This is a genomic window from Pseudomonas sp. NFACC05-1, assembly GCF_900100135.1.
Classification (GTDB): Bacteria; Pseudomonadota; Gammaproteobacteria; order Pseudomonadales; family Pseudomonadaceae; genus Aquipseudomonas; species Aquipseudomonas fluorescens_Q.
The window spans coordinates 1-56,359 of sequence record NZ_FMTR01000024.1 but is presented as its reverse complement, the minus strand read 5'-3'; the positions used below and the strand labels follow the sequence as shown (position 1 = coordinate 56,359).

The following is a 56,359-nucleotide window of genomic DNA, read 5'->3' as shown; positions in this document are numbered from 1 at the left end:
AGGGCCCACGGCGGCCCCAGCATTGAGAAAGAAATAGCGCAGGTGCATGGCACGTTCCACCAGAGAACAGGACTCGATGACATCACCGATGACCGTCTTGATTGGATTGTTGACCAGGGCCCAGGAGAGATTGGCCAACAGTGTTCCGGCGATGTAGCCCTCGGCATGCGTGCTGATACCCAGCAGCAAGTAGGAGACCATCGCCACTACGCAACCGACCAGGATGATCTTGAGGCGCCCGATCTTGTCGGAAAGATACCCGCTGTAGAAGCTGACCAGCGAAGAGAGGGCGATAGAGCAAGTCAGAATCAGGCCGATGGTCGAAGTGCTGAAACCGAACCGCGTATAGAGAACAATCGAAATGAATGGCCAAACCATCATTGACGTAGCGCGCGTCAGAAAGGTGCCAATGAACAGCATCCATATAAAGAATGGCAGCGATGAGAAATAGTATTTAAAACGGACAAGTTGGAAGGCGAGCATAAATAATCACATTGGATGTAATGCTTGGCGCATGACAATGAGGTAACGAAACGCAAACGACGAGACTTGAGCGTCTGGAGTTTAACGAAGGGCGGGCGCTGTAGAGTGTTTCCTGAGCCAGTTGTGCTCAGTCACTTTATTTAGTAAGCGCAGGCGTGTACCGAAGTTTGCCGATCGAAGCATCTGGTGATGCACAGCGAGGGGAGAGGAATTTTTTCATATCGATCCTTGATCTTAAACACGGTATTGCATCCTTTCTTTGGATCCAATCCTACACGACGTGTCACAAAATGTTAATAAAAAATTCACAATCGAACATTTGCTGTCGTTGAGCACCTCATGACGCTGCAATCGCGCACATGTTGTCTTCATTAAACGAAGTTGAACCAGAAGAAATTAGGTCGGCGGGAGGGGGCATTGCGCAGGGATACAGCAGCCAACACGCCGGATTCAGGCGTGTTGGCCTTAAGGATTACTCGGAAATCTGCAACTTGCGCGACTCGGTGTACACGTAGCGCACCTTCTCATACTCGAACGGCGAGTTCAGTTGCCCGTAGCGGAAGCTGGTCTGGTAGCGTTTGTCGACGCCGCGCAGAAGCAGCAATTCCGGGTGGTTGGCGCTGACTTCGGCGACATTGAGGTAGTTGATCGCTGATTCGGCCGTGTAGTCCACCAACAAGCCTGAGGTGTCGCGCAGGTTCGAAGGGCCGAAGATCGGCAATACGAAGTACGCGCCGCCAGGGACGCCGTAGAAGCCCAGGGTCTGGCCGAAGTCTTCGCTCTGGCGCGGCAGGCCCATGGCGGTGGCCGGGTCCCACAGGCCGGCGATGCCGACGGTGGTGTTGAGCAGCAGGCGCGCTGTGGTTTCCATCGAACGCTTGCCCTTGAATTGCAGCAGGCTGTTCATCAGGTTCGGCACATCCCCCAGGTTGTTGAAGAAGTTGCTGACGCCGGTGCGCACGAAGCTGGGCGTGACGTAGCGGTAGCCATCGACCACCGGCAGGAAGACCCATTGGTCGAAGCGGTAGTTGAAGTGGTAGACGCGGCGGTTCCAGGATTCCAGCGGGTCATAGACGTTCAAGGCATTGAGCGTCGAGCGCTCGAACTCACGCTGGTCCAGCCCCGGGTTGAACTTGAGCTTGCTCAACGGCTCCTTGAAACCGTCGGAGTCCACCACCACAGGCGCATTGGCCTTGCTGTTATCGGCCTGGGCCAGGCCAGCACTCATTAACGCAGCGATAAGCAGGAGATATTTAGCCACGGAAGAACTCCAGCATCGCGTCGCTGTTGACGCGGTAATTAATGTTGCCGCAATGGCCGCCCAGTGGATAAACCGTCAAGCGGTCGCCAAAGGTCTTGCGCAGGAAGCCCAGGTCACCCGGGCCGAGGATCACGTCGTCAGCGTTGTGCATGACGGAGATCTTCGGGCTGTCGTGCAGGTAATCCTTCAGCGCGTACAGGCTGACCTGGTCGACCAGTTGCAACAGGCTGCCGCCGTCAGTGCGCGCGCGCCACATCGGAATCACCTGCTCGGTGAGGTAACAGTCGAAATCGCATTGCAGTGCACGCTTGAGGAACGGCGTCAGGCTGGTGCTTTCGGTAATCGGGAACTTGGGCGGGATGATCAGCCCGCGCCGATTGATCAGGTCCGAAGTGAACGCGATGTCGGCCGCCGAGAAACGGAACGAGGTGCCGATCAGCATGGCCATCTGCTCGTTGCTCAAGTGTTGCTTGGACTGCTGGAAGTCATAGAGCAGCGCATCGTTGAGGTCGATGTAGCCTTTTTGCTGGAAGTAGCGCGTCAGCTTGTTCAGTACCAGTTCGTAGAACGTGGTGGTGCTGTTGATGCCCTTGACCTCGGTCTGGACCAGTTTGTCCAGGTTGGTGATCGAGGTGTAGAGGTTCACCGGTGGGTTGAGCAACAGCACTTTCTTGAAATTGAAGCTGCGCCGGGTTTCGTCCAGGTGTGCGACGAAGGCCGCGTCCAGGGCGCCGAGGCTGTAGCCGGTCAGGTAATACTCGGTCACTGGCAGCTTGGGGTTCTGCGCGCGCACGGCTTGCATCACCCGGTACATGTCTTCGGCGTCTTCCTTGCTGATGCCCGGGGTGGCAAAGCGTGAGGCGGCGCTCATGAAGTCGAAGCTGGTGGGCGAGGACAACTGCACCACGTGGTAGCCGGCCTTGTAGTAGAGGCGCTTGAGGTATTCATTAATGCTACTGTCAAAGCGCGCACCGGTGCCGGCGATGAGGAAGATCAGCGGCGCGGGTTTGTCCTGGGTGGCCATGCGGTAAGTGAGGCTTTTCACCGGCCAGAAGTTGTCCGGCAGGATGAACTCGCGTTCCGGGCGCAGGGTCAGGCTGTGGTCCGCCTGATTGATGTCTTCGATCAGCGGCAGCTCCGGGCGCAGGTCCGGCGGAGTGGTGGCGATGGTCGCTTCGAACGGGTTGGTCAAGGGGTAGCCATAGCTGGCGGCGTCAATGTCTGCCGCCAGCGCGGACGCACTCAGGATAAGGCCGCCGAGAAGGGCAGCGAAGCGCAAGGAACGGAGCATGACTGGATCCCTTAGAGGAAGGTGCCGAATGAGGTTCGCAGGCTATGACCACCGAAGCGGAGCCAAGTGCCATGACGGGCACAAAACAGGCACGGACGGGGTGCGATAGTAGCGGGACGATACACGGTCGTGCGTGCTGGCGGCTAGTTATCTGGCGTTTGCCGGATTTGACTGCTAAATCTCATGTGTGATGGAGCTACAAATGCCCGGAACTGAGAGCTGGCGTTCTGATGTCGTTTCTCGTTGCCTCGACGTCGCAGGCAGAGCAGGTTCCAGATCGGCGCGGGTTGATGATCGACAGGTCAGTACTCCACTGACGTTCGAGCCGGTTTCTAAGCGGGCGTGATGGGGGCGCTGCCACCATAACTATACGTTGACGCCGCTCGGCATCCGCCGGGCGCAGCACTTTCGGGGAAGTAACGATGAAGATGCGACGACTCTTGGGCGCAGGTGCCGCACTGGTACTGGCGATCAGCTCCACACTGGCTAGCGCCGAAACCAAAACCCTGAGCATCGGTTACGTTGACGGCTGGTCCGACAGCGTCGCGACCACTCACGTGGCCGCCGAAGTGATCAAGCAGAAACTCGGTTATGACGTGAAGCTGCAAGCGGTCGCGACCGGGATCATGTGGCAAGGCGTGGCCACCGGCAAACTCGACGCGATGCTTTCGGCTTGGCTGCCGGTGACTCACGGCGATTATTGGACCAAGAACAAGGACCAAGTGGTCGATTATGGCCCGAACTTCAAGGACGCCAAAATCGGCCTGATCGTGCCGGAGTACGTCAAGGCCAAGTCGCTCGAAGATCTCAAGACCGACGACTCCTTCAAGAAGCGCATCGTCGGCATCGATGCCGGTTCAGGCGTGATGCTCAAGACCGAACAGGCAATCAAGGACTACGACCTGACCGGTTATCAACTCAAGGCCAGTTCCGGTGCCGGCATGATTGCCGAGCTGACCCGTGCCGAGAAGAAAAACGAATCCATCGCGGTCACCGGTTGGGTGCCGCACTGGATGTTCGCCAAGTGGAAACTGCGCTTCCTGGAAGACCCGAAAGGCGTCTACGGCGCGGCTGAGACTGTAAACAGCATCGGCAGCAAGGAGCTGGGCGCGAAGGCGCCGGAAGTGGCCGAGTTCCTGAAGAAGTTCCAGTGGGCTTCGAAAGACGAGATCGGCGAAGTCATGCTGGCGATCCAGGAAGGGGCTAAGCCGGACGCAGCGGCCAAGGACTGGGTCGCCAAGCACCCGGACCGTGTAAAAGAGTGGACCGGCAAGTAACTCACCGGGTTTAGCTGGCTCGAAAACCGCATGGCGTTGTGTCATGCGGTTTTTTTGTGCCCGCAATTCCTGAGTTCTACACCGAGCCCGGTGGGAGCAAGGTCTGTGGGAGCAAGGCTTGCCCGCGATAGCATCGCCTAGGTCTCAAGTTCAATCGAGGTGCCTGCATCGCGGGCAAGCCTTGCTCCCACAGGGGCTCGCTCCCATAGGGGGGCACAAGTAAACGCGGGAAACTGGTAAAGCGTCATGTCGTTCTAATACTAAGGTCGTCTGGAACCTGGCCTTGAGCCGCATAGAGTAGGGCTGTTCCAATTAAATCTGTGCTGCGAGGATAAAAACAATGAACGACAGCATTTACCTCTCGATTCAAAACAGCCCGCGCTTCAAGGAGCTGGTTCGAAAAAGAGAAAAGTTCGCCTGGATTCTCTCGGCGATCATGCTTGGGTTGTATTCCGGCTTCATTCTTCTGATCGCCTACGGGCCACACATTCTCGGGGCCAAGATCACGCCTGAGTCCACCATGACCTGGGGTATTCCCATCGGTGTCGGCCTGATTCTCTCGGCTTTCGTTCTGACTGCAATCTACGTACGGCGCGCCAACGGCGAGTTCGACGACCTGAACAATGCGATTCTCAAGGAGGCTCAGCAATGATCCGGCGTCTATTGGCCCTATTGAGCATCGCAGCGTTCGCCCCGGGCGCCTGGGCGGCTGAAGCCCTGACCGGTGCCGTGCAGAAGCAACCCCTTAACGTCGCGGCGATCCTGATGTTCGTTGCCTTCGTCGGCGCGACTTTGTACATCACCTACTGGGCGTCCAAGAAAAACAACTCGGCGGCCGACTACTATGCGGCCGGCGGCAAGATCACCGGCTTCCAGAACGGCCTGGCAATTGCTGGCGACTACATGTCGGCGGCGTCTTTCCTGGGCATTTCCGCGCTGGTGTTCACCTCCGGTTATGACGGTCTGATCTACTCCATCGGGTTCCTGGTGGGCTGGCCGATCATTCTGTTCCTGATCGCTGAGCGCCTGCGTAACCTGGGTAAATACACTTTTGCCGACGTGGCGTCCTATCGCCTCGGGCAAACCCAGATCCGCAGTCTGTCCGCCAGCGGCTCGCTGGTGGTGGTGGCGTTCTACCTGATCGCGCAAATGGTCGGTGCCGGCAAGCTGATCCAGCTGCTGTTCGGCCTGGACTACCACGTTGCGGTGATCCTGGTGGGCATCCTGATGTGCCTCTACGTGTTGTTCGGCGGCATGCTGGCCACCACCTGGGTACAGATCATCAAGGCGGTGCTGTTGCTGTCGGGTGCTTCGTTCATGGCGCTGATGGTGATGAAGCACGTCAACTTTGACTTCAACATGCTGTTTGCCGAAGCGGTCAAGGTTCACCCTAAGGGTGAGGCGATCATGAGCCCTGGCGGCCTGGTGAAGGATCCGATCTCGGCCTTCTCCCTCGGTCTGGCGCTGATGTTCGGTACCGCTGGCCTGCCACACATCCTGATGCGCTTCTTCACCGTGAGCGACGCCAAGGAAGCGCGCAAGAGCGTGCTGTATGCCACCGGCTTCATCGGTTACTTCTACATCCTGACCTTCATCATCGGCTTCGGCGCGATCCTGCTGGTCAGCACCAACCCGGCCTTCAAGGACGCGGCAGGTGCCTTGCTCGGCGGTAACAACATGGCGGCGGTGCACCTGGCCAATGCCGTGGGCGGCAGCATCTTCCTCGGCTTCATCTCGGCGGTAGCCTTTGCCACCATCCTGGCGGTAGTGGCGGGCCTGACCCTGGCCGGTGCCTCGGCGGTGTCCCATGACCTGTATGCCAGCGTGATCAGGAAAGGCAGGGTCAACGAGAAGGATGAGATCCGCGTCTCGAAAATCACCACCATTGCCCTGGCGGTGCTGGCGATCACCCTGGGTATCCTGTTCGAGAAGCAGAACATCGCGTTCATGGTCGGCCTGGCGTTCTCCATCGCGGCGAGCTGCAACTTCCCGGTACTGCTGCTTTCGATGTACTGGAAGAAGCTGACTACCCGTGGCGCCATGATTGGCGGCTGGCTGGGCCTGGTCAGTGCCGTGGGCCTGATGATCCTCGGCCCGACCATCTGGGTGCAGATCATGGGTCACGAGAAGGCGATCTTCCCGTATGAATACCCTGCGCTGTTCTCGATGGCCATCGCCTTCGTCGGCATCTGGTTCTTCTCCATTACCGACAAGTCGGCTGAAGGTGCAAACGAGCGGGCGCTGTTCTTCCCGCAGTTCGTGCGTTCGCAGACTGGTTTGGGGGCGAGTGGGGCGGTTAACCACTGATACGGTAAGTTGTAAGCGTAGTGCTTGAAGAAATACCCCGGTCGAGAGGCTGGGGTATTTTTTTGTGCCGGGTTTAAGGGGGGGCAGGGCTGCCGCCATCGCGAGCTTGCTCGCGATGGCGTCGGGCCTATCAATGCCGCTTCTGGATCAGATGAAAAGAGGCACAAACAAAACAGCCCCCGCTCTTATATAAGAAGCAGGGGCCGTTTCGGTGCAGCTTGAGACCTTGTTGCAAAGGCAGGTCTTACTTGCGATCTTCCAGCTTGGTGATATCACGCGACTCGTAGCCGGTGTACAGCTGGCGTGGGCGGCCGATCTTGTACGGGCTGGAGAGCATTTCCTTCCAGTGGGAGATCCAGCCCACGGTCCGCGCCAGGGCGAAGATCACGGTGAACATGCTGGTTGGAATGCCGATCGCCTTGAGGATGATCCCCGAGTAGAAGTCGACGTTCGGGTACAGCGAGCGCTCGATGAAGTACGGGTCGGTCAGGGCGATCTCTTCCAGGCGCATGGCCAGTTCGAGTTGCGGATCGTTCGTGATTCCCAGTTCCTTGAGCACTTCGTCGCAGGTCTGCTTCATCACGGTGGCGCGAGGGTCGCGGTTCTTGTAGACCCGGTGACCGAAGCCCATCAGCTTGAACGGATCGTTCTTGTCCTTGGCCTTGGCGATGAACTTGTCGATGTTCGAGACATCGCCGATTTCATCGAGCATGGTCAGTACCGCTTCGTTGGCACCGCCGTGGGCTGGGCCCCAGAGTGCGGCGATACCGGCGGCGATACAGGCGAACGGGTTGGCGCCCGAGGAACCCGCCAGGCGCACGGTGGACGTGGAGGCGTTCTGCTCGTGGTCGGCATGGAGGATGAAGATCCGGTCCATGGCCTTGGCGAGCACCGGGCTGATCGGTTTGATCTCGCACGGGGTGTTGAACATCATATGCAGGAAGTTCTCTGCATAGGTCAGGTCGTTGCGCGGGTACATCATGGGCTGGCCCATGGAGTACTTGTAGACCATGGCTGCCAGGGTCGGCATCTTCGCCACCAGGCGGATCGCGGAGATTTCGCGATGCTGGGGGTTATTGATGTCCAGGGAGTCGTGGTAGAAGGCCGAAAGGGCGCCGACAACGCCGCACATGACGGCCATCGGGTGGGCATCGCGACGGAAGCCGTTGAAGAAGGTCTTCAACTGTTCGTGAACCATGGTGTGGTTCTTCACGGTGCTGACGAACTGGGCCTTTTGCTCTGCGGTTGGCAGCTCGCCATTGAGCAGCAGGTAGCAGGTTTCCAGGTAGTCCGATTTTTCAGCCAGTTGCTCGATCGGGTAGCCGCGGTGCAGCAGGATGCCGTTGTCGCCGTCGATATAGGTGATTTTCGACTCGCACGAGGCGGTCGACATGAAACCTGGGTCAAAGGTGAAACGGCCCGTGGCCGTCAGGCCCCGTACGTCGATTACATCGGGACCAACGGTGCCGGTTAAAATGGGCAGCTCGACGGGGGCTGCGCCCTCGATGATCAACTGCGCTTTTTTGTCAGCCATGTGGCCTCCTATTAATGCTTGGAATCATCAGACAGACCCCCCACGCAGGGCCCGCACCACTATAGTGAGATAAATCCGAATGTCAATTTGCCTAAAGTCTTGCTCCAGAAGGCTTTAACCGGACTTTTTCCGCGAAATTACCTGCCGTTTACGCCTTTTGCGCCGTATGTGCAATGCGCTATTAGGGGAAGGTGAACGCGTTGTCATTAGTAGCCTAACTGTCTATACTCGGCCACCGACCGCCAGGGGCTTTTGGGCCTGCTTTCTTGGGGGTCGTCACTCCCTGGGTGGTGAGTACCTGACCAGTGCGCGCCCCAACAACTTTGCCCTGATTGTTAGGGGCTCTTCAGTGTGAAAAAAAAGCCGTGAAAAGCCAACGACCTGTAAACCTAGACCTAAGGACCATCAAACTCCCAGTCACTGCTTACACGTCCATTCTTCACCGTATTTCCGGTGTCATCCTCTTCGTCAGCCTGGCCATCATGCTTTATGCATTGGACAAGTCGCTCGATTCGGAAGAAGGCTTCGGTCAGGTGAAAGCGTGTCTGACCAGTCCGCTAGCCAAGCTAGTGATTTGGGGCATCCTGTCCGCCTTGCTGTATCACTTGGTTGCCGGTGTGCGCCACTTGATCATGGACATGGGCATCGGTGAGACGCTGGAAGGCGGCAAGCTGGGCTCGAAAATCGTTATCGCCGTTTCCGTGGTGGTAATCGTTCTGGCAGGAGTTTGGATATGGTAACCAACGTCACGAACCTTTCGCGTTCGGGCCTCTATGACTGGATGGCCCAGCGTGTGTCTGCGGTCGTTCTCGCGGCTTACTTCATCTTCCTGATCGGATATGTCGTAGCAAACCCAGGCCTGGGCTACGCCCAATGGCATGAACTGTTCGCAAACAACTGGATGCGTATCTTCAGTCTGCTGGCACTTGTCGCACTAGGCGCTCACGCCTGGGTCGGCATGTGGACCATCGCGACCGACTACCTGACGCCAATGGCGTTCGGCAAGTCGGCGACTGCCGTACGTTTCCTCTTCCAGGCAGTATGCGGCGTTGCGATGTTCGCTTACTTCGTCTGGGGTGTGCAGATTCTCTGGGGTATCTGATCCATGGCTAACATTCCAACGATTTCTTTCGACGCTATCATCATTGGTGGCGGCGGTGCCGGCATGCGCGCAGCGCTGCAGCTGGCACAGGGCGGTCACAAGACTGCCGTGATCACCAAGGTTTTCCCGACCCGTTCGCACACTGTTTCCGCCCAGGGCGGCATCACCTGCGCCATCGCTTCGGCCGACCCGAACGATGACTGGCGCTGGCACATGTACGATACCGTCAAGGGTTCCGACTACATCGGTGACCAGGACGCTATCGAATACATGTGTCAGGAAGGCCCGGCCGCGGTGTTCGAACTGGACCACATGGGTATGCCATTCTCGCGTACCGAGCAAGGTCGTATCTATCAGCGTCCATTCGGTGGCCAGTCCAAGGACTACGGCAAGGGCGGCCAGGCTGCGCGTACTTGCGCGGCGTCCGACCGTACCGGTCACGCGCTGCTGCACACCCTGTACCAGGGCAACCTGAAAGCCGGTACCACGTTCCTGAACGAGTACTACGCCGTTGACCTGGTGAAGAACCAGGACGGCGCCTTCGTCGGTGTGATCGCGATCTGCATCGAAACCGGCGAAACCACCTACATCCGCGCCAAGGCCACCGTACTGGCGACCGGCGGTGCAGGCCGTATCTACGCATCCACCACCAATGCCCTGATCAACACCGGTGACGGCGTCGGCATGGCCCTGCGCGCTGGCGTGCCGGTGCAAGACATCGAAATGTGGCAGTTCCACCCGACCGGCATCGCCGGCGCCGGTGTACTGGTGACCGAAGGTTGCCGTGGCGAAGGTGGTTACCTGATCAACAAGCACGGCGAGCGTTTCATGGAGCGCTATGCTCCGAACGCCAAGGACCTTGCCGGTCGTGACGTGGTTGCCCGTTCGATGGTTAAAGAAATCATCGCTGGCAACGGTTGCGGTCCGAATGGCGACCACGTGATGCTCAAGCTCGACCACCTGGGCGAGGAAGTGCTGCACAGCCGTCTGCCAGGCATCTGCGAACTGTCCAAGACCTTCGCTCACGTCGATCCAGTCGTTGCGCCGGTTCCAGTGGTTCCAACCTGCCACTATATGATGGGCGGCGTTGCCACCAACATTCATGGCCAGGCAATCACCCAGAACGCCGAAGGCGTGGACGAAATCATCCCTGGCCTGTTCGCAGTGGGTGAAGTGGCTTGCGTATCGGTCCACGGTGCCAACCGCCTGGGCGGCAACTCGTTGCTCGACCTGGTGGTCTTCGGTCGCGCTGCCGGCCTGCACCTGGAAAAAGCCCTCTCCGACGGTATCGAATATGACGATGCCACCGACGCCAACATCGAAGCCGCCTTGGCGCGTCTGTCCGCCCTGAACGAGCGTACCGAAGGCGAAGACGTGGCGACCCTGCGTCGCGAGTTGCAAAACTGCATGCAGAACTACTTCGGTGTATTCCGTACCGGCGAATACATGCAGAAGGGTATTGCCCAGCTGGCGCAATTGCGTGAACGAATCGCCAACGTGAAGATCAACGATAAGTCGCAGGCGTTCAACACTGCCCGTATCGAAGCGCTGGAGTTGCAGAACCTGCTGGAAGTGGCCGAAGCCACCGCCATCGCCGCAGAAGTGCGTAAAGAGTCCCGTGGCGCCCACGCCCGCGAAGACTTCGAAGACCGTGACGACGAAAACTGGCTGTGCCACACCTTGTACTTCCCGGGTGAAAAACGCGTCGCCAAGCGTGCCGTGAACTTCTCGCCGAAGACTGTTCCGACTTTCGAACCAAAAGTCCGGACTTATTAAGGGTGACCGCTATGTTGCAAGTCAGTGTTTATCGCTACAACCCTGATCAGGACGCTGCGCCGTTCATGCAGGACTTCCAGGTCGATACCGGTGGTAAAGACCTGATGGTGCTGGACGTGCTGGCCCTGATCAAGGAACAGGACGAAGGTTTCTCCTACCGTCGTTCCTGCCGTGAGGGCGTTTGCGGCTCCGACGGCATGAACATCAACGGCAAGAACGGCCTGGCCTGCATCACGCCGCTGTCGGCCGTGGTCAAGGGCAACAAGCTGATCGTTCGTCCGCTGCCAGGTTTGCCGGTTATCCGTGACCTGGTCGTCGATATGAGCATCTTCTACAAGCAATACGAGAAGGTGAAGCCATTCCTGCAGAACGACACGCCGGCTCCGGCCATCGAGCGTCTGCAGACTCCTGAAGAGCGTGAGAAGCTCGACGGTCTGTACGAGTGCATCCTGTGCGCTTGCTGCTCGACCTCGTGCCCATCCTTCTGGTGGAACCCGGACAAGTTCCTGGGCCCGGCCGCCCTGCTGCAAGCGTACCGCTTCCTGGCAGACAGCCGTGACACCAAGACGTCCGAGCGCCTGGCTTCGCTGGATGACCCGTTCAGCGTATTCCGCTGCCGCGGGATCATGAACTGCGTCAACGTCTGCCCGAAAGGCCTGAACCCGACTAAGGCCATCGGTCACATTCGTAACATGCTGCTGCAAAGCGGCGTTTGATTCAGCTGCTGTACCCGTAGGACCGTTGTACCCGTAAAGGCCAGGGCGCGGGCTTCAACCCGCGTCTTGGCTATAACCAGAACAGCCGCTCACAAAGCGGCGGTTCTTATTTTGAAGAAATGAGACAAGCAGGGGCATCCGGGCTGGTACCCGGACTATCAGCGTGATCCTAAGTGGCTTGTTTTAGTCGCTGCACTCGGACTTCTGCAAGTTTGCTCGGTGTTTTCGCCGGTGGTGTTCCCCTAATCGAGGGTGACCAAGCATGCAAGAAAGCGTGATGCAGCGCATGTGGAACAGTGCCCACCTTTCCGGTGGTAACGCTGCCTATGTGGAAGAGCTTTACGAGCTCTACCTGCACGACCCTAACGCTGTGCCAGAAGAATGGCGCACCTACTTTCAGAAGCTACCGGCCGACGGTAATTCTGCCACTGATGTTTCGCACTCGACGATTCGCGATCATTTCGTGTTGCTGGCAAAGAACCAGCGCCGCGCTCAACCGGTATCTGCCGGCAGCGTGAGCTCCGAACACGAGAAGAAGCAAGTTGAAGTATTGCGACTGATCCAGGCCTACCGGATGCGTGGCCACCAGGCAGCCCAGCTTGACCCGCTGGGGCTGTGGCAGCGTCCTGCACCTGCAGACCTGTCGATCACTCATTACGGCTTGACCAATGCCGACCTTGATACGACCTTCCGTGCCGGCGACCTGTTCATCGGCAAAGAGGAAGCGAGCCTACGCGAAATTCACGAAGCGTTGCAGCAGACATATTGCCGCACCATCGGCGCTGAATTTACGCACATCACCGATTCCGAGCAGCGCCAGTGGTTCCAGCAGCGTCTGGAAAGCGTTCGTGGCCGTCCGACGTACTCCGCCGACATCAAGAGCCACTTGCTCGAGCGCGTCACCGCCGGTGAAGGCCTGGAGAAATACCTGGGCACCAAGTACCCGGGTACCAAGCGTTTCGGCCTGGAAGGCGGCGAAAGTCTGATTCCGATGCTCGACGAGCTGATCCAGCGTTCCGGTTCCTACGGCACCAAGGAAGTCGTCATCGGCATGGCCCACCGTGGCCGCCTGAACGTACTGGTCAACACCTTCGGCAAGAACCCGCGCGAGCTGTTCGACGAGTTTGAAGGCAAGAAGAAGGTCGAGTTGGGTTCCGGTGACGTGAAATACCACCAGGGCTTCTCGTCCAACGTGATGACCACAGGTGGCGAAGTCCACCTGGCCATGGCGTTCAACCCGTCTCACCTGGAAATCGTTTCCCCGGTGGTCGAGGGTTCGGTCCGCGCTCGCCAGGATCGTCGCAACGATCCGACCGGCGAGAAGGTGCTGCCGATTTCCATCCACGGTGACGCGGCATTCGCCGGTCAGGGCGTGGTCATGGAAACCTTCCAGATGTCGCAGACCCGCGGTTTCAAGACCGGCGGCACCGTGCACATCGTGATCAACAACCAGGTCGGTTTCACCATCAGCAACCCGGAAGACTCGCGTTCCACCGAGTACGCGACCGACGTTGCGAAAATGATCCAGGCGCCGATTCTCCATGTGAATGGCGATGACCCGGAAGCCGTACTGTTCGTGACCCAGTTGGCCATCGACTACCGCATGCAGTACAAGCGCGACGTGGTCATCGACCTGGTCTGCTACCGTCGTCGCGGCCACAACGAGGCCGACGAGCCAAGCGGCACCCAGCCGTTGATGTACCAGCAGATCGCCAAGCAGCGCACCACCCGTGAGCTGTATGCCGAGCGCCTGACCCAGGGCGGTGTTCTGGATGCCGAGCGCGTCCAGGAAAAAGTCGATGAATACCGCAACGCCCTGGACAATGGCCTGCACGTTGTAAAAAGCCTGGTCAAAGAGCCGAACAAAGAGCTGTTCGTGGACTGGCGTCCATACCTGGGCCACGCCTGGACCGCGCGTCACGACACCCGCTTCGACCTCAAGACCCTGCAGGAACTGTCCGCCAAGCTGCTGGAAATTCCGGAAGGCTTCGTGGTACAGCGCCAGGTCGCGAAAATCTACGAAGACCGGCAGAAGATGCAAGCCGGCGGCCTGCCGATCAACTGGGGTTACGCTGAAACCATGGCGTACGCGACCCTGGCGTTCGAAGGCCACCCGGTTCGCATCACCGGCCAGGACGTAGGCCGCGGCACTTTCTCGCACCGCCACGCGGCGCTGCACAACCAGAAAGACGCCAGCACCTACATCCCGCTGCAACACCTGTACAAAGGCCAGCCACGTTTCGACCTGTACGATTCGCTGCTGTCCGAGGAAGCCGTCCTGGCGTTCGAATATGGCTACTCCACCACCGAGCCGAATGCGCTGGTGATCTGGGAAGCCCAATTCGGCGACTTCGCCAACGGTGCCCAGGTGGTGGTCGACCAGTTCATCACCAGCGGCGAGCACAAGTGGGGCCGTCTCTGCGGTCTGACCATGCTGTTGCCACACGGTTATGAAGGGCAGGGGCCGGAGCACTCTTCGGCACGTCTGGAGCGCTACCTGCAATTGTGCGCCGAGCACAACGTCCAGGTGTGTGTACCAACGACCCCGGCACAGATCTACCACCTGCTGCGTCGTCAGGTCATCCGTCCGCTGCGCAAGCCGCTGATCGTGCTGACACCGAAGTCGCTGCTGCGTCACAAGCTGGCGATCTCCACGCTCGAGGATCTGGCCGAAGGCTCGTTCCAGACCGTTATTTCGGAAATCGACACGCTGGACGCGGCGAAGGTGAATCGCCTGGTCCTGTGCAGCGGCAAGGTCTACTACGACCTGCTGGAAAAACGTCGTGCCGAAGGCCGCGAAGACATCGCCATCGTGCGTATCGAGCAGCTTTACCCGTTCCCGGAAGAAGACCTGATGGAGGCCATCGCGCCTTACACCAACCTCACCCATGTGGTGTGGTGTCAGGAAGAACCGATGAACCAAGGCGCGTGGTACAGCAGCCAGCATCACCTGCGTCGCAGCATCGGCAACCATAACAAGGCCCTGGGTCTTGAATATGCCGGTCGTGATGCGTCCGCTGCACCTGCGTGTGGTTATGCGTCGATGCACGCCGAGCAGCAGGAAAAACTGCTGCAAGATGCTTTCACTGTTTAAGCCTTCGTGCTGACTGAAACCGAATTTTAAGGACCCACAGATAATGGCTATCGAAATCAAAGCCCCGTCATTCCCGGAATCGGTTGCCGATGGCACCGTTGCCACCTGGCACAAGAAACCAGGCGAAGCTGTAAAGCGTGACGACCTGATCGTCGACATCGAGACCGACAAAGTCGTTCTGGAAGTGTTGGCCGAAGCTGACGGCGTGCTTGGCGCAATCGTTGCCGAAGAGGGCGCTACCGTCCTGTCCAACCAGGTACTGGGCTCGATCGAAGAGGGCGGCGCTGCTGCCGCTGCTCCGGCCGCCGCCGCTGCGCCTGCCGCTGCCCAGGCCGCTGCTCCAGCTGCCGATGGCGAAGACGATCCAGTCGCTGCCCCGGCCGCGCGCAAGATCGCCGAAGAGAACGGCATCAACATCGCCTCCGTTGCCGGCACCGGCAAGGGTGGTCGCGTGACCAAGGAAGACGTGGTTGCCGCCGTTGCCGCCAAGAAAGCCGCGCCAGCCGCTGCTCCGGCCAAGGCTGCTGCGCCTGCCGCTGCCGCGCCAGTGTTCGCTGCCGGTGACCGTGTTGAAAAACGCGTTCCGATGACCCGCGTTCGCGCTACCGTGGCCAAGCGTCTGGTCGAAGCCCAGTCGAACATGGCGATGCTGACCACCTTCAACGAAGTCGACATGACCGAAGTCATGGCCCTGCGTTCGAAGTACAAGGATCTGTTCGAGAAGTCCCACAACGGCGTACGCCTGGGCTTCATGTCGTTCTTCGTCAAGGCTGCCACCGAAGCGCTGAAACGCTTCCCGGCCGTCAACGCGTCGATCGACGGTTCGGACATCGTCTACCACGGCTACGCCGATATCGGTGTTGCTGTTTCCAGCGACCGTGGCCTGGTGGTTCCAGTACTGCGTAACGCCGAACTGATGAGCCTGGCCGAAATCGAAGGCGGCATCGCCACCTTCGGCAAGAAGGCCCGTGACGGCAAGCTGTCCATCGAAGAGATGACCGGCGGTACGTTCACCATCACCAACGGTGGTACATTCGGTTCGATGATGTCGACCCCGATCGTCAACCCGCCGCAAGCGGCTATCCTGGGCATGCACAACATTCTGCAGCGTCCTATGGCGATCAATGGTCAGGTCGTGATTCGTCCGATGATGTACCTGGCACTGTCCTACGATCACCGCCTGATCGACGGTAAAGAAGCCGTGACGTTCCTGGTAACCATCAAGAACCTGCTTGAAGATCCGGCTCGTTTGCTGCTGGATATCTGATTTTCGCCGCGAGGGCCGGTCTGTTGTGACCGGCCTCTTGCTGAAACAACCGGTTTCGTCCCACGACGGTCACCACAAGTGACCGTTCGGTTTGATTCGAAAAGGAATGACTCATGACTCAGAAATTCGACGTGGTAGTGATTGGTGCGGGCCCTGGCGGCTACGTAGCGGCCATCAAGGCTGCGCAACTGGGCCTCACCACTGCCTGCATCGAGAAATACACCGACAAAGAGGGCAAGCTGGCCCTTGGCGGTACTTGCCTGAACGTCGGTTGCATTCCCTCCAAGGCGCTGCTGGACAGCTCCTGGAAGTTCCACGAAGCGCAAGACGGCTTGGCCATTCACGGTATTGGCGGTGTCAACCGCGAAAATGTCACCATTGACGTGCCTGCCATGGTTGGCCGCAAAGCCAACATCGTCAAAGGCCTGACCTCGGGTGTTGCCACCCTGTTCAAGGCCAACGGCGTGACTTCGATCCAGGGCCACGGCAAGCTGCTGATGGGCAAGAAAGTCGAAGTGACCAAGCCAGACGGCTCGGTTGAAGTGATCGAAGCCGAGAACGTCATCCTGGCGCCAGGCTCGCGTCCGATCGACATTCCGCCGGCTCCGGTCGACCAGAACGTGATCGTCGATTCCACCGGTGCCCTGGAATTCCAGAGCGTGCCAAAACGCCTGGGCGTGATCGGCGCCGGCGTGATCGGCCTCGAGCTGGGTTCGGTATGGTCGCGCCTGGGCGCGCAAGTGACCGTCCTGGAAGCCCTCGACACCTTCCTGATGGCCGCCGATGCCGCGGTCTCCAAGGAAGCGCTGAAAACCCTGACCAAACAGGGCCTGGACATCAAGCTGGGCGCTCGCGTGACCGGTTCGAAGGTCAACGGCGAAGAAGTCGTGGTCAACTACACCGACGCCAATGGCGAACAGACCATCACTTTCGACAAGCTGATCGTTGCGGTCGGCCGTCGTCCGGTGACCACCGATCTGCTGGCTGCCGATAGCGGCGTGGACCTCGACGAACGCGGTTTCATCAAGGTTGATGATTTCTGCGCCACCACCGTACCGGGCGTCTTCGCCATCGGTGACGTGGTTCGCGGCATGATGCTGGCGCACAAGGCGTCCGAGGAAGGCATCATGGTCGTCGAGCGCATCAAGGGCCACAAAGCCCAGATGAACTACGACCTGATCCCTTCGGTTATCTACACCCACCCGGAAATCGCATGGGTCGGCAAGACCGAGCAGGCCTTGAAAGCCGAAGGCGTTGAAGTTAACGTCGGCACCTTCCCGTTTGCAGCCAGTGGCCGTGCCATGGCAGCCAACGATACCGGTGGTTTCGTGAAAGTCATCGCCGATGCCAAGACGGATCGCGTATTGGGCGTTCACGTCATTGGCCCGAGCGCTGCCGAGCTGGTACAGCAAGGCGCGATCGGCATGGAATTCGGCACCAGCGCTGAAGATCTGGGCATGATGGTCTTCTCCCATCCGACCCTGTCCGAAGCCTTGCACGAAGCGGCCCTGGCCGTAAATGGCGGCGCCATCCACGTGGCCAACCGCAAGAAGCGTTAATAGACAATAAGAAACCACGGCGGTATGGCCCGTCGTGAGCCTTGCGAGCAAGACTCACCGCGGAATATCCGCTGGACGCAGCCTTGCGTAGCCGAACCGGTTAACTGGAACGCTACGCAAGCAGCAGTCACAGGTGGTGCGGCACCAGAACGGTGCAGCACCGAATGCGCAGTACCTAACGAAGACGGTAATAAGCATGAATCTTCACGAGTATCAGGGTAAGCAGCTGTTCGCTGAGTACGGCCTGCCAGTATCCACCGGTTACGCGGTAGACACCCCGGAAGCGGCAGCAGAAGCTTGCGACAAAATCGGCGGCAGCGAATGGGTTGTCAAAGCCCAGGTTCACGCCGGTGGTCGCGGTAAAGCGGGCGGCGTCAAGCTGGTTCGCAGCAAAGAAGACGCCAAAGCCTTCGCACAGCAGTGGCTGGGCAAGCGTCTGGTGACTTACCAGACTGACGCCAACGGTCAGCCAGTCACCAAGATCCTGGTTGAATCGTGCACTGATATCGCTAAAGAGCTGTACCTGGGCGCTGTCGTTGACCGTTCGAGCCGCCGCATCGTGTTCATGGCTTCCACCGAAGGTGGCGTGGACATCGAGAAAATCGCTCACGATACCCCTGAGAAAATCCTCAAGGCCACCATCGATCCACTGGTTGGCGCACAGCCATTCCAGGGTCGCGAGCTGGCATTCCAGCTGGGCCTGGAAGGCAAGCAGGTCACTCAATTCGCCAAGATCTTCGTAGGTCTGGCCAAGCTGTTCCAGGACCACGACCTGGCACTGCTGGAAGTGAACCCGCTGGTGATCAAGGCCGACGGCGACCTGCACTGCCTCGATGCCAAGATCAACATCGACGCCAACGCCATGTACCGTCAGCCTAAGCTGAAGACTTTCCACGATCCGTCGCAAGACGATCCGCGCGAAGCGCACGCTGCCAAGTTCGAACTGAACTACGTAGCCCTGGAAGGTAACATCGGCTGCATGGTCAACGGTGCCGGCCTGGCCATGGGTACCATGGACATCGTCAACCTGCATGGCGGCAAGCCAGCCAACTTCCTCGACGTGGGCGGTGGTGCTACCAAGGAACGCGTAACCGAAGCGTTCAAGATCATCCTGTCCGACACTAACGTCGCTGCAGTACTGGTCAACATCTTCGGCGGCATCGTTCGCTGCGACATGATTGCCGAAGGCATCATCGGCGCCGTGAAAGAAGTTGGCGTGAAAATCCCGGTTGTTGTTCGCCTTGAAGGCAACAACGCTGAGCTGGGCGCTAAAGTACTGGCAGAAAGCGGTTTGAACATCATCGCTGCTACCAGCCTGACCGACGCTGCTCAACAAGTCGTTAAAGCTGCGGAGGGCAAATAATGAGCGTCCTGATCAATAAAGACACCAAGGTTATCTGCCAGGGTATTACCGGTTCGCAAGGTAGTTTCCACACCCAGCAAGCCATCGAATACGGCACCAAGATGGTTGGCGGCGTAACACCGGGCAAGGGCGGCACCGAGCACCTGGGCCTGCCAGTGTTCAACACCGTGAAAGACGCTGTAGCCGCCACTGGCGCCACCGCCAGCGTGATCTACGTTCCAGCTCCTTTCTGCAAGGACTCCATCCTTGAAGCAGCGTTCGGCGGCATCAAGCTGATCGTCTGCATCACCGAAGGCATCCCGACCATCGACATGCTGGAAGCCAAGGTCAAGTGCGACGAGCTGGGTATCACCCTGATCGGCCCTAACTGCCCAGGCGTGATCACTCCAGGCGAATGCAAGATCGGCATTATGCCAGGTCACATTCACTTGCCAGGCAAGGTCGGTATCGTTTCCCGTTCCGGCACCCTGACCTACGAAGCTGTGAAGCAGACCACTGACGCCGGTTTCGGTCAGTCGACTTGCGTCGGCATCGGCGGTGACCCGATCCCGGGTTCGAACTTCATCGACATCCTGAAGCTGTTCCAGGAAGACCCGAAGACCGAAGCGATCGTCATGATCGGTGAGATCGGCGGTTCGGCTGAAGAAGAAGCGGCAGCCTACATCAAGGCCAACGTGACCAAGCCGGTTGTTTCCTACATCGCTGGTGTGACTGCTCCTCCGGGCAAGCGCATGGGCCATGCTGGCGCAATCATCTCTGGCGGCAAAGGCACTGCAGACGAGAAATTCGCTGCACTGCAAGACGCAGGCGTGAAAACCGTGCGTTCGCTGGCAGACATCGGCAAGGCCCTGGCCGAGCTGACTGGCTGGGAAATGAAGAAGTAAGCTTCGGCTGACTTTTTGTTCCAGCAACAAAAGCCACCTTCGGGTGGCCTTTGTCGTTTCTGGCCCTTGAGAATTCATGTGTTGTGGCGGCGGCTCTTGTGGCGAGGGAGCTTGCTCCCGCTCGGCTGCGAAGCAGTCGTAAACCAGGCAACGCATTTTGTCTGAATGAATACGGTCGCCTGTATGGGGGCTGCTTCGCAGCCCAGCGGGAGCAAGCTCCCTCGCCACGGGGGGCTGGCTCCTGAAAATTCCGCCGCGAGCCGAAAAATAGATACGTAAACGCGACACTGGAATGTCGCGTATCGGATAGTTCGCCCCTTAACAGTGCGTTTTTTCGCTAAATTCGTTAGGCTAGCAGCCATTTTTGCGACCGCTGCCCACAAGGAAGCGCCGCGCTAAACGGGTCGGTCCCATACGGATCGGCAGCATTTCCCTCACCCATAAGGGAAATCCCTCTCTAAATTCCGATTCAGTAGTGTGGTTTCCTTAATGAAAGTGTTGAAAGGCCAGGACATCCTGGCGCTTGGTTTCATGACATTTGCCCTGTTCGTCGGGGCCGGCAACATCATCTTCCCGCCTATCGTCGGTTTGCAGTCCGGGCCTCATGTCTGGATGGCGGCGCTGGGCTTTTTGATCACGGCGGTCGGGCTGCCGGTCATCACGGTCGTTGCATTGGCCAAGGTGGGCGGGGCAATGGATGCCTTGAGCAGCCCCATCGGCAAAGTCGCCGGTGGGTTGCTGGCGGCGGTGTGCTACCTGGCCGTTGGCCCGTTGTTCGCCACACCGCGTACCGCCACCGTTTCGTTCGAAGTCGGCTTGGCGCCATTGACTGGCGAAAGCCCGCTGGCGCTGTTCCTGTATAGCGCCGCGTATTTCCTGCTGGTGTTTTTCATCTCGCTCTACCCGGGCCGCCTGCTGGACACCGTCGGGCGCTTTCTCGCGCCACTGAAGATCATCGCCCTGGCCGTGCTCGGCATCGCGGCGTTTGCCTTGCCCGCGGGTGATATCGGCGTGGCGACCCCCGAGTACATCGCGGCGCCGTTCTCCCAAGGATTCATCAACGGCTACCTGACCATGGATACCCTGGGCGCCTTGGTGTTCGGCATTGTCATCGTCAACGCGATCCGTTCCCGGGGCGTCGAGTCGCCGGCCTTGATCACCCGCTACGCGATCATCGCCGGGCTGATCGCCGGGGTGGGCCTGGCGCTGGTCTACGTCAGCCTGTTCCGCCTCGGTTCCGGCAGCCATGAGGTGGCCGCAGGGGCGACCAACGGCGCCGCTGTGCTGCATGCCTACGTGCAACACACCTTCGGCAGCCTGGGCAGCGGTTTCCTTGCCGTGTTGATCTCCCTGGCGTGCCTGGTGACCGCAGTCGGCCTGACCTGCGCCTGCGCCGAATACTTCAGCCGTGTCCTGCCGCTGTCCTACAAGACCCTGGTGGTGATCCTGGCGGCGTTTTCGCTGCTGGTGTCCAACCTGGGCCTGACCAAGCTGATCGCGTTCTCGATTCCGGTTCTCACCGCGATCTATCCACCGTGCATCGCCCTGGTGGCCCTGAGCTTCTGCAAGGACTTCTGGCACGAGCAGGGGCGCATCGTTGGCCCGGTGATGCTGGTGTCGTTCCTGTTTGGCCTGATCGACGCGCTCAAGGGCGCCGGCCTGGCAGACTGGATGCCGACGCAACTGGCCCACCTGCCGCTCAGCGAGCAGGGCCTGGCCTGGCTAGTACCTTCGGTGATGACCCTGGCGGTCGCGGTGGTGTGTGATCGCCTGCTGGGCAAGCGCAGCGAAGCGTTGGCTTAAGCGGCTACAGGCAGATTCATCGGCAAGAACCGAAATGCCCCGTATCAATCGATACGGGGCATTTTTTTTGAGTGCAGTGTCTTTTTCCGTGGGCTAACGTCGAAACAGTGTCTTGAAAGGCTTGCACAAAACCTTGTGGGAGCTTGCTCTCACAGGTCGGCATTTCAAGGCAAGTCTGGCTTTAGACGTCATGTTTTTAGACATACAGGAAATCGAATGTCATTCATCCAAGCCAACCTGATCCACCTGCTTGCCGCCGCCTGGTTCATTATCTGCTGGGCGGGCTACACCCGTTATGCCACCTGGAAGGCGCGCGACACGGCGTGCCTGGCCAGCGTGATGCACCTGTACCGCGAAGACTGGATGCGCCGCATGCTGCTGCGTGAGAACCGTATCGCCGATGCCAGCGTGATCGGCAACCTGGAGCGCAACGCATCCTTCTTCGCCTCCAGCACATTGATCATCCTGGCCGGTATCCTGACGGTACTCGGGGCGTCCGATCGGGCGGTGTCGTTGCTGGCGGACATACCCTTGGTGCAGCAGGCGTCCCAGGGCATGGCGGAGGTCAAGTTGCTGTGCCTGGCACTGGTGTTCGTGTATGCGTTCTTCACGTTCAGTTGGTGCATGCGCCAGTACAACTTCGCGGCAGTCCTGATTGGCTCAGCGCCGATGATTGGTGAGCGGCATGTGTCGGAGCAGGAGCGCAAGGCCTTTGCGCTGAGGGCAGCGCGAGTGATCTCCATGGCCGCCAACCAGTTCAACTTTGGCCTGCGTTCCTATTATTTCGGCATGACCATGTTGGCGTGGTTCGTCAGCCCCTGGTTATTCATGTTGATGAGTGCCGGCGTGGTGTTCGTGCTGTATCAGCGCGAGTTTCACTCCGATGTGCTGGACGTGATGGTCTATACCCCCACCGAAGCGCCAGTGTCCGAGGTGGGCAAGGAAGCGGCCTGACAGGCGGTGCCGCCAAATCGCAGGCAAAAGAAAACCCGCATCAGGCGGGTTTTCCTTCACTGCTAAAACCGTATCAGTTGGTTTTAGGCGCGGTAGCAGGTGCTTCCTGCTGGGCGGCACTGTTCGATTCAGACTGAGCTTTGGCGGCTTCGGCGTTTTCTTTCGCCGCTTCGTTCACTTTATCCTGTGCTTCGCCCATTTTCTGCTGGGCTTCTTGGGAGTGTTGGTTGGCATCTTGAGCTTTGTCCTCGGATTTTTTATCGCAGGCAGCGAGGCCGAGGGAAGCGGCCAACATCAAGGCAATAGCAAAAGTCTTACGCATGGGGTGTTTCTCCTTATGGAAATAACTACTGGCCTTTTGAACGCCACCCCTCGGATTAAGTTCCTGTTGTGTAACAGATATATAACTTTGCCCTGCAATGGAACTTTGTGCATCGCGCCTGTTGCCAGGTCTCGTCACTCATTGGAGCGTTGATCGAATGGCCGAAGACCCCGTTTTTGAGCGTGCCACACGTTTTTTATCCGCACTCAGGCATTGCCAGGTGCTGGGCTTGAAGTTGCACAGTGCCAGTCGTGACGGGCTGACGGTCATCCTGCCGTTCAGCCCGCAAATCGTCGGCAATCCCCTGACGGGCATCATCCATGGCGGGGCGTTGACCTCATTGATGGACACCGCCTGTGGTATGTCGACCCTGTGTGTGCTGCCGCAATTCGAAGTCTGTCCCACCCTCGACTTGCGGATCGACTACATGCACGCTGCCGAGCCCCACAAGGATGTCTACGGCTTCGCCCAATGCTATCGGGTGACCCCGGACGTGATCTTCACCCGGGGTTTCGCCTACCAGGACGATCCCGAGCAACCCATCGCCCATGTGGTGGGCACCTTCATGCGCCTGGGCCAGCATGCCAGGGGAATGGGGAAGGGCGGTCCGATGACCGCTGTGGGCCAGCCATGACCGATATCCTCCAGGAACAACTGCGCCGCGCCTGCGAGCAGGGCGACTACGCGCTGCTGCTCGCCTCGATTCCCTATGCCCAACTCATCGGCGTCGAATGCACGCGCCAGGGCGACGACTTGTTGTTTCGCCTGCCGGCCAACAAAGACAACATTGGTAACCCTTTACTGCCGGCCATCCACGGTGGGGTCATCGCCGGTTTCATGGAACTGGCCGCTGCCGTGCATTTGTTGATCGCCACGGGTACGCCGGGCATACCGAAAATCATCGATTTCTCCCTGGATTACCTGCGCACCGGACAGTTTCGCGACACCTACGCCAAATGCCAGGTCTGGCGCCAGGGCCGGCGGGTCGCCAACGTCGCGATCACCGCCTGGCAAGACGTCGAGGCCGAACCCATCGCCACTGCCCGGGCCCATTTCAAGATCCAGGAACCGTCGAAACCGGATCGCCCTTGAGCTGATCACTCGGAGCTTGGCGAAGTTGACGATGGCATTTTCTTTTGTTCGATCCGGAAGGTCAGATAGTTTGAGGCGAAGATAATCACTGCGCCGACCAATACCCAGATTTCAAGAGGCTCACCGTAGAGAAGAAAACCAACGACGGCAATGAGTGGCACCCTGAAAAAATCAATCGGGATGGCAATGGAAGCTTCCATGACGCTCAGCGCCTTGGCCATGGCGAAGTGCGCACTTAAACCCGTTATACCCAACAGCAGGATCCAGGGGATGCAGGCGAGCGTAGGGGTACGCCATTGTGCCAGGGACAGACCAAGGCCCAAGGGCAATTGTAGAAGCACCATCCAGATCACGATGATGGCGGGACTGCTGGTCAACGTCAGTTTTTTCACCATGATGATGGATGTTGCGTAGCCCATGGCGGCCAGAAGAACGATGAACGCGGCGGGTTCAATGCTATCAAGGCCGGGCCTTAGAACGACCAGGACACCCAGGAAACCGCCGATGGCGGCGAATACCCTGGCGGTGGAGAGTTTTTCCTTCAAGAATAAAAACGCCAGGAGGGAGACCCATATCGGGGTGGTGAACTCCAGGGCAAAGACCTTAACCAACGGAAGTGATGCCACGCCAATGGTCCAGGCATATTGTCCGGCGAAGTGAACCGCGTTCCTGCCAATCTGTAGACCCAGGTCACGGGCTTGTTTGAGCTTGGCGCGCTGTTGGTAAATAACCGGAAAAACAATGATCAGTCCAACCAAGGACCTGAAAAACAGGATCTCGAAGATCGACATGAACTTGGAAAGCTCTCGCGCCGCGACAGCCATGCCTATGAATGAAAGCAGGCTTGCTGCCATCCATAATGCTCCACCTAATGGCAGCTTTACCTGATGCATTGACGCTCCTTTTTATTCGGCCATTGTTCTTCGTGAACCGCCGCCGGGTATTAAAGCAGCGATTATCCGTGGCTCAGGCAATTTCTTCGCAACGCATTTCGTCAGTACTCGGCCAGGCGCCAGAGGTGGGTCGCCAACGTCGCGATCACCGCCTGGCAAGACGTCGAGGCCGAACCCATCGCCACTGCCCGGGCCCATTTCAAGATCCAGGAACCGTCAAAACCGGATCGCCCTTGAAATCATCAGCGTTGCCCCCACCTTGAGGACATCCCGCCGCCAATCTCAGCGAGGCGGACACCACCATCCACTTGGAGTTTGATGACCATGAGCGTGGAAACTCAAAAGGAAACCCTGGGCTTCCAGACCGAGGTGAAGCAACTGCTGCACCTGATGATTCACTCGCTGTATTCCAATAAGGAAATTTTCCTTCGCGAGTTGATTTCGAACGCCTCTGACGCTGTCGACAAATTACGTTTCGAAGCCCTTTCCAAGCCTGAATTGCTGGAAGGCGGCGCTGAGCTGAAAATCCGTGTGAGCTTCGACAAGGACGCAAAAACCGTCACCCTCGAAGACAACGGCATCGGCATGAGCCGCGAAGAGGTGATCACGCACCTGGGCACCATCGCCAAGTCCGGCACCGCCGACTTCATGAAGAACCTGTCCGGCGACCAGAAGAAAGATTCCCACCTGATCGGCCAGTTCGGCGTCGGTTTCTATTCCGCGTTCATCGTGGCCGACCAGGTCGAAGTGTTCAGCCGCCGTGCCGGCCTCGCTGCGAGCGAAGGCGTGCACTGGTCGTCCAAGGGCGAGGGCGAGTTTGAAGTCGCCACCGTCGACAAGGCCGATCGCGGCACCCGCATTGTGCTGCACCTCAAGTCCGGCGAAGACGAGTTCGCCGATGGCTGGCGCCTGCGCAACATCATCAAGAAGTACTCCGACCACATCGCGCTGCCAATCGAGTTGCCGAAGGAAGTCACCGCTGCCGAAGGCGAAGAAAAGCCTGAAGTGGAATGGGAAACCGTCAACCGCGCCAGTGCCCTGTGGACCCGTCCGCGCACCGAAGTGAAAGACGAGGAATACCAGGAGTTCTACAAGCACATCGCCCACGATTACGAGAACCCGCTGAGCTGGAGCCACAACAAGGTCGAAGGCAAGCTGGAGTACAACTCGCTGCTGTACGTGCCGGCCCGTGCGCCGTTCGACCTGTACCAGCGCGAAGCGCCACGCGGTCTGAAGCTGTATGTCCAGCGTGTGTTCGTGATGGACCAGGCCGAGTCGTTCCTGCCGCTGTACCTGCGTTTCATCAAGGGTGTGGTGGATTCCAACGACCTGTCGCTGAACGTGTCGCGGGAAATCCTGCAGAAAGATCCGATCATCGACTCCATGAAGTCGGCGCTGACCAAGCGTGTGTTGGACATGCTGGAAAAACTGGCGAAGAACGAGCCCGAGCAGTACAAGAGCTTCTGGAAAAACTTCGGCCAGGTCATGAAAGAGGGCCCGGCCGAAGACTTCGCCAACAAAGAGAAGATCGCCGGCCTGCTGCGCTTTGCGTCGACCCAGGGTGACGATGGCGAACAAGTCGTAGGCCTGGCCGATTACCTGGCCCGCGCCAAGGAAGGCCAGGACAAGATCTACTACCTGACCGGTGAAACGTATGCTCAGGTCAAGAACAGCCCGCACCTGGAAGTCTTCCGCAAGAAAGGCATCGAAGTGCTGCTGCTGACCGACCGCATCGACGAGTGGCTGATGAGCTACCTCAACGAGTTCGACGGCAAGAGCTTTGTCGACGTGGCCCGTGGTGACCTGGACCTCGGCAACCTGGATTCGGAAGAAGACAAGAAAGCCGCCGAAGAAGTCGCCAAGAGCAAGGAAGGCCTGGTCGAGCGGATCAAGACCGCCCTGGGCGATGCTGTCAGTGAAGTGCGCGTCTCGCACCGCCTGACCGATTCCCCGGCGATCCTGGCCATCGGTGAGCAGGACCTGGGCCTGCAAATGCGCCAGATCCTCGAAGCCAGCGGCCAGAAAGTCCCGGACTCCAAGCCGATCTTCGAATTCAACCCGGCCCACCCGTTGGTGGAAAAACTCGACAACGAGCAGAGCGAAGAGCGTTTCGGCGATCTGTCGCACATCCTGTTCGACCAAGCGGCCCTGGCGGCTGGCGACAGCTTGAAGGACCCGGCGGCGTATGTACGCCGCCTGAACAAGCTGTTGGTTGAACTGTCAGCTTAATCACGTGCAGGAAAAACCCGCTTCGGCGGGTTTTTTCATTTCTGGTGTTCCGATTGAAGAGGAGTCCGTCATGAGTCAGGTTACGGTTCGTTCGCTGGTCTATCAGATTGAAGGTCAAACCTATGAAGGCCGCCTGGCCTTCGACATTAGCCAGCAGGGCTCGCGCCCGGGGTTGCTGATGGCGCCGAACTGGATGGGCGTGGGGGCAGGGGCCGAGGACATCGCCAGATCGGTGGCGGCCAACGGTTATGTGGTGTTGATCGCCGACCTGTACGGGCAGACGGTCCGCCCGAGCAATGCCGATGAGGCGGGAGCGGCGATGATGCCCCTCAAGAACGACCGGGCGTTGTTGCGCAAGCGCATGCAGGCGGCGCTCGAGCAACTGCAGAGCCAGGACGAAGCGCAGGTCGATACTTCCAGGCTGGCCACGTTCGGCTTTTGCTTCGGTGGCTGCTGCGCCCTGGAACTGGCCCGTAGCGGTGCGCCGTTGAAGGCCGCCATTTCCTTTCACGGCACCCTGGATACACCGAACCCGGCGGATGCGCAGAACATCCAGGGGGCGGTGTTGGTGATGCACGGCGCCTCGGATCCGCTGGTGCCCAAAGAACAGTTACCGGCCTTCGAAGACGAAATGAACGCCGCTGGGGTGGATTGGCAGTTGCTGAGCTATGGCGGAGCGGTGCATTCGTTCACCGACCCGCAGGCCAATGCGCCGGGCAAGATGATGTACAACGCCAAGGTCGCCGGGCGGGCGTTCCGGTCGATGCATAACCTGTTGGATGAAGTGTTCAAGGGCTGAGGTTGGGTTGACGCAGAACCCTGTGGGAGCCGAGCTTGCTCGCGATAGCGGTGCATCAATCAGCATTAATGCCGACTGACACACCGCTATCGCGAGCAAGCTCGGCTCCCACAGGTTCAATGGCGTCCAGTCTAGGGCAACTCGATCCGCTCACTTTCCCCTGGCACGGTCGGCCAGTCTCCGGCTGCCCAGCGTCGACGGGCTTCATCGATCCGGGCTGGGTCGCTGGAAACGAAATTCCAGTTGATCCGTCGCGGTCCGTCCAGCGGTGCGCCGCCGAACAGCACGGCATGGCAGTCGCTCTCCGCAAACAGCGTCATTTCTTCCCCGCTTGGCAGTATCACCAACGAGTGGGGCTCCACCGGCTCACCGTCCAGCGACGCCTCGCCGCTCAACACGTACAGCGCCCGCTCTGCATGCTCGGTGGGAATCAGCAAGGTCGTCGCGGTCAGCAGGTTCAGTTCGGCGTAAAGCGTCGGCGACAGCACCGGCACCGGTGATTCCAGGCAAAAGCCCGACCCGGCGATCATCCGGATGCTGACCCCCAGGTTCTCGCTGACGGGCAGGCTGTGTGCCGGGTGATGGCTGTAGTGCCCGGGGCCTTGTTCGTGGGCCTTGGGCGAGGCCAGCCAGACTTGCAAGCCGTGCATGACGAACGCGTTGCCCAGCAATGACTCGGGGGTGCGCTCGACATGGGCGATGGCGCTGCCTGCGGTCATCCAACTGACATCCCCGGCGTCCACCACCTGGTCGGAACCCAGGCTGTCCTTGTGCTGGAGTTTTCCTTCGAACAGGTAGGTGAGGGTGGACAGGCCGATATGCGGATGTTGGCGGATGTTCATGCCTTTGCCCGCCGGGTAGGTGGTTTGCAGCATGTGATCGAAGAACACGAAAGGCCCGATGCTGCGGCATTTGGCGGACGGCAGCGGGCGAAGAATCGGCTGGCCTTCGACATCTTCGGCGCGGGGGCGAACGGTCAGGGGAGTGGTCATGTTGTTTTCCAGGTTGAACAACGGTTGCATGAAGCATAACCCGTCGTCGGCAGGCGCGGCAGATACGCCTTGAACCCCAGCGGGACGGTGGGGGTCTATGTTGCTCATGGCTTCTGGAGACTGCCTGTGCCTTTGACCCGTTTGATCTTTGCCTGGCTGCTGGTTGTTTCGAGTAGCGGTGCCGCGGCTCGCGAATATGCCTACAGCGATGCGCACCTGCATTACGTCGATTTTTTCCAGGAAACCGCCGGCATGCCCAAGTTGCTCCAGGCGATGGCGGACAATCGCATCGAGCATGTGATGATTTCCGGTGTGCCAGTGGCCAAGAAATGGCACGAAGACGAGCCCAAGCGTCCTCGTTATTACGCCGGTGACGATGCGGATGCCTATTGGTACAGCGCCACCGACGTGATTGTCGCCGCGGCGGTGAGCAAGCTGACCGACGAGCAGCGCCGGCACTTTCATCCATTCCTGTCGGGCTTCAATCCCAACGACAAGAACTCCGCCGCGCATATCCAGCGCATGCTCGACCTGTACCCGGGGCTGTGGCAAGGCATCGGTGAGGTGTTCACCCGCCATGACGACCTGACTGCGCTGACCTCGGGCGACACCCCGCGGGCCAACAACGAAGCCATGACGCGGATCTATCACTTGGCGGCCGAGAACGACCTGCCGGTGATGCTGCATTCCAACATCACTTCCAAGCGTGAGAAAAATCCGCTGTACCTGGCGGAAATCGAGGAGCCGTTGCGCAATCATCCGCACACGCGCTTCATCTGGGCCCACGCCGGTACCAGCATGGAAATCCATCGCCACCAGACCCGCTTGGATTTTCTGTTGCCGACCCTGACCCGCATGCTCGAGGCCTATCCAAATCTGTACATAGACCTGTCCTGGAGCGTGCTCACGCCGTACTTGCTGGACGAGGCGGGTGAGCCTCGGCAGGAGTGGGTACGCCTGGTAGAGCGCTTTCCGGAGCGCTTCATGGTGGGGTCGGACGTGGTAGGACGTTTCAACACGCTTGGCAAGGAGTTGCGCGGTTTCGATCCGTTCCTCGATGCCTTGCCCGAAGACGTGGCGCGGAAGGTGGCGCGGGATAACTTTCTTTCGGTATTGCCGCGCTCAGTGGCCCGCTAAGTCCGCTTTTGTGGCGAGGGAGCTTGCTCCCGCTGGGCTACGCAGTAGCCCCAAATCTGGCGACTGCTGCGCAGTCGAGCGGGAGCAAGCTCCCTCGCCACGGGATTATCGGTGGGCAGGGTTTGTCATCAGCCTGTCACTCCCGTGTCATACCCTCGCGCTCATCTCAATCAAGGAGCGCACTATGCACCTCACCCGTTCAAGCGCACTGGTCGCGCTGTGGTTGACCTGCGGCCTGGCACAGGCCGAAGTCCGTGTCGAAGGCCCGGTGGAGTACGGTGTTTTCGAAGGGCCGCAAGCCGAGCTGCAATCGGGAGAGCGGGTCCTGCGACGCAGCAATGAGCAGATCCGCCAGACCGAGAGCGTGCCGGCGAAGCTGGGCACCAAGTTCGGCATGCGCTACCAGTTGGCCGGCAAGGTCGCGGATGACCAGCCGTTGACCCTGTTGTACTTCACTCCCGGTATCCGTACCCCCGATGGCGTGCGCCACGACAAGTTCGAGGTCATCCAGAAACTGGTGCCCGGCGCGCCTCAGGATGTCATGGCCTACGAATTCACCGAAAGCCACGAAGTGGTGCCGGGAGAGTGGCGGTTCATGGTGTTCCAGGGCGATCGGCTGCTGACGCAGCAGCGGTTTGTGGTGCGCTGAATTCCATTCACCACAGACCCCATGTGGTGTAATTGAGCAAGGCGCAAAAAAAAGCCCCGAACCAGTCGGGGCTTTTTGTGTGCGGCTGTCGGCGGGGCTTACTTGCCCTGCCAGCGCTTCAGTACCAGGGTGGCGTTGGTGCCGCCGAAGCCGAAGCTGTTGCTCATCACGGTATTGATGGTGGCGTTTTCGCGAGTCTTGGTCAGGATTGGCAGATCGGCCACTTCTGGGTCCAGCTCGTCGATGTTGGCGGAACCGGCCATGAAGTTGCCTTCCATCATCAGGATGCAATAGATCGCTTCGTGAACACCGGCGGCGCCCAGGGAGTGACCCGACAGGCTCTTGGTGGAGCTGATGGCTGGCGCCTTGTCGCCGAACACTTCCCGTACGCCCTTCATTTCCATCACGTCGCCCACTGGGGTCGAGGTGCCGTGGGTGTTCAGGTAGTCGATCGGGGCATCGACAGTGGCCATGGCCATCTGCATGCAGCGCACGGCGCCTTCACCGCTTGGTGCGACCATGTCGTAACCGTCGGATGTGGCGCCGTAGCCAACGATTTCGGCGTAGATTTTCGCACCGCGGGCCAGGGCGTGTTCCAGTTCCTCGACCACGACCATGCCGCCACCGCCGGCGATGACGAAGCCGTCACGGTCGGCGTCGTAGGCACGGGAAGCTTTTTCCGGCGTGTCGTTGCGCTTGCTGGACAACGCGCCCATGGCGTCGAACAGGAAGGATTGGCTCCAATGTTCTTCTTCACCGCCACCGGCGAACACGATGTCCTGCTTGCCCAACTGGATCTGCTCGACCGCGTTCCCGATGCAGTGGGCACTGGTGGCGCAGGCGGAGGAGATCGAGTAGTTGATGCCCTTGATCTTGAAGGGGGTAGCCAGGCAGGCCGAAACGGTGCTGCCCATGGTCCGCGTGACGCGGTACGGGCCAACGCGCTTGACGCCTTTTTCGCGCAGGATGTCCAGCGCTTCCATCTGGTTCAGGGTCGAGGCGCCGCCGGAACCGGCGATCAGGCCGGTACGTACGTTGGACACTTGCTCTTCGGTCAGGCCGGAGTCAGCGATGGCGTCCTTCATGGCCAGGTAGGCGTAAGCCGCCGCGTGGCCGACGAAACGGTAGATCTTGCGATCGATCAGCTCTTCGAGGGGAAGGTCAATGGAGCCGGAAACCTGGCTACGCAGACCCATTTCGGCATATTCCGGGTTGAACCGGATGCCAGGGCGACTTGCACGCAGGTTAGCGGAGACGGTCTCTTTGTCATTGCCCAGGCACGAAACGATGCCCAGACCAGTGATAACGACGCGGCGCATGCGGATAACCCTTAGAAGTTGTCAGTGGAGGTGAAAACGCCGACCCGGAGGCCTTCGGCGGTGTAGATCTCGCGACCATCCACGGCAACCGAACCATCGGCAATGGCCATGTTCAGCTTGCCCTTGAGGACGCGTTTGATATGAATGTTATAGGTAATTTTCTTGGCGGTCGGCAGGACCTGACCAAAGAACTTCACTTCGCCCGAACCCAGGGCGCGACCGCGACCCGGCAGGCCTTGCCAGCCGAGGAAGAAACCGACCAGTTGCCACATGGCGTCCAGGCCCAGGCAGCCCGGCATGACCGGATCACCTTCGAAATGGCAGGCGAAGAACCACAGGTCCGGAGTGATATCCAGCTCGGCGACCAATTCACCTTTGCCGTACTTGCCACCCTCTTCGCTGATATGGGTGATGCGATCCACCATCAGCATGTTCGGGGCGGGCAGTTGCGCGTTACCTGGGCCGAACAGCTCACCGCGACTGCAGCGCAGCAGATCTTCCCGGGTAAAGGCGTTTTGTTTGGTCATGCGAGCTCCTCAATAGTCCCATGCGGCAGGGTGGGGCAAATCTTCCCGGCCGACCGAAGCGTTCATGCCTCGAATCGACAGCCTACTCATAGACTATTGCGTTGTAGTGAAAGTCACAGCACACGGGAAATGAATGTACACCTGTGCACTGAAATTTTTATTCAAGCCCCAATCGAGGCTTGTTCGGGTGCCTAAGACTGCCGCACTTTCGCCTTTCACGCCAGTCACAGATGGTCCGGTGACCTGTTCTAATTCACCCAGCGCTGCAGAATTTGTTGCAGGTCGTTCCTTTTGAACGGCTTGGCCAGGTAATCATTCATGCCCGCCGCGAGGCAGGCTTCGCGGTCACCCTGCAAGGCGTTGGCCGTCAGGGCGATGATCGGCACCTCGCCGCAGCCCGGCAACTGACGGATCTGCCGCGTGGCTTCGTAGCCATCGATGATGGGCAATCGGCAATCCATGAGGATCGCTTCGAAAATCAGGCTTTCGGCGCTGCGTACAGCCTGGGCGCCATCGGTGGCGATGCTGACGGTGAAGCCCAGGCTGCGCAGCATGGCTTCGACCACTGTCTGGTTGACCGGATTGTCTTCCACCAGCAATACGTTGCGGCCTTCACCATCGCCGCTGCCGGTGGGCAGGCGCGGCGCCAGGGTCGGTGGCGTCTGGCGCGACAGGGCCAGCGGGATTTCGAGGGTGAACACCGAGCCCTGGCCTTCTTCGCTCTGGGCCCGCAGCGTCCCGCCCATGCGCTCGGCCAGGGTGCGGGCGATCGGCAGACCCAGGCCGGTACCGCCGTAGCGCCGGGAGATCGAATTGTCGGCCTGCTGGAAGGCATCGAACATGCGCTCCAGGCTCTCGGCCGGGATTCCGATGCCACTGTCGCGCACCGCGCAGGTGAACCACAGCAGTTCGTGGTCCAGGGCCTGCCACTGGCATTGCACGGTGACACGGCCTTGCTCGGTGAATTTCAGTGCATTGCCGATCAGGTTGACCAGGATCTGCCGTATCCGCGTCGGATCGCCCTGGACCTGCAAGGCCTGCATGTCGTCCGGGACCAGCAGGTCCAGGCCCAGCTTGCGTTGCGCGGCGCTGTGCTGGAACGATTGCGCGCAACTGCCCACCAGTTCTGCCAGGTTGAACGGGATGTGCTCCAGCTCCAGGGCCGAGCGTTCGATGCGCGAAAAATCGAGAATGTCGTTGATCACCTTCAGCAGGTGTTCGGTGGATTCCGAGGCCAGCGCCGTGTACTCGTGCTGCTCGTCGGTCAGGCGGGTGGTTTCCAACAACTGCAGCATGCCCAGTACGCCGTTCATGGGCGTGCGCAGTTCATGGCTCATCATCGCCAGGAATTCGGACTTGGCGCTGTTGGCCTTTTCGGCTTCTTCGCGGGTCTTGATCAACTGCGCCATGGCCTGGTGCTGTTCGCGGCTGGCTTGCCCCAAACCCTCGGCCAGGTTGTTGATGTGCCGCGACAAGGCCCCCAGTTCGGCGTCATCGACGATGGGGAGCGGGGTGCTGTAGTCGCCTTGCTGGATGGCCTTGACCGCGTTGCCGATGTCGCGGATCGGCCGGGACAGGTTAGTCGCCAGCCGGCGCGCCACCAGGAAGGTGAACAGCAGGGCGAACAGCGCAAGGATCGCGGCCTTGAACAGAATCTCCTGTTGCCGCTGACTGAAGGCGTCACTGGACATGCCGACGATCACGCGGCCCAGGTAATCTTCGCCGGAGGCCTCCACGGATGGGCTGTTGCCCTGCAGGAAATCATTGTTCAGGGCGATGCGCTGCAAGCGCACCGGGGCCTGGAAGACTTCGACCTGCTGGGCATGGCTGCGGGTTTGCTCGGGTTGTTCGACGTACACCAGGACCTTGTCGGTGCTGTCCTGGACCTCCAGGAAGCGCACGTGTGGGGTCGCCAGGGTGGCGGTGAGCAGGCTTTCCAACACTTCCTTGTTGCCGGAAATCACCCCGTATTCCGTGGCGGGGGCCAGTTGGTTGGCGATCAGTTGCCCGGTGTGATTGAGTTCCTGGCGCAAGTCCTGGATCCGCACGAAGGTAAAGAAACTGATCAGCAGCACAGTCAGCAGCAACGCCGGGCCGAGGGCGATGAGCTGGGTTCGGGTGTTGATGTCCCAACGGCGACGCAAGGTCATGGGCGGTGTTCTCCTTCGGCCAACGTTGCCGCGACGGATTCGGCATCAATCGGTTCGATCCCCAGCGAGCGGGAGACCTGCCGGTTGCCCAGGACCTTGAAACGGTCCGGATACAGGGTGCGCGGCCAAGTGGTGGCAGGGCGGTCGAGCAACTCGTCGAGAATCGCCAGCCAGTCTTGTTGGTCGCTATAGGTGCTGGCCAGGCTGCCGGCCTTGACGAATGCGGCGCTGGGCCCGATCAGGGCGCGTTGCCGGGCGTAGCTGCTGAGCAACAGGTTCTTCACTGTCTTGGGGTTGTACAAGTCGGGGTCATCGAGACCCAGCAGCACGTCGCTCTGGCCCAGCAGGTTTTGCAGGGGACGGCTGTCGTTGGTGTCGTCCCAGCGTTCGCTGACGATGGTCAGGCCCAGCGGTGCCGCGGCCTGTTGAATGTCCTTGAGCAGGAATTCGCTGTGGGTGTCGAAGAGCACGCCGACCCGTCGCACCTGCGGCAGGATGGCGCGGATCAGCCGCAATTGCCGCGCCATCGGTGGATCGCTCCACAGCAGGCTCAGGTGCGCAGGCGTTGCTTCGCCCAGGCGATCGCGGGCTTGCTGGCGGCTGATGCGCAGCACCAGGGTGGCCGGGCCTCGGGCGTCCTGCAGGCGCCAGTCGAGGCTGGGCAGGTCAAGCAGGATCAGGCGGACATTGCCCGGCAGTTTGTCTGGCGCTGGCAGGTCGGCCAGCGGCGTAAACCGCACGCTGTCTTCAGGGCGCAGGGTTTTCAGGGCCTGGGTAAAAGATTGCACGCCGGGGCTGTCCTCGGTGCCGGTCAGCAGGATTTCCGCGCCGCGGGCCTCGATGGTCGCCAGCCAACCGGCAAACACCAGGCATAGGACTAGCGTCAGGCGGCCATGAAATGGCGTCTTGCGGGGTGGGCGTCGGAACATCTAGAAAGACAACTCCGCGCTGAAGTACACGACATGGCGGGAGTCGTAGCGATTGTCGGTAAACGTGGTGGGCTGGCTGTCCAGGCGCTGTTGCAGGACTCCCGCCAGTTCCAGGCTGGCCTTGCCCAGGGAAATGCGCCGGGCGAGGCGGGTGTCTACCCGTTCGTAGCGATAGCCATTGAGGGCGTCGGCGGCGTAATAGAACAGCGCACTGTTCCAGCCTTGGCCCCAGTCCCGTAGCCAGCCGGCCGAACCGCTGTTGCGGGCGGTCAGTTGTTCGTCGAGGGGGTTGCTGGCCTGGGCGTCGACATAGGCGTAGGTCAGGCGCAGGCGGTCGGCGCTGGTCACGCGCCAGTCGACCTGGGTTTCGGCCCCGGAGAATTGCGATTCGTTGCTGTTGCTGGCGATGTACTGATTGTTGCGCAACGGTTCGCTGATCATGCCGGTGATTTCGTCATGGAACAGTTTTACGTCCACCGCCAGCGCCAGGTCCACGAAATAACCGTTGTAGCCCAATTCCCGGGAGCGCATGTGCTCTTGTTCCAGGTTACCCGGGCCGCGGGTCTGGACGAAATAACGGGCACTGTTCTGGCCGAAGGCGGCGGGTTGCAGGTTAGTGACTTGATAGCTCCAGTTGACGTTGTTCTCGAACATGTCCGGGGAGCGCACGGCTTCGGAGTACACCGCGCGCAGGCCGTGGCGCGGGGTGATCAGGTAGTTGACCGCGAACCGTGGGGTCAGCGAACTGCCGGTCAGGCGGGTGTCCTCGAACATCGCGCCGCCTTGCAACAACCAATGCTCGGTGGCCCGCCATTCGAGCTGGCCGAACAGGCGCCAAGTGGTGTCGTCCAGGGTGCCGTTGAAGTATGTCTGCGAATCGGCCCGGTCATAGCGATAGTTGGCGCCGGTGACCAGCCGCAGGCTGTCGGACAGGCTCAGCGTGTCCTGGATCTCCAGGTCGTAGCGCGATTCCCGGGTGCTCTGGTCGATATCGCCGCACAGGGTTTGCGAGGCGCCGTTGCGCCACTGGTCGAGCACCTGATTGGCCAACGCCTGTTCCTGTGGTGTGCCGGCTGGCGCGCCGCCGCTGATGTAGCTGGGGATATTGCGCGCCAGCTTCTCGGCATAGTAGGGATTGAGCTGCCACAGGTCGGTCAATTGCGGGCTGAAGGACACCTCGGCGTCGCAGGCGCGCCAGGTCTGCTGGCGATCCCAATGCTGGATCGAGCCCTGTACATAAAGACTGTGGTCGGCGTCCAGGTCCAGGTTCCAGCGCAGTGAGCCGGCGTAGTCCTTGGCGATCACGTCGGAGTTATCCCCAGCGGCGGTAATCCCGGCGAACACCGGGTGGTAGGTGTAGGGCCGCTGATTGGTCCCGTCCTTGGCGTTCAATTGCCAGTCGATACTTTGCTGCTCGTTCAACGTCTGGCTGACGGACAGGTTGAAGCGGTTCAGGCGGCGGCTGTCGCGGTAATCGGCGCCGTTGCGGTCGCTGTCAAAGCCATCGTCCTCCTGGCCGGACAACGACAACCGCAGGTCGCCGCCGTCCCAACCGCTGCCCTGGCTGGCGTACCAATCGCTGATGCCGCGCTGGCCACGGGTGATTTTCAGCCGGGTGCCGTGGCTGTCGGCCGGCGCGCGGGTGATGATGTTGACCACCGCCATCAGCGCATTGGCGCCGTAGCTGACGGTGTTGGGGCCGCGGAAGACTTCGATCCGCTCGATGTCTTCCATGGCCACCGGAATATCGCTCCAGTCCACCGTGGCCAGGCCGGCGCGGTACACCGAGCGGCCGTCGATCAGTACTTGCATGCGGCGGGCTTCGCTGGCGTTGGTGCCATGGTAGTTCACGGCAGCCTGGTTGCCGCTGATGTTGCCGACCATCATGCCGGGCACCAGGCGCAGCAGTTCGCTGATGTCGCGGGCGCCGCTGGCCTTGATCAACTCGCTGTCGAGTACGGTCATGCTGCCTGGCACAGCCGCTGGTGATTGCTTCAGGCGAGTGGCCGTCAGCACCTGGGGCAGGGGCTGGCTGTCCACGAACAGGTCGTCGCCCAGCACTGGCGGGCTGATGATCAGTGCCAATAGCAGGGACGAGCCAGGACGGGAAGGGCCAACGGACACGGCACAGCCTTTGCGATGGAGTGGATGGCGGGCATGTTAACCGAGCTGAACGACTTTTCCATTCGCGTTGACAGCATTTTCCTAGGAATTGATGGTCAGCTTCCTACAGCGGATGGTAATTGTTGCCGGGGCTGGTCGCGCTCTGGCCGCTCCGTATAATGCCCCGCATTGCCACTTGGTATGGATGAACGGATTGCATATGACTGAACAGCGCCCGATTGCGGTCCTGGGAGGCGGGAGTTTCGGCACCGCCGTGGCTAACCTGCTGGCCGAGAATGGTCACCCGGTGCGCCAGTGGATGCGTGACCCGGAACAGGCCGAGGCCATCCGGATCAATCGTGAGAACCCGCGTTACCTCAAGGGCATCAAGATCCGTCCGGAAGTGGAACCGGTGACTGACTTGCAGGCAACCCTGGAGGGCAGCGACCTGTTCTTCGTCGCCTTGCCGTCCAGCGCCTTGCGTTCGGTGCTGGCGCCCTACGCAGAACGCTTGAGCGGCAAGCTGTTGGTGAGCCTGACCAAGGGCATCGAAGCCAAGACCTTCAAGCTGATGAGCGAGATTCTCGAAGAAATCGCGCCCAAGGCTCGGATCGGTGTGATCTCCGGGCCGAATCTGGCGCGGGAAATCGCCGAGCATGCGCTGACCGCCACGGTGGTCGCCAGTGAGGATGAGGAGCTGTGCCAACGGGTCCAGGCGGCCTTGCATGGCCGCACCTTTCGGGTCTACGCCAGTGCCGACCGTTTCGGTGTGGAGCTGGGCGGGGCGTTGAAGAATGTCTATGCCATCATCGCCGGCATGGCGGTGGCGCTGGGCATGGGCGAGAACACCAAGAGCATGCTGATCACCCGCGCGCTGGCGGAAATGACCCGCTTTGCCGTCAGCCAGGGCGCCAATCCTATGACCTTCCTGGGGTTGGCCGGCGTGGGCGACCTGATCGTCACCTGTTCATCGCCCAAGAGTCGCAACTACCAGGTCGGTTTTGCCCTCGGCCAAGGCTTGAGCCTCGATGAGGCCGTGTCGCGCCTGGGTGAAGTGGCCGAAGGGGTCAATACCCTCAAGGTGCTCAAGGCCAAGTCCCAGGAGGCGGGGGTGTATATGCCGCTGGTCGCCGGGCTGCATGCGATTCTGTTCGAGGGGCGCACGCTTGAGCAGGTGATCGAGCTGTTGATGCGTGGCGAACCGAAGACCGACGTCGATTTCATTTCCACCAGCGGGTTCAACTGAACCTTTATTGACCGCAAGCAGGAGCGAGCCATGAACGATCCGCAAGGGCAACCCCAATACGAATCCATCCTGCTGCGAGTGCTGTGGATGGTGATTTACCTGCTGGTCTGGCAGGTGGCGCAATTCATCCTCGGCGCCGTGGTGCTGGTGCAATTGATCTATCGGCTGATCTACGGCGCACCCAGCGCCAGCCTGATGAATTTCGGCGACAGCCTGAGCCAGTTCCTGGCCCAGATAGGTCGTTTCGGCACCTTTCACAGCGATCAGAAACCCTGGCCGTTCGCGGACTGGCCGACCCCGCGCACGCCTGAAGGTGAAGCGCCTCACACCGTGGCGCCGGCGCCGCATCCCGCCCGGGACGAGGAGCCGAAGCTATGAAACTGTGGGTATTGCGTCATGGTGAGGCTGAGCCCCATGGTGTCCGTCCCGATCCGGAACGGGTCTTGACGGTGCACGGCCGCGAGGAGGTGTTGCTCAGCGCCGGTCGGTTGATGGGCGAGCCGTTGCGGGCCATCTACGCCAGCCCTTATGTGCGGGCCCAGCAGACCGCACAACTGGTGCGCGAAGCACTGGGGTTCGAACCTGAACTGATCACCGTCGATTGGCTCACGCCGGAGACCCGGCCGACGGAGGTGCTAAGGCATCTGGAGGACCAGGACGATGTACTGCTGGTCAGTCATAACCCATTGGTGGGCAGCCTGCTGGGCTTGTTGCAGCACGGCCATCTGCAAAAAACCGAGCAAGTGCAAACGGCTGGCCTGGCTGAACTGGAAGGTGACCTGCCCCTGGCCGGAGCGATGACGCTCAAGGGCATCCGGCACCCATAGGCAGGTTGGCAGCAAGGGTTGAGCACAGTAAAACCATAAAGGAACGACAACGATGAGTCTGTGGCGCACCACCCCCAACATCGAGCAATTGAACGCCGCCGGTAAAAATACCATCAGCGAAATGCTGGACATTCGTTTCGAGTCTTTCGACGACGAATCCCTGACCGCCAGCATGGTGGTCGATCATCGCACCCACCAGCCGTTCGGCCTGCTGCATGGCGGTGCTTCGGTGGTGTTGGCCGAAACGGTCGGGTCCATGGCGGCCTATCTCTGTGTCGATGCCAGCAAGTTCTATTGCGTGGGCCTGGAGATCAACGCCAACCATCTGCGCGGTGTGCGCAGCGGACGGGTGACCGCCACGGCCCGGATGGTCCACCTGGGCCGCACTACCCAGGTCTGGGACATCCGCCTGGTCAATGACGAGGGCAAAGTCAACTGCGTGTCGCGCCTGACCATGGCCGTGGTGCCGCTGGGCGAGCAACCGCCGGCGCGGTGAAACATGAATACAGGTTTGTGACTGATGGACCGCTCTTGTGGCGAGGGAGCTTGCTCCCGCTGGGCTGCGAGGCGGCCCCCTAAACCCATCGACGCGGTTAGCCTGGCACACCGCGTCGCCTGGTTTTGGGCCTGCTTCGCAGGCCAGCGGGAGCAAGCTCCCTCGCCACAGGGTTTCATCGCTCATGCAACCCCATAGCCCAAGCCCGACTGTCATCATTCCTGTCAGTTACGGTCATTGCCGTGCCGTCGGGTTCTGCGGACAATCTGCCCCAGTTCCCCCAATGGATCGGCTGTCATGTCGCAACAGATTTTTTTCGCCCACGCCAACGGTTTTCCCTCGGCCACCTACGGCAAGCTGTTCGCCGCGCTGGCGCCGCAGTACCAGGTCGCGCATCTGGAGTTGCACGGCCATGACCCGCGTTTTCCGGTGGACGATAATTGGCACAACCTGGTGGACGAACTGATCCATCACCTGGAGCAGCAAGCGGCGCCGGTGTGGGGCGTCGGTCACTCCCTGGGCGGCGTGCTGCACCTGCACGCGGCGTTGCGCTGCCCCGAGCTGTATCGTGGCGTGGTCATGCTCGATTCGCCGCTGCTGACCCGTACCGACCAGTGGGTGATCCTGGCCGCCAAGCGCCTGGGCTTCATTGACCGCCTGACGCCAGCGGGCCGGACCCTGGGTCGGCGTGAGGAGTTCGCCGACCTGGCGTCGGCCCGGCAGTATTTTGCCGGCAAGACCCTGTTCCGCAGCTTTGATCCGGATTGCTTCGACGCCTACCTGCAACACGGTCTGCAACAAGTCGGCGACCGGTTGCGGCTGCGCTTCGACCCGGCCACCGAAATCAGCATTTACCGCGGCGTGCCGCACACCAGCCCCGGGCGGCCCCGTAAGCTCAAGGTGCCGCTGGCCGTGGTGCGCGGGCGGCAGAGTCGCGTGGTGATGCGTCATCACACCCGTTCGGTGGGACGTATGCTCCATGGCGAATCCTTGAGCATGCCCGGCGGCCATATGTTCCCCCTCGAACGTCCGCAGGACACGGCCAACCTGCTCAAGAACCTGTTCCAGCGTTGGGAAGGGCGCAGCGCATGAGTTTGGTCGAGGAAGTCCGCCTGAGCCTGCCGCACATCGAATTGGCGGCCCACCTGTTCGGGCCGGAAGACGGGCTGCCGGTAATTGCCCTGCACGGCTGGCTGGACAACGCCAACAGTTTCGCCCGCCTGGCGCCCAGGCTCGAGGGCCTGCGGGTGATTGCCCTGGACATGGCCGGCCACGGTCACTCCGGGCATCGGCCACTCGGTGCCGGTTATGCCCTCTGGGACTACACCCACGATGTGCTGCAAGTCGCCGAGCAACTGGGCTTGAAGCGTTTCGCCCTGCTGGGGCACTCCATGGGAGCCATTGTCTCGCTGGTACTGGCCGGCTCCCTGCCGGAGCGGGTGACGCACCTGGGGTTGATCGACGGGGTCATTCCTCCGACAGCCAAAGGCGATAACGCGGCCGAGCGCATGGGCATGGCCTTGCAAGCCCAGTTGGACCTGCAGCAGAAACGCAAGCCGGTCTACAAAACCCTCGAGCGTGCCATCGAAGCACGGATGAAGGGGCTGGTGGCGGTGAGTCGCGAGGCCGCCGAATTGCTGGCCCAGCGCGGCCTGATGCCAGTGCCCGGGGGCTATACCTGGCGCACCGACAATCGCCTGACCTTGCCATCGCCTTTGCGCCTGACCGATGAACAGGCCATGGCGTTCGTGGCGCGGGTCGCTTGTCCGGCACATCTGGTGGTGGCCGCCGACGGCATGCTGGCCCAGCACCCGGAGTTGCTGGAGCGTCTACCCTTCAGTCATGAGCAGTTGCCCGGCGGCCATCATCTACACCTGAACGACGAGGTCGGTGCCACGCTTGTAGCAGACTGTTTCAATCGGTTCTTCACCGTTCCTTGACTTGCGGCGGGCAACTGTCGAGGCTGGGCGGGTTGAAAGGGAGACAACCATGACAGACCTCTGTTTATCAGCCTCGCGGTGCATCGACGACGCCCGTTGCGTCCAAGCGTCCCAGGCCAAGCCGACCCGATGAAATTATCCGTTCACTCACTCGTCCTGCTGGTGCTGGCCTGCTTCAGCCCGGCGTCGTTCGCCGTCGATGTGCCAGGCAGTCGCGACCTGGAGCGTGTGCCGCGCATGCCCGACGCGCAGATTGTCGATTACCGGCAAACCAGCGACCTGGAACGCGTCTATCCCATGGGCTCGATCCGCAAGATCAGCGGCCAGTTGCGCTTCGACGGCCAGGTCGATGCCCGTGGGAACGCCACGTCTGTTACTTACGAACTGCCGCCGGAACATTCCGCCACCCAGGCCTTTACTGCCGCGCGCGAAGCGTTGCAGAAACAGGACGCCGAGTTGTTGTTCTGGTGCCAGGCCCGCGATTGCGGCGAAAGCAGCCTGTGGGCCAACGATGTCTTCGGCAACGCCAAGCTCTATGGCGCCGACAACGGCCAGGCCTTCCTGCTGCTGCGCCTGGCTCCACCGGCGGACAACACACTGATTGCGCTGTATGCCATCACCCGCGGCAATCGCAAGGCCTACCTGCATGTCGAGCAGTTCGAGGCGAATGCACCGCTGGGGGACCTGCTGCCGACGTCGGCCACGCTGCTGCGCCAGCTCAAGGACACTGGGGTCCTGGATTTACCGCGTCTTGCCGGTGAGCCAGACGACACCTGGTTGCGCCTGTTGTCCCGGGCGCTGAACCTGGACACGGGCTTGCGGGTCAGTATCGCCGGTCCCCGGGCCGAGGATTGGATCGAGGCTCTGGCGGGCCAGGGCGTTCGGGCGGCGCGCATGGAGGCCGCCAGCGGCGAGGCGGCGGGATTGCACCTGGAGTTGCTGCGCTAAGCTGTCTCGGGGCCGCGGGTTTCACGCCGTTGCCTCGCTCCTGTTCATTTTTTCGAGACCCTACATGATCAATAACGATCGGCTGTTGGTGCAGATCCTGCTCCTGGTGTTGTTCGGCGCAAGCCTCTGGGTCATGGCGCCGTTCTGGTCGGCGCTGTTCTGGGGGGCGGTGTTGGCGTTCGCCAGTTGGCCGCTGATGCGCCTGCTGACCCGCTGGGTCAATGGCCGCGAATCCCTGGCGGCGGCGCTGCTGACAGTAGGCTGGATGTTGTTGGTGGCGGTGCCGCTGGTGTGGCTGGGTTTCAACCTGGCCGACCATGTGCGTGATGCCACCGTGTTTATCAAGGACGCACAGGTCGACGGCCTGCCCGAAGCCCCGACCTGGTTGGCCGGTGTACCGCTGGTGGGCGAACGGCTGGTCGGCATCTGGAACAGCATCGACCAGCAGGGGGCCGCGCTGATGGTGTCCGCCAGGCCTTACCTGGGGCAGGTCGGCAACTGGCTGCTGGCGCGCAGTGCACAGATTGGTGGTGGCATACTCGAGCTGACCCTGAGTATCGTGTTCGTGTTCTTTTTCTATCGCGACGGCCCGCGCCTGGCGGTATTCGTCCACGGGTTGCTGGAGCGTCTGATCGGCGACCGTGCCGGTTACTACATCGAGCTGGTGGCTGGTACGGTGCAACGGGTGGTCAACGGCGTGATTGGCACCGCGGCGGCCCAGGCCGTACTGGCGCTGATCGGCTTCCTGATCGCCGGGGTCCCGGGGGCGCTGGTGCTGGGTATCGTCACGTTCCTGTTGAGCCTGATCCCCATGGGGCCACCGCTGGTGTGGATCCCCGCAACGGCGTGGCTGGCGTGGAAGGGTGAGTACGGGATGGCGGTGTTCCTGGGCATTTGGGGCACGTTCATCATCAGTGGCGTGGACAACGTGCTCAAGCCCTACCTGATCAGCCGTGGCGGAAACCTGCCCTTGGTCATCGTGCTGCTGGGGGTGTTCGGCGGGTTGATTGCCTTCGGTTTCATCGGCCTGTTCATCGGACCGACCTTGCTGGCGGTGGCGTATAGCCTGTTGACGGACTGGAGCAAAAGCCAGGCGCGGTAACCCATCCCAGAGGCAAGTACAAACCTTTGTGGCGAGGGGATTTATCCCCGCTGGGTTGCGAAGCGACCCCAAAAACTGCCGGCTCGGTCAGCCTGACACTCCGGGTCGTCTGATTTTAGGGCTGCTGCGCAACCCAGCGGGGATAAATCCCCTCGCCACAAGTGAGTTTCAATCCAGGCTTGCCGGTGAATCAGGTCGCCACGTTCAGGTGTTTCCCTACAGTGGCGACGTTATCCAGCGAGTACTGCCGGCTGAGGTTGGCGATCATTCTGTTCAACGCTTCGCTGACATTGGCCTGTTCGGTGGAACTGTCGCTGCGGCGACCGGCCTGCAAGGCGCTGCTCAGTTCGCTGGCGGTGACGGTGGCGTCGCCATCGGCATCGAGCTGGCTGAACAGCTCTTCACCGGAGGCCTGTTGCGGTGGTGGCGGTGGTGCAAGGCTGGCGGAGAGTTCGTCGAGGCTGACAGTGCCGTCTTCATTCTTGTCCAACGCCGAGAACACTTGCTGGCTGTCGGCATCGCTGTCCGTGCTGGCCAGGCCGTTGCTCAACTCATCGCTGCTGACCGAGCCATCACCGTCGCTGTCCAGGACGCTGAGCAGCGCATCGGCCAGTTCGGTATTCGGCGCCTGGCTCCGTGGCGGCGGAGGTGGTGGCGCCATTGCGGCCATTTCCTCGCTGCTCAGGTCACCACTACCGTCACTGTCCAGGTCGCCGAAATTGTCGCTCAGGCTGACCAGGATGCCATCGTCGCTTTTTTGCGACAGGGCGGTGCTCAACTCTTCCTGATTGACCGAACCGTCGCCGTCACTGTCGAGCTTGCTCAGCAGTTCCTTTTGAAACTGCTGGCTGCGGGCACTGCTGGTTGCGGTACTGCTGGTGCTGGTATAGGTGGAGTAACTGCTGACGCTACCGATCATGGGCGCTCTCCTTGGGCTGGGATAGCCGGTGGGTGCACCGGCTTATGCAGCCTCTGCGAGGGAGTTGTCTGGGGTGTGTGGAGTTTGTACCGGTGGGTGTACAAACTCAGTCCCGGCGCAGTGTCGAGTGTGGGAGCGAGCAAGCCCGCTCCCACAGAGGGACATCGGTGGGATTCAGGTGCGAGGCAGGCTGATCACCGCTGTCAAACCGCCCCCTGGCGTCTCTTCCAGGGTCAATTGCCCGCCCAGGCGTTCGGTGGCTTCCCGGGCGATGGTCATGCCCAGGCCGACGCCGCCGGAGTTGCGGTTGCGTGAGCCTTCCAGGCGAAAGAACGGCTCGAACACCGCCTCGCGTTTGTCCGCCGCAATACCGGGACCCTGGTCGATGACACGAATCAGCACCTGCTTATGTTGGTCTTCCAGGCTAATCAAGGCATGACCGGCGTAGCGCAGGGCATTGTCGATGAGGTTGTTGAGGCACGAACGCAGCGCCATCGGTTGCACCTGCAGCGGTGCACAGGTCCCGCTGACCTGTACATCGGCGCCCTGGTCCTGGGCGTTTTCGCTCAACGATTCCACCAAGGCCTGCACGTCCATCCATTGCAACGCTTCACTGGTGCGCTGTTCGTGCAAGTAGGTGAGGGTGGCATCGAGCATGCCGATCATGTCGTCCAGGTCCTGGCGCATCTGGCCTTGCAGCTTGATGTCATCGATCTGCTCCAGGCGCAGCTTGAGCCGCGAAAGCGGCGTGCGCAGGTCATGGGACACCGCGCCGAGCATGCGCGAACGCTGCTGCACCTGCTCGCGAATCCGTTGCTGCATCAGGTTGAACGTATGGGCTGCCTGTCGCGCTTCACGGGGGCCGTTTTCATCCAGCGGCGGGCTGTCGAGGTTTTCGCTCAGGCGCTCGGCCGCATCGCTCAGGCGCTGGATGGGGCGGGTCAGGAGCTTGGCGCCGTACCAGGCCGCGACGATCAGGCACACGAATTGAAAGGTCAGCGGCACCAGCGGGCCGCCGAACCAGGGGCGCGCAGGGCGGTTAGGGGGCGGGCCGAAGCGCGGGGGGCTTTCGGCCTGTCGGGAGAATTCCGGCGGTGGCCCGGGAGGCGGCCTGTCGTATTGAGAAAACCAGGCAAACGCCAACAGGTGCGCCAGGACAATCGCCAGCAACAGCACGCCAAACAGGCGGCCGAACAGGGAGTCGAGGCGCAGTTGCATCAACCGATGTCCCGCGCGTCGAACAAGTAGCCTTCACCACGCACGGTCTTGATCAGTTGCGGGGCCTTGGGGTCGTCGCCCAGCTTCTGGCGCAGGCGTGATACAAGCAGGTCGATGCTGCGGTCGAAGGCCTCGATGGAGCGCCCGCGAGCTGCGTCCAGCAGTTGTTCGCGGCTGAGCACCCGGCGCGGTCGTTCGATGAAGACCCACAACAGGCGGAACTCGGCATTGGACAGCGGCACCACCAGCCCATCGGCGGAGATCAGTTGGCGCAGCACGCTGTTGAGCCGCCAGTTGTCGAAACGGATATTGGCCCGATGTTCGCTGCGGTCGTCGCGCACCCGGCGCAGGATGGTCTGGATACGCGCCACCAGCTCCCTGGGTTCGAATGGTTTGGCCATGTAGTCATCGGCGCCCAGCTCCAGGCCGATGATGCGGTCGGTGGGCTCGCAGCGGGCGGTGAGCATCAGGATCGGGATGTCCGATTCGGCGCGCAGCCAGCGGCACAACTGCAAGCCATCTTCACCCGGTAGCATCAGGTCGAGCACGATCACGTCGAAGTGCTCTGCCTGCATTGCCTGGCGCATGGCCGCGCCATCGGTCACGCCGCTGGCTCGTATGCTGAAGCGGGCGAGGTAATCGATCAGCAGCTCGCGGATCGGCAGGTCGTCATCGACGATCAGCGCGCGGGTGGTCCAGCGCTTGTCATCGTCGGGTACTTTTTGATCGTCAGAATTTGCAACAGGGGTGTTCTGCATGGATGCATCATCTGCCAGGTAGGCTGCCAACCGCAAAGAAGGCGGCGAGGTTGAGCCCTCAGCATAAGGCTTCGTGCCGCGAGGCGTGAAGCGCTGAAAGGACGGGTTGCGGCGGCGGACGGTAGCGTGTCGACGTGTTGTACGCATGTCATGAATGTATCGGCTTCGACACAAAGGCCGGTATCGTCCATGCTGCTGGGGGACGATGATATTTACCGATCATCGGGTCCCGCACGGGCGCTCGTTCCGCTACAATGCGCGCCGATTTCGACTTGCCTGAGAGCCCGCTCATGTCCGCCTGCCAGACGCCCATTATCGTCGCCCTGGATTTCCCCTCCCGTGACGCCGCCCTGAAGCTGGCCGACCAGTTGGACCCCAAGCTTTGCCGGGTCAAAGTCGGCAAGGAACTGTTCACCAGTTGTGCTTCGGAAATTGTCGGGACCCTGCGCGACAAGGGTTTCGAAGTGTTCCTGGACCTGAAGTTCCACGATATTCCCAACACCACCGCCATGGCCGTCAAGGCAGCTGCGGAGATGGGCGTGTGGATGGTCAACGTGCATTGCTCCGGTGGCCTGCGCATGATGGCGGCCTGCCGTGAAGTGCTGGATCAGCGCAGCGGCCCGAAACCGTTGCTGATCGGCGTGACCGTGCTGACCAGCATGGAGCGCGAGGATCTGGCCGGGATCGGCCTGGACGTCGAGCCTCAGGAGCAGGTGCTGCGGTTGGCGGCGCTGGCGCAGAAGGCCGGCCTGGACGGTCTGGTCTGTTCGGCCCTGGAGGCCAGCGCCCTGAAAGCGGCTCACCCGTCGCTGCAATTGGTGACCCCGGGGATTCGTCCGGCGGGCAGCGCCCAGGACGACCAGCGTCGCATCCTGACTCCGCGCCAGGCGCTGGACGCCGGTTCCGATTACCTGGTAATCGGCCGTCCGATCAGCCAGGCCGCCGACCCAGCTCAGGCGCTGGCGGCGGTCGTGGCCGAATTGACCTGACCTGACACCGAAGATCCCTAATGTGGGAGCAAGCTCGCTCCCACAGTTGTTTTGTGTCAGACCTTCAATACCAACTTCCCGAAGTTCTCCCCACTGAACAATTTGGTCAGTGTCTCGGGGAATGTCTCCAGACCTTCGACAATGTCCTCCTTGCTCTTGAGCTGTCCCTTGGCCATCCAGCCGGCCATTTCCTGTCCAGCGGCGGCGAACTGTGCGGCGTAGTCCATGACCACGAAACCTTCCATGCGCGCCCGGTTGACCAGCAGCGACAGGTAGTTGGCGGGGCCCTTCACCGCGTCCTTGTTGTTGTACTGGCTGATGGCGCCGCAGATCACCACGCGGGCCTTGAGGTTCAAGCGGCTGAGCACGGCATCCAGGATGTCGCCCCCGACGTTGTCGAAATACACATCCACGCCCTTGGGGCATTCGCGCTTGAGGCCGGCATGAACGTCTTCGTTCTTGTAGTCGATGGCGCCGTCGAAACCCAGTTCATCGACCAGGAACTTGCATTTATCGGCCCCGCCGGCGATGCCCACCACGCGACAGCCTTTGATTTTGGCGATCTGCCCGGCGATGCTGCCCACCGCACCGGCGGCGCCTGAGAGCACCACGGTCTCGCCCGCCTTGGGCGCGCCGACGTCCAGCAGGGCGAAATAGGCAGTCATGCCCGTCATGCCCAGTGCGGACAAATAACGTGGCAGCGGTGCCAGTTTCGGGTCGACCTTGTAGAAACCTCTTGGCTCGCCGAGGAAATAATCCTGCACCCCCAACGCACCGTTTACGTAGTCCCCGACCGTGAACCCCGGGTTGTTCGAGGCAATTACCTGGCCGACACCCAATGCTCGCATCACCTCGCCGATGCCGACCGGCGGGATATAGGACTTGCCCTCGTTCATCCAGCCGCGCATGGCTGGGTCCAGGGACAGGTATTCGTTTTTCACCAGGATCTGGCCGGCTGCCGGTTCGCCGACCGGTACTTGCTGATAGGTGAAAGTCTCGCGGGTCGCCGCGCCTACCGGGCGTTTGGCGAGCAGGAACTGGCGATTGGTCTGGGCAGTCATGGCGGGCACTCAAGATGAATGAAGCCTTGTTGATAGACCTTCGAAGCATTTGCCGCAAGGTCTGCTGATACAGCGAATGCAGTTCGATCCAACGCAGTGATAGTTCGCCCAGGGGCCTTATCACTGGCGCCCATGAGCGCTCAACCGGCAGTTGGATAGTGCTGCCGCGTCCTCGGGACCTGTGGCTAGACTGGCGGCATCTCCCGCATTCTTCGAGGAACAGACAATGAGCATGACGTTTTCCGGACAGGTCGCCGTGGTTACCGGCGCTGCCGCTGGCATCGGCCGGGCCACTGCCCTGGCGTTCGCGGCAGAGGGGCTGAAAGTGGTGGTGGCGGACCTCGACGTGGCGGGTGGCGAGGGCACGGTGCAGTCGATTCGTGATTCGGGCGGCGAAGCGGTGTTCGTGCGCTGCAACGTGACGCTGGAAAACGATGTGCAGCAGCTGATGGACGAAGTGATCAAGACCTACGGTCGTCTTGACTACGCCTTCAACAACGCCGGGATCGAGATCGAGAAGGGCAAGCTGGCCGACGGTACCCTCGATGAGTTCGACGCGATCATGGGGGTCAATGTGAAGGGCGTCTGGCTGTGCATGAAGTACCAGTTGCCATTGCTGCTGGCCCAGGGTGGTGGCGCGATCGTCAATACGGCCTCGGTGGCGGGCCTGGGTGCGGCGCCGAAGATGAGCATCTATGCAGCGTCCAAGCATGCCGTGATCGGCCTGACCAAATCGGCCGCCATCGAATACGCCAAGAAGAAAATCCGCGTGAATGCGGTCTGTCCGGCGGTGATCGACACCGACATGTTCCGTCGCGCTTATGAGGCGGACCCGAAAAAAGGTGAGTTCGCCAATGCCATGCACCCGGTGGGGCGTATCGGCAAAGTCGAGGAAATCGCCAGCGCCGTGCTGTATTTGTGCAGCGACGGCGCGGCCTTCACCACGGGCCATTCCCTGGCGGTGGACGGCGGCGTCACGGCGTTCTGAGGACTTGCCCTTCGGCTTGTAGGACGAAGCCCGCACTGGTTGCGGGCTTTTTCGTGGGGCGCTCGAAAAAACCTCGGAACGGTCCTTCAATGTGTTTCAAAGGGTGAGAATCGACGGTTTTGGCGACGTTGTCGTACATCGTCCCGTTGCGGCCTGTGCTTAACTGTTTCCGGAAATAAAACAAATGCTTAGGAGCTTGGTTACTCATGGAGTTGAGAATCGACCGACAGGCCCTGGTGCCTGTCGTGCAGCAAATCGTTGACGCGCTGACCGGCTGGATCCGACAGGATGCGGTACAACCGGGAACTCGGCTGCCATCCGTCCGCCAACTGGCGCGGGAGAACCTGCTCAGCCAGTCCAGCGTCAATGAAGCGTGTGAACGCCTGGTCGCCCAAGGCCTGTTGGCGTCCCGCCATGGTTCCAGCTTTTTTGTCGCTCCACCCCCGTCGCCCGGGCCCGAGCCCACTGATCAGAATCGACAGCAAGCCACGTTCACCGACGGGGGCGACAGCTCGCAATGGGAGTTGAAGCTGGGGTGTGGCGGGCTGCCCGAGAGCTGGCGTGAAAGCGACGACCTGGGCTATGCGATCCGCCAGGTCACTCGCACCGACATGGCGGGATTGTTCAACTACAGCACGTCGTTGGGGCTGCCTGCCCTGCGTGAGCAACTGTCCAGGCGCTTGAAACAATTCAATATCGAGGTCGATAAAGACCTGATCCTGACCACCACCGGGGCGACCCACGGGCTGGACCTGATCGTACGGACACTGTTGCCGCCGGGTTCCCGCGTGGTCGTGGAGAGCCCCGGTTATTCCAGCCTGTTTGACCTGCTCAGGTTGCACGACATCGACATGATCGAACTGCCCAGGACCCCACGCGGCCCGGACGTCGATGCGCTGCAAGACCTGCTGGCGATGCACCGGCCCACTGCGCTATTCGTCAACAGCGCCTGCCATAACCCGACCGGCACCAGCCTGGCTCCGGCCGTCGCTCAACGGCTGCTGCAATTGACGAAGGAGCACGGCGTACTGGTGATCGAAGACGATGCCTATGGCGATTTCCAGAGCTCGGCGCGGACCCGGCTCGCGGCACTGGATCCCGAGGTGGTCTACGTGGGCAGCTTTTCGAAAACCCTGAGCAGTTCGTTGCGCGTCGGTTTCGTGGTGGCCGGACCTTCCATCATTGCGCGCATGAGCGAGGTCAAGGGCATTACCAGCATGGGGGGATCGCGGTTCTGTGAGTCGGTCCTTGCCTGCCTCCTGGCCAATGGCGCCTATCGCAAGCTGGTCCAGCGCCAGCGGCAGCGTCTGGGTGCCGATATGGCGGCGCTGTTGCAGGTACTGGAAGACGCCGACTGGGAGGTCTTTGGCAAACCGGCCGGCGGGCTTTTCATCTGGGCAAGACCGCCATTGTGTGACTACGCTGGAGTACAGCGCCTGGCCAGGCGTTTTGGCGTGCTGCTGTCTTCGCGTAGCGCATTCAGCCCTTCGGGTGCCGACAGTGACTGGCTACGGATCAACGTGGCGTATGCCCGTGACCCCAGGGCGCTGGCGTTCTTCCGGGCAGCGGCTCTGGATCGACCTCTAGTGTCCTGAAAACGACGCAGCTGTAGCTTTTTGCCATTATTCCGACGCCAGCATCTTGTGTTGCAGGGCGTCTCGTTGCGAATCTGCAATCAACACACACTGGCAGAGGACTGAGCGCAATGATTTCCGCCGTGCAAGGACGTTTTGCCAACCTGGGTATGGCAAAGAAACTGGGTATCGGATTTGTCCTGGTGCTGTTGCTGACCGCAGTGGTCGCGGCCATCGGTGTCTGGTCCCTGCAGACCATCAGCCATCGCTTCGATGGCCTGAAACAGATGTCGTCCCTCAACAGCGGGTTGCTCAAGGTCCGGCTGCTGGAGCAGGAATACGCCTCGCGCTCCGACCCCAAGACCGCCGATGCGTTGCGCCAGGGGGTCGACGCTCTGGTGGCCCAGGCGAACGAACTCAAGGTGCAGTCGGCTGCCAACGTGCCGGTGATGAACGACGTGGAGCAGGCGCTGGGCGCGTATCGCAAGGCGTTCGACGAATTTGTCGGGTTGAGCCAGAGCAAGGACCTAGCGCTGGAAATGGCCAGTTGGTCGGTGTCCAGCGTCGCCAATAACCTGGATGTGTTGCAGGCCGGGCTGGCGGATGATGGCACCTATACCTTGAAAGATTCCGAGGGCAAGGAGGGGGCCGAGTTCATCGAGCAGGCCAACCAGGTCAGCGAAGTATCCCGCTTGATGTTGCAGGCCATGAACGAAGCGCGGGTCCGCCTGGACCAGAGTCGCAAAGGCAATGTCGAGGGCGCCGGAGAAGGCAGCATCGAACAGGCCGAGCAGGCGATGAAACAGGCCGAAGTGCTCAAGACCACGGTCAAGGACCCGGGTTACCAGACCGTGCTGAATGAAGTGGCCGGGCATATCGCCGGGTTCAATGAACAATTGGCCGAATACACCGGCCTGCTGGCGAAGGAAAAAGTCGTCTACCAGCAACTGCACGAGCGGGCCGATCAAGTGGTGGCGCGGGTTGACCAGGCCTTCGGTGCCGAAGACCAGGCCATGCAGACCGAACTGAAGAAAAATTCGCTGCTGATCATCGGTTCGTCGGCCTTGGCGTTGCTGGTGGGATTGATCGCGGCGTGGGTCATAACCCGGCTGATCGTGACGCCGCTGCGCAGTGTCATTCGCGTGGCCCAGCAGATTGCGTCGGGTGACTTGAGCGCCACGGTGGAGGTGACGCGCCGAGACGAAATTGGTCAGTTGATGCAGGCGATGCAACAGATGGGAGCGGGGCTGAGCAGTATCGTCAGCGGCCTGCAGGCCGGTATCGAGCAATTGGCCAATTCGGCCCAATCGCTGTCAGCCGTGACCGAGCAGACCAACCTGGAAGTCAGTAGCCAGAAAGAAGAAACCGAGCAGGTCGCCACGGCGATGAACCAGATGACGGCCACGGTGCATGACGTGGCACGCAATGCCGAAGAAGCCGCACAAGCGGCCCAGACTGCCGACGACAAGGTCGAAAGCGGCCAGCAGGTTGTGCGTCAGAGTATGGTGCGCATCGAACAGCTGGCCGATTCGGCCACGTCGGCCAGTTCCAGTATCGAAAGCCTCAGTGCCGAGATCCAGAACATCGGTACGGTACTGAGTGTGATCAAGAGCGTGGCCGAGCAAACCAACCTGCTGGCGCTCAATGCCGCTATCGAGGCGGCCCGGGCCGGGGAGCAGGGCCGGGGTTTTGCGGTCGTGGCCGATGAGGTGCGGGCGTTGGCCAAGCGCACGCAACAGTCCACCGAGGAGATCGAGCGACTGGTGAGTGCCCTGCGTTCAGCGGCCCAGGCTTCCGTGCAGCAGATCCAGAGCAGCGGCGAGTTGGTGAAGATGGCGGTCAGCGATGCACTACAGACCGAAAGCGCCTTGGGCAGTATTGCGGCGGCGGTGTCGCTGATCCAACAGATGAACCAACAGATCGCGGCGGCGGCCGAGCAGCAGAGTTCGGTGGCCGAGGAGATCAATCGCAGTGTCACCAGCATTCGCGCCAGCGCCGATCAATCCTCTCTGGCGATGCGCGGCAATGCCGCTTCCAGCATCGAGCTGGCGCAGTTGGGGGTTGAGCTTAAGGGGATGGTGGGGCATTTCAGGTTGTGAGTCCGCGATAGCAGGTCCAACATTCCAACAGTTTTGCCTGCCTGGCGGTGTACGGGCATAGTTTACAGCCCCGTGGCGACGGAGCTTGCTCCCGCTGGGCGGCGAAGCAGACCCAAGATTCGTGGGAGCGCTGCGCACTCCAGCGGGAGCAAGCTCCCTCGCCACAGAAACTCCACCCGCATAGGGTGGAGCCGTATCAGTCGTAGACTTTCTTCTTCTTCCACTCGTCGTTGACTTCGGCTTCCTTCAGCCCTTCGGTCAACTGGTTGACTTCGCCTTCGACCGGCTGGGTGCTGGCCAGGACCTGGGCATTGGCGCGGGCCAGGAGTTTTTCCAGGTAGGCCAGTTGTTCGGCGTAGACCTGGGGTTCCTGTTGCTTGCGCAGGTACTGCACGCCGCGCTCGAAGGCCAGGCGGGCCTGCCCGGGTTGTTCTTGCTGCAGGGCTTGCTGGCCGAGGTTGTTGAAGAACTCGATGTGCAGCAGCACCAGGATGTGTCGCACTTCGCGAATCCAGCGCTTGGCTTCGTTAGGCGGCAGGAAACCGTCCTGGGCGGCACGGGTGATCTGGCCGTGCAAGGCCTCGAGCAGAAAACGTACGTCCTTGGCCTTGGCTTCGGTCTGGATCGGTGCCGGTGGATTGTTCACCGGGATCGATTCACCTTGGGCGGCCAGTGCGCTCAATTCGTCCAGGCGTGCCTTGACCGCAGAATTGGTTTTCTCCAGGTTCAGCAGGCGCTGACAGACGTTCATCTCAAGGCGCGTCATCAACAACTTCAGGGCAGGGGTCATCAACTGCCCGGGGAAGGTTTCGGTGAGCTCCCCACAGCGACGCATGCGGTCATTGAGTTCTACCTTGGTGCGGGCCTTTTCCAGCTTGTTGTTTTCCACCACGTGGTTCATGTAGCCAATGGCGATCAACAGGGCGATCCCGGCTACGACGAGCAGGGTGATCATGAGTGGTGTCACCGGTAAGACCTCTTTATTGTGGTACGCATGTCATGAGTGTAGTGGCTTGGCTTTTAAGCGCATAGGTCCGAGCGACGCGATTAGACGGGCGTCGTGCTGTTTATAGGAAGCATAACCGGATGGGTGCACATTGCCATCATTTGCCGGGCTCGACTATAGCGTCTCGGCGGGTGACAGAATATAGGCGCCAGAGACCGGGCGGGTAAAATGTCCGGATCGCCCCCAAACCGGGCGAAGTCATTGATTTAAATAAATTTATATCTGGGGGTTGACGACCCTTCAATCCATCCATAGAATGCGCGCCACTTACAGCGTAAAGCACTCAGCCAAACGCTGTAAGCAGTGAATGTTGTACGTCTTGTCCCCTTCGTCTAGTGGCCTAGGACACCGCCCTTTCACGGCGGTAACAGGGGTTCGAGTCCCCTAGGGGACGCCAGTTTTACAGAAGCGATGTTGCAAGATGTCGCTCCGCCGCGAGGCGAAAAATCCGGGGCTATAGCTCAGCTGGGAGAGCGCTTGCATGGCATGCAAGAGGTCGACGGTTCTATCCCGTCTAGCTCCACCAATTACAGGTTCAAGGTCTGGCCACACGGTCCTTGAATCGATCAGTTCTCAGCACTGATCAAGTCAGAAGGTTTGTGTCCCCTTCGTCTAGTGGCCTAGGACACCGCCCTTTCACGGCGGTAACAGGGGTTCGAGTCCCCTAGGGGACGCCATTTGCGGGAATAGCTCAGTTGGTAGAGCACGACCTTGCCAAGGTCGGGGTCGCGAGTTCGAGTCTCGTTTCCCGCTCCAATTTTAAACAGCGTTGCTTCCGGGCAGGGCTGAGTGAAACCAGAGCCAAAATCTTCGGAGGCGGATCTGGGCACTGGAACACACACCATGTGTTCCGGGCAGCGTGTCCCCTTCGTCTAGTGGCCTAGGACACCGCCCTTTCACGGCGGTAACAGGGGTTCGAGTCCCCTAGGGGACGCCATTTGCGGGAATAGCTCAGTTGGTAGAGCACGACCTTGCCAAGGTCGGGGTCGCGAGTTCGAGTCTCGTTTCCCGCTCCAAATTCAAAAAAACGCCGCTCATTTGAGCGGCGTTTTTTTTTGGTGCGCCAGGCATGGCGCGTTGCGCGCAAGCGCAACCAGCTTGGCTGTGGTGGTCACGCTGGTGACTTGGAGGTGAAAGTCCTCTACACACCCGGCAAGGGGAAGTGTTAGCCAGAGGCAAGGGTGTCGCGGGTGACTGCGAATCTGAAGGAAGCCCGAGGCAAAATGCTGGCCTGACGAACAGGAAGCGGATTAGGCGGTGCAGCGGGGTAAGGTAGCCAAAATTGCCAAAGCCCAATACTTGCACGGAACGCTGTGACGTAGATCCGACAGGCATAAGCAGGAAGGTCGCGCGAATTACCCTGGGAGATCTGCCCG

The 56,359-nt window shown here is 60.6% G+C and carries 49 protein-coding genes, 6 tRNA genes and 2 pseudogenes (1 of these 57 cut by a window edge); 40 read left to right on the top strand and 17 right to left on the bottom strand.

The features are described 5' to 3' along the window. The 3 genes from BLO97_RS25335 to BLO97_RS25325 all read right to left on the bottom strand — a co-directional run. On the bottom strand, positions 1-483 hold the beginning of the coding sequence (locus BLO97_RS25335) for an MFS transporter (protein ID WP_092224679.1). The gene continues 792 nt to the left of window position 1, outside the view; the window shows 483 of its 1,275 coding nt (coding positions 1-483); the start codon lies at positions 481-483; its stop codon lies beyond the left edge, outside the window. A 472-nt stretch (positions 484-955) separates the two neighbouring features. Beyond that, positions 956-1,744 (bottom strand): MlaA family lipoprotein, encoded by a 789-nt coding sequence (locus BLO97_RS25330; RefSeq protein WP_092147824.1) that lies wholly within the window; start codon positions 1,742-1,744, stop codon positions 956-958. Then, positions 1,737-3,035, bottom strand: a complete 1,299-nt coding sequence (locus BLO97_RS25325; RefSeq protein ID WP_092224683.1) for an alpha/beta fold hydrolase — start codon at positions 3,033-3,035, stop codon at positions 1,737-1,739. Before BLO97_RS25325 ends, BLO97_RS25330 begins: the two co-directional genes overlap by 8 nt. 422 nt (positions 3,036-3,457) lie before the next feature. Between BLO97_RS25325 and BLO97_RS25320 the strand changes: the two genes are divergently transcribed. The 3 genes from BLO97_RS25320 to BLO97_RS25310 all read left to right on the top strand — a co-directional run bounded on the left by BLO97_RS25320 (position 3,458) and on the right by BLO97_RS25310 (position 6,619). After that, positions 3,458-4,312 carry a glycine betaine ABC transporter substrate-binding protein gene (locus BLO97_RS25320; protein ID WP_063324839.1) on the top strand — a complete coding sequence of 285 codons (855 nt, stop codon included), beginning with the start codon at positions 3,458-3,460 and terminating at the stop codon, positions 4,310-4,312. Positions 4,313-4,652: 340 nt separating this feature from the next. Then, a complete protein-coding gene (locus tag BLO97_RS25315; RefSeq protein WP_003179217.1) occupies positions 4,653-4,964 on the top strand; it encodes a DUF485 domain-containing protein in 312 nt (103 codons plus the stop codon). After that, on the top strand, positions 4,961-6,619 hold the full coding sequence (locus BLO97_RS25310; RefSeq protein ID WP_063324840.1) for a cation acetate symporter: 1,659 nt from the start codon (positions 4,961-4,963) through the stop codon (positions 6,617-6,619). The genes BLO97_RS25315 and BLO97_RS25310 overlap by 4 nt, the downstream gene beginning before the upstream one ends. 244 nt (positions 6,620-6,863) lie before the next feature. On the opposite strand, the gene gltA is transcribed toward BLO97_RS25310, so the two are convergent. Beyond that, entirely contained in the window at positions 6,864-8,153 is a 1,290-nt protein-coding gene (gene gltA, locus BLO97_RS25305) for a citrate synthase (protein WP_092224685.1), read from the bottom strand. 365 nt (positions 8,154-8,518) lie between these two features. Between gltA and sdhC the strand changes: the two genes are divergently transcribed. The 11 genes from sdhC to BLO97_RS25245 all read left to right on the top strand — a co-directional run bounded on the left by sdhC (position 8,519) and on the right by BLO97_RS25245 (position 22,671). Continuing rightward, complete coding sequence (sdhC, locus tag BLO97_RS25300; protein ID WP_024780620.1) at positions 8,519-8,893, top strand: succinate dehydrogenase, cytochrome b556 subunit; 375 nt, start codon at positions 8,519-8,521, stop codon at positions 8,891-8,893. Further along, on the top strand, positions 8,887-9,255 hold the full coding sequence (gene sdhD, locus BLO97_RS25295; RefSeq protein ID WP_003204438.1) for a succinate dehydrogenase, hydrophobic membrane anchor protein: 369 nt from the start codon (positions 8,887-8,889) through the stop codon (positions 9,253-9,255). Before sdhC ends, sdhD begins: the two co-directional genes overlap by 7 nt. 3 nt (positions 9,256-9,258) lie before the next feature. Then, positions 9,259-11,031 carry a succinate dehydrogenase flavoprotein subunit gene (sdhA, locus tag BLO97_RS25290; RefSeq protein WP_063324841.1) on the top strand — a complete coding sequence of 591 codons (1,773 nt, stop codon included), beginning with the start codon at positions 9,259-9,261 and terminating at the stop codon, positions 11,029-11,031. 11 nt (positions 11,032-11,042) lie between these two features. Then, entirely contained in the window at positions 11,043-11,747 is a 705-nt protein-coding gene (locus tag BLO97_RS25285; protein ID WP_003204434.1) for a succinate dehydrogenase iron-sulfur subunit, read from the top strand. A gap of 262 nt (positions 11,748-12,009) precedes the next feature. Next, positions 12,010-14,841, top strand: coding sequence for a 2-oxoglutarate dehydrogenase E1 component (locus BLO97_RS25280; protein WP_092348795.1), 2,832 nt, complete (start codon positions 12,010-12,012; stop codon positions 14,839-14,841). Between the two features lie 43 nt (positions 14,842-14,884). Then, complete coding sequence (gene odhB, locus BLO97_RS25275; RefSeq protein WP_072345690.1) at positions 14,885-16,108, top strand: 2-oxoglutarate dehydrogenase complex dihydrolipoyllysine-residue succinyltransferase; 1,224 nt, start codon at positions 14,885-14,887, stop codon at positions 16,106-16,108. A 113-nt stretch (positions 16,109-16,221) separates the two neighbouring features. Further along, positions 16,222-17,667, top strand: a complete 1,446-nt coding sequence (gene lpdA / locus BLO97_RS25270; RefSeq protein ID WP_092147830.1) for a dihydrolipoyl dehydrogenase — start codon at positions 16,222-16,224, stop codon at positions 17,665-17,667. Between the two features lie 196 nt (positions 17,668-17,863). Next, positions 17,864-19,030 carry an ADP-forming succinate--CoA ligase subunit beta gene (gene sucC, locus BLO97_RS25265; protein WP_003179235.1) on the top strand — a complete coding sequence of 389 codons (1,167 nt, stop codon included), beginning with the start codon at positions 17,864-17,866 and terminating at the stop codon, positions 19,028-19,030. Then, positions 19,030-19,914 carry a succinate--CoA ligase subunit alpha gene (gene sucD, locus BLO97_RS25260; RefSeq protein WP_003179236.1) on the top strand — a complete coding sequence of 295 codons (885 nt, stop codon included), beginning with the start codon at positions 19,030-19,032 and terminating at the stop codon, positions 19,912-19,914. The genes sucC and sucD overlap by 1 nt, the downstream gene beginning before the upstream one ends. Positions 19,915-20,403: 489 nt before the next feature. Next, complete coding sequence (brnQ, locus tag BLO97_RS25250; RefSeq protein WP_063324845.1) at positions 20,404-21,717, top strand: branched-chain amino acid transport system II carrier protein; 1,314 nt, start codon at positions 20,404-20,406, stop codon at positions 21,715-21,717. 216 nt (positions 21,718-21,933) lie between these two features. After that, the gene (locus BLO97_RS25245; RefSeq protein ID WP_063324846.1) at positions 21,934-22,671 is read left to right on the top strand and encodes a DUF599 domain-containing protein; all 738 of its coding nucleotides are present in this window, start codon (positions 21,934-21,936) and stop codon (positions 22,669-22,671) included. 73 nt (positions 22,672-22,744) lie between these two features. Here BLO97_RS25245 and BLO97_RS25240 read toward each other — a convergent pair whose 3' ends face one another. Further along, complete coding sequence (locus tag BLO97_RS25240; RefSeq protein WP_063324847.1) at positions 22,745-22,993, bottom strand: hypothetical protein; 249 nt, start codon at positions 22,991-22,993, stop codon at positions 22,745-22,747. 157 nt (positions 22,994-23,150) lie between these two features. On the opposite strand from BLO97_RS25240, the gene BLO97_RS25235 reads away from it, so the two are divergent. Together BLO97_RS25235 and BLO97_RS25230 are read left to right on the top strand one after the other, a co-directional pair. Further along, positions 23,151-23,627: a PaaI family thioesterase gene (locus tag BLO97_RS25235; protein WP_092147835.1), complete on the top strand. Its 477-nt coding sequence runs from the start codon at positions 23,151-23,153 to the stop codon at positions 23,625-23,627. Next, positions 23,624-24,085: a PaaI family thioesterase gene (locus BLO97_RS25230; RefSeq protein ID WP_063324849.1), complete on the top strand. Its 462-nt coding sequence runs from the start codon at positions 23,624-23,626 to the stop codon at positions 24,083-24,085. Before BLO97_RS25235 ends, BLO97_RS25230 begins: the two co-directional genes overlap by 4 nt. A gap of 5 nt (positions 24,086-24,090) precedes the next feature. Here BLO97_RS25230 and BLO97_RS25225 read toward each other — a convergent pair whose 3' ends face one another. After that, positions 24,091-24,978, bottom strand: a complete 888-nt coding sequence (locus tag BLO97_RS25225; RefSeq protein ID WP_092224689.1) for a DMT family transporter — start codon at positions 24,976-24,978, stop codon at positions 24,091-24,093. A 117-nt stretch (positions 24,979-25,095) separates the two neighbouring features. On the opposite strand from BLO97_RS25225, the pseudogene BLO97_RS25220 reads away from it, so the two are divergent. From BLO97_RS25220 to BLO97_RS25210, 3 genes and pseudogenes are all read left to right on the top strand, one after another. Further along, positions 25,096-25,215, top strand: a pseudogene (locus tag BLO97_RS25220) (PaaI family thioesterase); the annotation flags it as partial. A gap of 87 nt (positions 25,216-25,302) precedes the next feature. Further along, a complete protein-coding gene (gene htpG, locus BLO97_RS25215; RefSeq protein WP_092348827.1) occupies positions 25,303-27,207 on the top strand; it encodes a molecular chaperone HtpG in 1,905 nt (634 codons plus the stop codon). Between the two features lie 70 nt (positions 27,208-27,277). Then, positions 27,278-28,006 carry a dienelactone hydrolase family protein gene (locus tag BLO97_RS25210; RefSeq protein ID WP_092348789.1) on the top strand — a complete coding sequence of 243 codons (729 nt, stop codon included), beginning with the start codon at positions 27,278-27,280 and terminating at the stop codon, positions 28,004-28,006. 131 nt (positions 28,007-28,137) lie between these two features. Here BLO97_RS25210 and BLO97_RS25205 read toward each other — a convergent pair whose 3' ends face one another. After that, a complete protein-coding gene (locus tag BLO97_RS25205; RefSeq protein WP_092348824.1) occupies positions 28,138-28,998 on the bottom strand; it encodes a pirin family protein in 861 nt (286 codons plus the stop codon). A gap of 120 nt (positions 28,999-29,118) precedes the next feature. Here BLO97_RS25205 and BLO97_RS25200 point away from each other — a divergent pair, with 120 nt between their 5' ends. Together BLO97_RS25200 and BLO97_RS25195 are read left to right on the top strand one after the other, a co-directional pair. Next, the gene (locus tag BLO97_RS25200) at positions 29,119-30,135 is read left to right on the top strand and encodes an amidohydrolase family protein (RefSeq protein ID WP_170862094.1); all 1,017 of its coding nucleotides are present in this window, start codon (positions 29,119-29,121) and stop codon (positions 30,133-30,135) included. Between the two features lie 184 nt (positions 30,136-30,319). Then, complete coding sequence (locus BLO97_RS25195) at positions 30,320-30,784, top strand: DUF3859 domain-containing protein (protein ID WP_063324852.1); 465 nt, start codon at positions 30,320-30,322, stop codon at positions 30,782-30,784. Between the two features lie 98 nt (positions 30,785-30,882). Here the strand turns inward: BLO97_RS25195 and fabB are convergent, their stop codons facing one another. The 5 genes from fabB to BLO97_RS25170 all read right to left on the bottom strand — a co-directional run bounded on the left by fabB (position 30,883) and on the right by BLO97_RS25170 (position 37,833). Further along, on the bottom strand, positions 30,883-32,103 hold the full coding sequence (gene fabB / locus BLO97_RS25190) for a beta-ketoacyl-ACP synthase I (protein ID WP_063324853.1): 1,221 nt from the start codon (positions 32,101-32,103) through the stop codon (positions 30,883-30,885). An 11-nt stretch (positions 32,104-32,114) separates the two neighbouring features. After that, complete coding sequence (gene fabA / locus BLO97_RS25185; RefSeq protein ID WP_003204400.1) at positions 32,115-32,630, bottom strand: 3-hydroxyacyl-[acyl-carrier-protein] dehydratase FabA; 516 nt, start codon at positions 32,628-32,630, stop codon at positions 32,115-32,117. A gap of 248 nt (positions 32,631-32,878) precedes the next feature. After that, positions 32,879-34,780: an ATP-binding protein gene (locus tag BLO97_RS25180; RefSeq protein ID WP_092224694.1), complete on the bottom strand. Its 1,902-nt coding sequence runs from the start codon at positions 34,778-34,780 to the stop codon at positions 32,879-32,881. Next, positions 34,777-35,709, bottom strand: coding sequence for an ABC transporter substrate-binding protein (locus tag BLO97_RS25175; protein ID WP_092348786.1), 933 nt, complete (start codon positions 35,707-35,709; stop codon positions 34,777-34,779). The genes BLO97_RS25180 and BLO97_RS25175 overlap by 4 nt, the downstream gene beginning before the upstream one ends. Next, entirely contained in the window at positions 35,710-37,833 is a 2,124-nt protein-coding gene (locus BLO97_RS25170; protein ID WP_092348783.1) for a TonB-dependent receptor plug domain-containing protein, read from the bottom strand. 199 nt (positions 37,834-38,032) lie between these two features. On the opposite strand from BLO97_RS25170, the gene BLO97_RS25165 reads away from it, so the two are divergent. From BLO97_RS25165 to BLO97_RS25130, 8 genes are all read left to right on the top strand, one after another. Then, positions 38,033-39,058, top strand: a complete 1,026-nt coding sequence (locus BLO97_RS25165; RefSeq protein ID WP_092348780.1) for an NAD(P)H-dependent glycerol-3-phosphate dehydrogenase — start codon at positions 38,033-38,035, stop codon at positions 39,056-39,058. A gap of 30 nt (positions 39,059-39,088) precedes the next feature. After that, positions 39,089-39,436: a DUF4389 domain-containing protein gene (locus BLO97_RS25160; protein WP_003204392.1), complete on the top strand. Its 348-nt coding sequence runs from the start codon at positions 39,089-39,091 to the stop codon at positions 39,434-39,436. Further along, positions 39,433-39,885, top strand: coding sequence for a phosphohistidine phosphatase SixA (sixA, locus tag BLO97_RS25155; protein ID WP_092348777.1), 453 nt, complete (start codon positions 39,433-39,435; stop codon positions 39,883-39,885). Before BLO97_RS25160 ends, sixA begins: the two co-directional genes overlap by 4 nt. 52 nt (positions 39,886-39,937) lie before the next feature. Continuing rightward, positions 39,938-40,381, top strand: coding sequence for a hotdog fold thioesterase (locus BLO97_RS25150; RefSeq protein WP_063324859.1), 444 nt, complete (start codon positions 39,938-39,940; stop codon positions 40,379-40,381). 297 nt (positions 40,382-40,678) lie between these two features. Then, the gene (locus BLO97_RS25145; RefSeq protein ID WP_092147868.1) at positions 40,679-41,473 is read left to right on the top strand and encodes an alpha/beta fold hydrolase; all 795 of its coding nucleotides are present in this window, start codon (positions 40,679-40,681) and stop codon (positions 41,471-41,473) included. Beyond that, on the top strand, positions 41,470-42,321 hold the full coding sequence (locus BLO97_RS25140) for an alpha/beta hydrolase (protein WP_092348774.1): 852 nt from the start codon (positions 41,470-41,472) through the stop codon (positions 42,319-42,321). Before BLO97_RS25145 ends, BLO97_RS25140 begins: the two co-directional genes overlap by 4 nt. Before the next feature lie 129 nt (positions 42,322-42,450). Then, complete coding sequence (locus BLO97_RS25135; RefSeq protein ID WP_092147873.1) at positions 42,451-43,269, top strand: DUF4892 domain-containing protein; 819 nt, start codon at positions 42,451-42,453, stop codon at positions 43,267-43,269. Between the two features lie 64 nt (positions 43,270-43,333). After that, on the top strand, positions 43,334-44,371 hold the full coding sequence (locus tag BLO97_RS25130; RefSeq protein ID WP_092147876.1) for an AI-2E family transporter: 1,038 nt from the start codon (positions 43,334-43,336) through the stop codon (positions 44,369-44,371). Between the two features lie 190 nt (positions 44,372-44,561). Here BLO97_RS25130 and xopAW read toward each other — a convergent pair whose 3' ends face one another. The 3 genes from xopAW to BLO97_RS25115 form a co-directional block, all read right to left on the bottom strand. Beyond that, the gene (gene xopAW, locus BLO97_RS25125; RefSeq protein WP_092348770.1) at positions 44,562-45,290 is read right to left on the bottom strand and encodes an EF-hand domain-containing protein; all 729 of its coding nucleotides are present in this window, start codon (positions 45,288-45,290) and stop codon (positions 44,562-44,564) included. 174 nt (positions 45,291-45,464) lie between these two features. Next, positions 45,465-46,508, bottom strand: a complete 1,044-nt coding sequence (locus BLO97_RS25120; protein WP_092348766.1) for a sensor histidine kinase — start codon at positions 46,506-46,508, stop codon at positions 45,465-45,467. Beyond that, complete coding sequence (locus BLO97_RS25115; RefSeq protein ID WP_092147885.1) at positions 46,508-47,266, bottom strand: response regulator; 759 nt, start codon at positions 47,264-47,266, stop codon at positions 46,508-46,510. The genes BLO97_RS25120 and BLO97_RS25115 overlap by 1 nt, the downstream gene beginning before the upstream one ends. Positions 47,267-47,556: 290 nt before the next feature. Here BLO97_RS25115 and pyrF point away from each other — a divergent pair, with 290 nt between their 5' ends. Further along, complete coding sequence (gene pyrF / locus BLO97_RS25110; protein ID WP_175489866.1) at positions 47,557-48,255, top strand: orotidine-5'-phosphate decarboxylase; 699 nt, start codon at positions 47,557-47,559, stop codon at positions 48,253-48,255. 56 nt (positions 48,256-48,311) lie between these two features. Here pyrF and BLO97_RS25105 read toward each other — a convergent pair whose 3' ends face one another. Next, a complete protein-coding gene (locus tag BLO97_RS25105) occupies positions 48,312-49,316 on the bottom strand; it encodes an NADP-dependent oxidoreductase (RefSeq protein WP_092224703.1) in 1,005 nt (334 codons plus the stop codon). A gap of 226 nt (positions 49,317-49,542) precedes the next feature. On the opposite strand from BLO97_RS25105, the gene BLO97_RS25100 reads away from it, so the two are divergent. The 4 genes and pseudogenes from BLO97_RS25100 (at position 49,543) to BLO97_RS32420 (ending at position 53,977) form a co-directional block, all read left to right on the top strand. Beyond that, on the top strand, positions 49,543-50,304 hold the full coding sequence (locus BLO97_RS25100) for an SDR family oxidoreductase (protein WP_057451989.1): 762 nt from the start codon (positions 49,543-49,545) through the stop codon (positions 50,302-50,304). A 206-nt stretch (positions 50,305-50,510) separates the two neighbouring features. After that, positions 50,511-51,899, top strand: coding sequence for an aminotransferase-like domain-containing protein (locus BLO97_RS25095; protein ID WP_092224705.1), 1,389 nt, complete (start codon positions 50,511-50,513; stop codon positions 51,897-51,899). Between the two features lie 110 nt (positions 51,900-52,009). Then, a pseudogene (locus BLO97_RS32425) lies at positions 52,010-53,068 on the top strand (HAMP domain-containing protein); the annotation flags it as partial. A gap of 27 nt (positions 53,069-53,095) precedes the next feature. Continuing rightward, entirely contained in the window at positions 53,096-53,977 is an 882-nt protein-coding gene (locus BLO97_RS32420; protein ID WP_371914217.1) for a methyl-accepting chemotaxis protein, read from the top strand. Between the two features lie 196 nt (positions 53,978-54,173). On the opposite strand, the gene BLO97_RS25085 is transcribed toward BLO97_RS32420, so the two are convergent. Then, positions 54,174-54,932: a hypothetical protein gene (locus tag BLO97_RS25085; protein WP_092147893.1), complete on the bottom strand. Its 759-nt coding sequence runs from the start codon at positions 54,930-54,932 to the stop codon at positions 54,174-54,176. 372 nt (positions 54,933-55,304) lie between these two features. Here BLO97_RS25085 and BLO97_RS25080 point away from each other — a divergent pair. The 6 genes from BLO97_RS25080 (at position 55,305) to BLO97_RS25055 (ending at position 55,999) form a co-directional block, all read left to right on the top strand. Continuing rightward, positions 55,305-55,380 (top strand) — tRNA-Glu (locus BLO97_RS25080). Positions 55,381-55,433: 53 nt separating this feature from the next. Then, positions 55,434-55,509 (top strand) — tRNA-Ala (locus tag BLO97_RS25075). A 75-nt stretch (positions 55,510-55,584) separates the two neighbouring features. Beyond that, positions 55,585-55,660: transfer RNA gene (locus BLO97_RS25070), tRNA-Glu, on the top strand. 3 nt (positions 55,661-55,663) lie between these two features. Beyond that, a tRNA-Gly gene (locus BLO97_RS25065) sits at positions 55,664-55,739 on the top strand. 105 nt (positions 55,740-55,844) lie between these two features. Continuing rightward, positions 55,845-55,920: transfer RNA gene (locus BLO97_RS25060), tRNA-Glu, on the top strand. A 3-nt stretch (positions 55,921-55,923) separates the two neighbouring features. Beyond that, positions 55,924-55,999: transfer RNA gene (locus tag BLO97_RS25055), tRNA-Gly, on the top strand. The last annotated feature ends 360 nt before the right edge of the window (positions 56,000-56,359 follow it).

What these genes read in the sequence shown, in the direction of transcription:
- BLO97_RS25085 (WP_092147893.1), bottom strand. Translation starts at nt 54,932, where the DNA reads ATGATCACCCTGCTCGTCGTAGCCGGGATCGCCCTGTTGATCGCCATT.
- BLO97_RS25205 (WP_092348824.1), bottom strand. Translation starts at nt 28,998, where the DNA reads ATGACCACTCCCCTGACCGTTCGCCCCCGCGCCGAAGATGTCGAAGGC.
- BLO97_RS25165 (WP_092348780.1), top strand. Translation starts at nt 38,033, where the DNA reads ATGACTGAACAGCGCCCGATTGCGGTCCTGGGAGGCGGGAGTTTCGGC.
- BLO97_RS25150 (WP_063324859.1), top strand. Translation starts at nt 39,938, where the DNA reads ATGAGTCTGTGGCGCACCACCCCCAACATCGAGCAATTGAACGCCGCC.
- sucC (WP_003179235.1), top strand. Translation starts at nt 17,864, where the DNA reads ATGAATCTTCACGAGTATCAGGGTAAGCAGCTGTTCGCTGAGTACGGC.
- BLO97_RS25230 (WP_063324849.1), top strand. Translation starts at nt 23,624, where the DNA reads ATGACCGATATCCTCCAGGAACAACTGCGCCGCGCCTGCGAGCAGGGC.
- BLO97_RS25320 (WP_063324839.1), top strand. Translation starts at nt 3,458, where the DNA reads ATGAAGATGCGACGACTCTTGGGCGCAGGTGCCGCACTGGTACTGGCG.
- BLO97_RS25105 (WP_092224703.1), bottom strand. Translation starts at nt 49,316, where the DNA reads ATGACTGCCCAGACCAATCGCCAGTTCCTGCTCGCCAAACGCCCGGTA.
- BLO97_RS25135 (WP_092147873.1), top strand. Translation starts at nt 42,451, where the DNA reads ATGAAATTATCCGTTCACTCACTCGTCCTGCTGGTGCTGGCCTGCTTC.
- gltA (WP_092224685.1), bottom strand. Translation starts at nt 8,153, where the DNA reads ATGGCTGACAAAAAAGCGCAGTTGATCATCGAGGGCGCAGCCCCCGTC.
- lpdA (WP_092147830.1), top strand. Translation starts at nt 16,222, where the DNA reads ATGACTCAGAAATTCGACGTGGTAGTGATTGGTGCGGGCCCTGGCGGC.
- BLO97_RS25100 (WP_057451989.1), top strand. Translation starts at nt 49,543, where the DNA reads ATGAGCATGACGTTTTCCGGACAGGTCGCCGTGGTTACCGGCGCTGCC.
- BLO97_RS25310 (WP_063324840.1), top strand. Translation starts at nt 4,961, where the DNA reads ATGATCCGGCGTCTATTGGCCCTATTGAGCATCGCAGCGTTCGCCCCG.
- sucD (WP_003179236.1), top strand. Translation starts at nt 19,030, where the DNA reads ATGAGCGTCCTGATCAATAAAGACACCAAGGTTATCTGCCAGGGTATT.
- BLO97_RS25095 (WP_092224705.1), top strand. Translation starts at nt 50,511, where the DNA reads ATGGAGTTGAGAATCGACCGACAGGCCCTGGTGCCTGTCGTGCAGCAA.
- BLO97_RS25325 (WP_092224683.1), bottom strand. Translation starts at nt 3,035, where the DNA reads ATGCTCCGTTCCTTGCGCTTCGCTGCCCTTCTCGGCGGCCTTATCCTG.
- fabB (WP_063324853.1), bottom strand. Translation starts at nt 32,103, where the DNA reads ATGCGCCGCGTCGTTATCACTGGTCTGGGCATCGTTTCGTGCCTGGGC.
- brnQ (WP_063324845.1), top strand. Translation starts at nt 20,404, where the DNA reads ATGAAAGTGTTGAAAGGCCAGGACATCCTGGCGCTTGGTTTCATGACA.
- BLO97_RS25315 (WP_003179217.1), top strand. Translation starts at nt 4,653, where the DNA reads ATGAACGACAGCATTTACCTCTCGATTCAAAACAGCCCGCGCTTCAAG.
- fabA (WP_003204400.1), bottom strand. Translation starts at nt 32,630, where the DNA reads ATGACCAAACAAAACGCCTTTACCCGGGAAGATCTGCTGCGCTGCAGT.
- BLO97_RS25235 (WP_092147835.1), top strand. Translation starts at nt 23,151, where the DNA reads ATGGCCGAAGACCCCGTTTTTGAGCGTGCCACACGTTTTTTATCCGCA.
- BLO97_RS25140 (WP_092348774.1), top strand. Translation starts at nt 41,470, where the DNA reads ATGAGTTTGGTCGAGGAAGTCCGCCTGAGCCTGCCGCACATCGAATTG.
- BLO97_RS32420 (WP_371914217.1), top strand. Translation starts at nt 53,096, where the DNA reads ATGCAGGCGATGCAACAGATGGGAGCGGGGCTGAGCAGTATCGTCAGC.
- BLO97_RS25225 (WP_092224689.1), bottom strand. Translation starts at nt 24,978, where the DNA reads ATGCATCAGGTAAAGCTGCCATTAGGTGGAGCATTATGGATGGCAGCA.
- sdhA (WP_063324841.1), top strand. Translation starts at nt 9,259, where the DNA reads ATGGCTAACATTCCAACGATTTCTTTCGACGCTATCATCATTGGTGGC.
- BLO97_RS25115 (WP_092147885.1), bottom strand. Translation starts at nt 47,266, where the DNA reads ATGCAGAACACCCCTGTTGCAAATTCTGACGATCAAAAAGTACCCGAC.
- BLO97_RS25180 (WP_092224694.1), bottom strand. Translation starts at nt 34,780, where the DNA reads ATGACCTTGCGTCGCCGTTGGGACATCAACACCCGAACCCAGCTCATC.
- BLO97_RS25245 (WP_063324846.1), top strand. Translation starts at nt 21,934, where the DNA reads ATGTCATTCATCCAAGCCAACCTGATCCACCTGCTTGCCGCCGCCTGG.
- odhB (WP_072345690.1), top strand. Translation starts at nt 14,885, where the DNA reads ATGGCTATCGAAATCAAAGCCCCGTCATTCCCGGAATCGGTTGCCGAT.
- BLO97_RS25175 (WP_092348786.1), bottom strand. Translation starts at nt 35,709, where the DNA reads ATGTTCCGACGCCCACCCCGCAAGACGCCATTTCATGGCCGCCTGACG.
- BLO97_RS25285 (WP_003204434.1), top strand. Translation starts at nt 11,043, where the DNA reads ATGTTGCAAGTCAGTGTTTATCGCTACAACCCTGATCAGGACGCTGCG.
- BLO97_RS25195 (WP_063324852.1), top strand. Translation starts at nt 30,320, where the DNA reads ATGCACCTCACCCGTTCAAGCGCACTGGTCGCGCTGTGGTTGACCTGC.
- sdhD (WP_003204438.1), top strand. Translation starts at nt 8,887, where the DNA reads ATGGTAACCAACGTCACGAACCTTTCGCGTTCGGGCCTCTATGACTGG.
- pyrF (WP_175489866.1), top strand. Translation starts at nt 47,557, where the DNA reads ATGTCCGCCTGCCAGACGCCCATTATCGTCGCCCTGGATTTCCCCTCC.
- BLO97_RS25120 (WP_092348766.1), bottom strand. Translation starts at nt 46,508, where the DNA reads ATGCAACTGCGCCTCGACTCCCTGTTCGGCCGCCTGTTTGGCGTGCTG.
- BLO97_RS25240 (WP_063324847.1), bottom strand. Translation starts at nt 22,993, where the DNA reads ATGCGTAAGACTTTTGCTATTGCCTTGATGTTGGCCGCTTCCCTCGGC.
- sixA (WP_092348777.1), top strand. Translation starts at nt 39,433, where the DNA reads ATGAAACTGTGGGTATTGCGTCATGGTGAGGCTGAGCCCCATGGTGTC.
- htpG (WP_092348827.1), top strand. Translation starts at nt 25,303, where the DNA reads ATGAGCGTGGAAACTCAAAAGGAAACCCTGGGCTTCCAGACCGAGGTG.
- BLO97_RS25280 (WP_092348795.1), top strand. Translation starts at nt 12,010, where the DNA reads ATGCAAGAAAGCGTGATGCAGCGCATGTGGAACAGTGCCCACCTTTCC.
- BLO97_RS25130 (WP_092147876.1), top strand. Translation starts at nt 43,334, where the DNA reads ATGATCAATAACGATCGGCTGTTGGTGCAGATCCTGCTCCTGGTGTTG.
- xopAW (WP_092348770.1), bottom strand. Translation starts at nt 45,290, where the DNA reads ATGATCGGTAGCGTCAGCAGTTACTCCACCTATACCAGCACCAGCAGT.
- BLO97_RS25160 (WP_003204392.1), top strand. Translation starts at nt 39,089, where the DNA reads ATGAACGATCCGCAAGGGCAACCCCAATACGAATCCATCCTGCTGCGA.
- BLO97_RS25210 (WP_092348789.1), top strand. Translation starts at nt 27,278, where the DNA reads ATGAGTCAGGTTACGGTTCGTTCGCTGGTCTATCAGATTGAAGGTCAA.
- BLO97_RS25145 (WP_092147868.1), top strand. Translation starts at nt 40,679, where the DNA reads ATGTCGCAACAGATTTTTTTCGCCCACGCCAACGGTTTTCCCTCGGCC.